Origin of the sequence: Collinsella aerofaciens (assembly GCF_039062315.1) — a bacterium.
Lineage (GTDB): Bacteria > Actinomycetota > Coriobacteriia > Coriobacteriales > Coriobacteriaceae > Collinsella > Collinsella aerofaciens_BG.
Genome location: NZ_JBCJBG010000010.1, coordinates 1 through 57,671, shown reverse-complemented (window position 1 = coordinate 57,671; position 57,671 = coordinate 1). Strand labels below are relative to the sequence as shown.

The window sequence follows — 57,671 nt, the reverse complement described above, 5'->3', positions numbered from 1 at the left end:
GCGGAGAGGCTCGTGAGCTGCTCCTGCAGTTTCTTGGCGATATCCTGGGCATTGAGGGTTTCGGACATTAGGCTTCACCTCCGTACGAATTAGCAGAGTTTGCGAGGGTCTCCTGCGCGATGCGCAGCTGCGTCTTGACGGAAATGTCACGACGCTCGCCGCGGGCCTCGAGCACCAGGCCGCCCACGATAGACGGGTCGACCTGCTCGATAAGGAATACCTTGCGGCCGAAGTCCTGCTCGCATTTCTTAGTGATGGTTTGACGCAGCTCGTCGTCGAGCGGGATCGCCGTGGTGACGGTCACGCCCACTACATCCTCGTCTTCCTCGGCAACATACTTAAAGGCAGCTGCCACCTTGGGAAGAAGGTCGAGCTGGTCGCGCTTGGACATGGTGTCGAGCACGGCGATGATCTCGGGGCTGGCAGAAGCCAAACGCTCGACCATCTCGAGGTCCTCGAACACATGGTTCTCGGCCTTGGCGGCTTCCAAAAGGGAACGCGCGTAGGTCTCGAGCACCTTGTCCTGATAGCGGCTAGTCGGCATTCAGGCTACCTGCTTCCTGGATGTAGCGCTCGATGAGCTTCTTCTGCTCGGCATCGTCCTCGAGTGCCTCGCCCACGATCTTGGTGGCGACGGCAACGGACAGGTCGGCGATGGAGCTCGCGGCACCGGCGTAGATGGACTTGCGCTCGTCCTCGACGGTCGTATGGGCCTTGGCGATGATCTCCTCGGCCTCCTTGTGAGCAGCCTCGATGATACGGGCACGCTCGGACTCGGCGTCCTTACGGGCCTCGAGAACGATGTCGGCAGCCTGACGACGGGCGTCGGTGACGATCGAGTCGGACTCAGCGCGCTTGGCGATAGCCTCCTGCTTGGTCTTCTCGGCCTCGTCGAGGCTCTCCTCGATCTTCTTGCCGCGCTCCTCCATGGTTTTCATGATGCCCGGCAGGGCGACCTTGGCCAGCACGATCCAGATAATCAGGAAGGCGATAAGCGCCGGGATGAACTCCGCCATCTTAGGGATGAGGATGTCCGCACCGGCGGCGCCGTCCTCGGCGAACGCGGAAACCGGCATGAGCAGCGCGGCCGCGGACGCGGAGAGTGCGATCGCGCTCTTCTGGGATGAAAGATTCATACTTGACGCTCCGTGCTATTTAACGATCAGCGCGACAACGAAGCCGATCAGAGCCAGAGCCTCGCCGAAAGCGGAGCCCATGATGAAGACGGTGAACACGCGGCCCTGGACCTCAGGCTGACGGGCCATAGCACCCGTAGCACCCAGAGCAGACAGGCCGATAGCAAGACCAGCGCCGATAACACCGAGACCGTAACCGATAACTCCCACGATTCCTCCTTTGTCGTGCGTGTCTTATTTCACGCAGGATAACCTTTTTATAACTGCCGGGCTCCATGGGTACGGGCACCGGCGGTTTAACGAATTGCCTTACCTTTAAGGCACGAACGGAAGACTACTCCTCCTCCGCGACCTCCTCTGCCTCGGAGACATACACGGCGGTAAGGACCGTGAAGACGTAAGCCTGGATGGCGCCGACCACAAGCTCGATCGCATAGATCAGGATGAGGATGGCAAGCCAGGCCAGCGAAGGCAGGGCGCCGACGGCGTGGGCCGCGGAAACCTGCTGAAGCAGCGGCTGCATGAACATGCTCGCCATGATGGCGAACGAGCCCATGACCACGTGTCCTGCGAACATGTTGCAGAACAGACGGACGGCAAGCGTGATGAGGCGCAGGAAGGTCGAGAAAAGCTCGACGACCCACACGAGCACGTTCATCGGGAAGCTCACGCCCTGCGGGGCGAGGCTCTTGATGTAGCCGATCACGCCGTGAGCCTTGCATCCGTAGTAGATGAAGTACACGAAGGCGAAAATGGCGAGTGCGGCGGTGGAGCCGATTGCGCCGGTGCCGGGCTTCATTCCCGGGATCAGGCCGATCATGTTATTGATCAGGATGAACAGGAAAAGCGAGCACAGGAACGGGAAGTGCTTCTTCCAGTTCTCACCCACGACACCCTTGCCGATATCGTTCTCGACGTACTCGATGATGTACTCGAAACCGTTGACGAAGAAGCCCTTGGGAACCAGGGTCTGCTTCTTCTTGAACACGGCCAGGACGATCAGGAGCACGATCGTGGAGACGATCAGCCAAAACGAGTACTGCGTGATGCCGCAGCTCAGATCGCCCACGACAGGGGTGGAGCTGAACTCGCTGACCAGATGATTAATCTCATCAGGCAGCTTTTCAAAAATTTCCACGACTTACCTTTCGACCTCATGAGGATCTCGCAGCGCCTTGGCGACGCGAACCGCGCAGGCGGCCATAAAGGCCACGAAGCCGATCGCCTCGCCCAGGAGGAACATGCGAAATGCCTCTCCGAACAACACAAACACAACCAAGGTAAAGACAAGCAACGCGATTGCCGAGACCGCGAGACTCACCATACCCTTGAGCATGTCCGCATTCTGCTTATCGTCAAGAACCGGCTTGAGCGTAAAGACAAAGGGAAGGAAGGCAATCGCGCCCGCGATGGCACCTGCAACGATAGCGAGCAGATCGGCTATCTGAAACACTGGCGTCCTCACTTTCCTTTTTTATCGCCTCACAGGACAGTTCCCGCCAAACATTGGTGACTATTGTACGAGCCAATCGCTAAAGTACAACCGAAAAAGCATCGGTTAATACGCACCTGTTCGTTTTCTTAAGACCTTCTTTATGCCGCAGGTACGGTAATACGTTTTTCTCGAACCCTGCAGGGCAAAACGTCCGTTAACAGGAGTGCGCGCGGTCGTCTTTTGCTCGCCCGCGCGCACCATTTCTTCGTATTTTCGACGTTAGCCGGTATGGCCCAGAGATTACAGCGTGCCGTAGATGCGGTCGCCGGCGTCGCCCAGGCCGGGAACGATGTAGGCAGCTTCGTTGAGATGGTCGTCGATGGCGCAGGCATAGATATGCACATCGGGGTCCTTCTCAGTCAGCGACTTGAGGCCCTCGGGGGCCGCGACGATGCACAGCATGCGGATGTCCTTGACGCCGCGCTCGCGCAGGTAGCTGATGGCCATCTCGGCCGAACCGCCCGTGGCGAGCATGGGGTCGACGACCAGGCAGATGCGCTGGTCGATATCCTTGGGCATCTTGCAGTAATACTCATGCGGCTCGTGGGTAACCTCGTCGCGCTCCATACCGATGTGGCCCACGCGAGCGGAGGGTACCAAGTCGAGGATGCCATCGACCATGCCAAGGCCCGCACGCAGAATGGGAACGATGGCGAGCTTTTTGCCGGCGAGCTGCTTAAACGTTGCGGTGGTGATGGGGGTCTCGACTTCGACGTCTTCCATGGGCAGGTCGCGCATGGCCTCGTAGCCGTCAAAAAGTGCGAGTTCGCGCACGAGCTGGCGGAACTGGTTGGTGCCGGTGTTTTTGTCGCGCAGAATCGACAGCTTATGCTGGACGAGCGGGTGATCGACAAGGGTCACACGGGACGTATCGTAGGTGACGGTCATGGGTTGATTGCCCCTTTCGTTGCGGCCGGAAGATGGCCTTGCTGACAAGGCGCATGGCGATGTTGTTGCCGCGCGCCGTGCATAAGTTTAACGGTTTGTTGTATCGAGCAGCTCGTCGCAACCCTACTGAGCGGTGTTGAGCGAACGCTTGACGGCATCACGCCAACCAGCGAGATTGCTCTCACGGCGCTCGGCGGACATATGGGGAAGGAAGGTCTTAACGATCTGAGCGTTTTGCTCCAGCTCCTCCAGGTCCTCCCAATAGCCGACGGCAAGGCCCGCCAAGTACGCGGCACCGATCGCCGTGGTCTCCACCGTCTCGCACTGCAACACGGGGATATCCAGCAGATCGGCCTGGAATTGCATGATGAACTCGTTGCGCGAGGCACCGCCATCGACAGACAGGCGCTCAATCGAAAGTCCCACGTCCTGCTCCATGGCGCGCAGCACGTCGTAGCTCTGATATGCCATGGATTCGCAGGCGGCACGTACGATGGTCGCACGGCTCGAGGCGCCGGTCAGACCGCACACGATACCGCGGGCATGCGGGTCCCACCAGGGAGCGCCCAGACCCGCAAAGGCGGGAACGAAGTAGCAGCCCTCATTGTCGTTGATCGAAGCGGCGAGTTGTGCCGACTCGCTCACACTCGAGATGATGCCGATGTTGTTGCGCAGCCAGTTCATGGTGGAACCGGCAGCAAAGATGGAGCCCTCGAGTGCATAGCTGATCTTGCCGTCCGCGGCGATACCGATCGTGGAGACCAGACCGTTCTTGGATTCGACGACCTCGTCGCCGGTGTTCATGAGCATAAAGCAACCCGTGCCATAGGTGTTTTTGGTCTGGCCGGGATGGAAGCAGCAGTGGCCGAACAGCGACGCCTGCTGATCGCCCGCCACGCCCATGATGGGCGGCATGTTGGTCATGATGTCGCTCGCGACGCGGCCGTAGTCGCCCGAGCTCCAACGAACCTCGGGCATCATGGAACGTGGAACGTCAAAGAGCGCCAGCAGGTCGTCGTCCCAATCGAGCGTATGGATATTAAAGAGCGCCGTGCGGCTGGCATTGGTGTAGTCGGTGGCAAAGACCTGACTGCCGGTGAGGTTGTAGATGAGCCAGGTATCGATGGTGCCGAACATGAGGTCGCCCGCCGCCGCGCTCTCACGCGCACCGTCGACGTTGTCGAGAATCCACTGCACCTTGGAAGCCGAGAAATACGGATCGAGCGTGAGTCCCGTGCGGGAGCGCACCAGCTCTTCTGCGCCCCGCTCGACCAGCTCGTCGATCAGAGGTGCGGTGCGACGGCATTGCCACACGATGGCGTTATAGATGGGCTGGCCGCTTATGCGGTCCCACACCACCGTGGTCTCGCGCTGGTTGGAGATACCGATGGCGGCGATGCGGTCAGAATGGATACCGCTCTTAAACTGGACCTCCATCATCACGCCGATCTGGCTGGCAAGCACCTCCATGGGGTCTTGCTCTATCCAACCGGGACGCGGGAAGCTGGTTTTGACGCTACGACGTGCCTGCGCGACGATGCAGCCGTACTCGTCGACGATGGTCGCAAGTACCGAGGTGGTGCCGCAGTCGAGCGCCATGATGTAGGAACCGCCAAAGTTAAACGAGGCATCTTCCATGCCCAGGCTGCCCAGATTCAACGACATCGCTTACACCTTTCTATTGCATCGGGTCGGACAGGACCCGTTCGATCTCTGATGCGGGAAGTGCGCCTTGGCGCAGGATCTGGAGCCCGCCGTGCTGGAACGACACGATGGTCGAGGCGTCGCGACACGGGGTCTCGCCGGCGTCGACGGCAACATCGACCCCCTCCAGGATGCGACCTTCGACGGCGGCAAAGCTTGCCGGCGAGGGCGCGCCGTGTGTGTTGGCGCTCGTGCAGGCAAGGGGACTGCCGCAGGCGCGGATGAGCGCTTGGACCACGGGAGAGGCCGAAGCGCGCAGGGCCACGGTGTCGTCGGCAGCACGCATAAAGGTCGGCACGCAGGGAGCCGCCTTGACCACGATAGTCAGGGCTCCCGGCCAGCATCGTCGCGCAAGTACGCGGGCATCTTCCGGGATATCCACGCCATAGCGGTCGAGTGCTTCGGCATTATCAACCAGCCAGGCGACCGTTTGGGTGAGTTTGCGCTGCTTGAGGGTAAAGATGCGGCGGTAGCCGGTACCGAGCGCAGGGACCGCGGCGCCATTGACGACAGCCTGCGGATCGCGCGGCCACGATGGGAATTCGCTTGTATCTTGGGGCACGGCGTCCGAGAAGGCGTTGACTGCCACGGCGACACCGTAGACGGTCTCGGTCGGGATCAAGGCCAGGCCGCCGCGGCCGAGCACCTCGGCCGTGCGCTCGACGGCGAGCCGATGCGGCTCGCGCGTTCCCTCGTATACCCGATAGACCGTCTGCATGTGTATGCCAGCCCCTTACGCTCTGGTGAAAGTTTGTTTACTGAGGGGCATTCTCGCACGAAACGTTCAACCTATTTGGCCAGAGTGCATGTTGGTTTGGTGAGCGGCTTTAGTAGTCGGTGAAAGTGAGGGGGTCATTGGACTGCGATGAACTTCTTTGGCCTGCCGGCGTGGCGTTTTTGGGCGGCGTAGCGCTCGATGCTGTCTATCGTTATCATCCGACGGCCGTCGACAAGTTCAACATCGAGCTTTCCGGCTTTGACCAGCGCGGTAATCCGCGGAGCGGAGACTTTGAGGTCCAGCGCTGCGTCTTTAAATGTTCGGCACGCCGCTTCCCGAGCGTCCTCGTGGTCGATTTCGACTGAAAGGGCCACGACCTCGGCCGAGCGTTCGTACCCTGCCGGAGTCAAACCGTTGTTGAGGTCGTCGGCCAAAAACGCCATCAGCGCCTCGGTGGCATGGGCAATCGCTTCTTCGCGCGTATCGCCATCGGCAAAAGCGCCGGGAATCTGCGGGAAGCTGGCGCAGTACCCGTCGTCTTCTTTTATGAGAACGCAGTCATAGGTAAATCGCTGCCTCATTTTGCCTCCAACTACCATCCAGCTTGGCGACGAATACTTGCCCACGTGCCCTTCTTTGGTCGATCACCACCAGAGCCGTTCACGGTGACAACACGGTCGCCAGAAACATACTTAGCATGACTACCGACTTGCGCGACCTTCACGAATCCATCGTGCTTGAGTAGGGCAATGATTTCCCGAAAGGTAGGAGGTTGCATGGGCCGACCTCTTTCAGCCGTCCTAATTATAAACTAGTTTATAATTTTTGCTAACCAGTTAATAAATATTACTGGCGCTGTTTGGGCTCGGTGACGATGGCTCGGACGATGCGGGGGCGATCGGTGAGGTCGCGGACGATGCGCACGTCCGAGAGACCCGCCTGGCGGCAGAGCTCGGCGGCGGCGTCGAGGGCACCCTCGTAGAGCTCGCAGGCAAACAGGCCGCCGGCGCGCAGCATGTAAGGCGCCGCATTGAGCAGGCGGCGGAAGATATCGAGGCCGTCGGCGCCGCCCTCAAGCGCCAGGTCGGGCTCGAAGTCCTTGACCTCGTGCGGCAGTGAGCGCATGACGTCGGTCGGAATGTAGGGCGGATTGGAGACAAGCACATCAAAGGTGCCCCACTCTTCGCGGGGAATGGAACTCACCAGGTTGGTGAGGCTAAAGGCGACCTCATCGGATGTGAGACCGAGCGCGTCGCGGTTTTTGGTGGCCAGATCGATAGCGCGCGGCTCGATATCGGTGGCGGTGCAGGTAACGTGGCCGCGGCGCTCCCAGGCAAGGGAGAGCGAGATGCAGCCCGTGCCGCAGCCGACCTCGAGAACGCGGGCGATGCGGGGCTCGGCTGGGGCAGGCGAAGCGGCATCCTGAGCTGAAGCCGTCTCCTGGTCGGCACCCTCGATGGCGATGCCGTATTCGTCGAGCTCGGACTCGGCGGCTTCCGCGACTTCGGCTTCTGCTGCCTGCGCGGCGGCTTCCTCGGCCTCGCGGTCGGCCAGCTCCTCGGCATAGGCACGGCTGCCGAGCACGTCGCTACCCAGCGCAGCCTCATCGGCGGCCGTCAGGTTGGCGGCACGGCGCTCGGCGGTCGCGCGTTCGTCTGCCAGCGCGGCCTCAGCCTTGCGTGCCTCCTCGACCTCATCGTTCCAAGGCAGCTCAACACGCTGACGGGCAGCAGCCTCGGGGCTCAGCACCTCGGCATCCAGATAATTGAGGACTTCCTCGACGAGCATCTCGGTCTCGGGACGCGGAATGAGCACGCCGGGGGCGCACGTGACGTCGATCATGCGAAACTGCGTGCTGCCGGTGATGTACTGCAGCGGTTCACCTTTAGCGCGACGAACAACGGCCGCGTGCATGGTCTCGAGCTGAGCCGCGTTAAGCGTCTCGTCCATGCGCATATATAAGTCGATGCGTGCCAAACCCGTGGCAGCGCAGAGCAGCCACTCGGCAGAAAGACGGGGGTGCTCCTCGCCGCGCTCGGCCAGGTACTCCTTGGTCCACTCGAGACAACGCTTGATGGTCCAAATCTCGTTTGCCATGGGGCCCTCCCCTCTTAAGCGCCGGACGGCGCGCGAATGTCGGAGCAGATTGTACGCGAGGGCGGCACGCGGCAAGGGACGATTGGAAGCGATTATCGAGAATCAGCCCAGAATTTTGCTTGAATCGCAATCGAAGTGTTCATTCGTCGACGTCTAAATCTGCATCCGTCAAGCTTTTGGCAAGGTTGCCCCAAAACTGACCAATATCTAACCAAGAACTTGCCAAATCACTTGACGCGCGACGCATCAAAAATCGCCCCGCGACTTCTCGGACGATTTTTTGAGCATTATTTTCGATAGCAGATGAATGCCGCTAATTTCTTTGAGCAGGTAGCCGGCTTAATGGCCATCAAAGCCGATTAAATAACATCTCAAAGCAATGTGCCCAACCTAGTCATTTAAGAACGTCCCCAATGACTAAAATGCCATCACAGCCGACTGAATATAATATCAAGGCAATGTCCCCAATGACTCCCTACGGATCATTTGACAACCAAGAAAACGCCGATGTTTTGGCAATGCCAGCGAGCGACGTCCAGAGCGAACAAGTTGGCATGAAAAAGGCAAGGCATAGACCTTCTGGTCATGCCTTGCCTTTTGAATGACAAATTGTCGCTCTGGGCGGCGCGCAGCGTCGAGCCGTTACGCGGTTTGGCAAAACCGCGTAACCCACTACACAGCCTGCGCCAGCTTCTCGGCTCGCTCGGCGGCGGCGAGTGCCTCGATCACGGTGCCGAGCTGATCGCCCAGAAGGACGCCGTTGTAGGTGGAGTTGAAGCCGATGCGGTGATCGGTCACGCGGTCCTGGGGCTGGTTGTAGGTACGGATCTTCTCGGAACGGTTGCCATGGCCGATCTGGCTCTGGCGCTCGGCACCGAGCTCGGCCTGCTGCTTCTCGAGCTCCATCTCGTACAGACGGGCACGCAGCATCTGCATGCAGACCTCGCGGTTCTGGATCTGGGAGCGCTGCTCCTGCGACTGCACCACGGTGTTGGTGGGCAGGTGGGTAATGCGCACGGCGGAGTAGGTGGTGTTAACGCACTGACCGCCAGGGCCGGAGGCGCAGTAGGTGTCGATGCGCAGGTCGGACTGGTTGATCTGGACGTCGATCTCCTCGGCCTCGGGAAGCACGGCGACGGTAGCCGTGGAGGTCTGAATGCGGCCCTGGGACTCGGTCTTGGGGACGCGCTGGACGCGGTGCACGCCGGACTCGTACTTCATGACGGAGTAGACGCGGTCGCCCTCGACCTTGAACTCAATGGACTTAAAGCCACCGGCCTCGCTGGGGCTGGAGTCGAGCACGGTAGTCTTCCAGCCGCGCGACTCGCAAAAGCGCTGATACATCTTGTACAGGTCGCCGGCGAAGATGGCCGCCTCGTCGCCACCGGCGGCGGAGCGGATCTCGACGATGGTGTTCTTGTCGTCGTTGGGGTCGCTCGGGATGAGCATGTACTTGATGTCTTCCTCGAGCTGGGGAAGCTTGGCCTCGTTTTCGGAGATGTCCATCTGGAGCATCTCCTTCTCATCGGCATCGGTGGTATCGTGCAGCATTTCCTTGGCAGCCTCGATGTCATCGAGCGCGCCGATGTACTCGCGCGAGGCGGCGATGAGGTCGGACTGGTGCGCGTATTCCTTGTTGAGACGCGTGAACTCCTTGATATCGGAGGCGACGGCCGGGTCGGAAAGCTTCTTCTCGAGCTCCTCGTAGGCCTTGATGATCTTTTCGAGCTTGTCGCGCATGACGGACTCCTTTATATGCGTGAAGGTGAAAATCGGCAGAATTGATGGGGCGCGGGGCGCCGCTGCGGGGGTAAGCCCGGCTAGAACATGTCGATCCTCAGATACATGCGCATCCCTTCGCGTATGGGGTACATAGTTGCGGTCTAACCCATACATGATAGCGTGCGCAGGCAAACCTGCATATAACCCGCACGGAATCCGACAAAGGGACAGTCCCTTTGTTGGATTCTAGAGCGTGTGGAGCAGAGCGATGAAAAAGCGGACACCCTGAAGGTAGACTCGGCGGGTAATGCGCTCGTTGGTGCCGTGGACGCCTCGGTCGCACTCGTCATCGTCGACCACAAAGGCCGAGAAACGAATGCACTCAGGGCAAATGCGCTGATAGTTGGCAGCGTCGGTCGCGCCGATCACGGTCGAGGGGACGATGCTGACAGGAGCCCCGCCCGTCGCACTCGGTCCGTTTTCCTCCGTCCCCTTTGGATCACGGAAATAGCGGGCGGCGATGGCGCGAACGGCCTCGAGCCCCGGTCCACCGACACGCGGAGACGGCGAAGGCTCGGAGCTGCCGGGGCCCAGCTCCACTTCGACACAACCGGCAAGGTCCGCCCCGGCAACCGCCTCACGGCAGCGCGCCACAACGTCGACCACGCTCGTACCCTCGAGCATGCGGAAGTTAATGTTGGCCCACATATCCTGCGGCATTACGTTGGCGCCGGTGCTGCCACCCTCGATCTGCGTGGGCGCGCAGGTGGTCGTCACCAGCGGATAGAGCTTTTTGCTGGCGAGGCAATCGCGGACAATGGCATCCCCGTTGGCGGCAATTTCATCGGCCGTGTAGAGCCCCAACTCGACGAGTTGAGCGGCAAGCAAGTCGGTCACGCGCGTCGGCCACTCGATATCGCAGATTGCGGTGATGGCACGGCTGAGCACCTCGAGCGATGTGCCGCCGTAGGGGTTGGACGAATGCCCGCCCTCACTCTTCGTCTTGAGTATGATATCGGCGTAACCCTTCTCCGCGAGGTCGGCATGCATAAGCCAGCCCTCGCCCGCGCCATACTCGGCAGCCGAAACAATACGGTAGTCACCCTCGTCGATCAGATATTCAAGTTCAACGCCACGCTCCTCGAGCACACGACCGATCGCCCCCGCGCCGTACTGCGTGGTTTCCTCGTCCTGGCCAAAGGCGAGCAGCAGGGTACGCTTGTGCTCCCAGCCGTGCGCGAGCGCATACTCAACCGCCTCGAGAATGCCTGCGACCTGGTCTTTCATATCGATGGCGCCGCGACCCCAAATGTAGGTGTCGTCCACATGTCCGCTAAAGGGGGCATGCGTCCAGTCAGCCTCGGTGCCGGGTACCACGGGAACCACGTCCATGTGGCCCATGAGCATAATGGGCTTGAGGGCAGGGTCGGAACCGCTAAGCGTCACCAATAGCGAATGGTCGATAAGCTCGACCTTACCCGCCGTAAATACGTGCGGCCAAGCCTGCTGCATATACGCGCGCAGGTCGTCGAACGGCTGCCAGTTCACCGCCTCGGCATCCATACTCGAGATGGTCGGAAACGACAGCACGCGGCCCAGGCGCTCGCACGCACCAGCTTCGTCCAAATCGGCAAAATCATCCTCATGCGCAAAGAAGCGCCAAACCTCGGCCATGACATCCTTTCGATTGTGATGACGAGGGCCGCCCCACGGGAGCGGCCCTGTCATGCAAACATTTGCGGTCGGTTACTTGTCCTCGAGATAACGCGAGAGGAACTCGCGGGTGCGCTGGTGTTTGGGGTTGCCAAAGAGCTCGGCCGGCGCGGCGTCCTCGAGCACCACGCCCTTATCCATAAAGACCACGCGGTCGGACACGGTTCGGGCAAAGGCCATCTCGTGCGTGACGACGACCATGGTCATGCCGTCGGCCGCGAGCTTGCGCATGACCTCGAGCACCTCGCCCACGATCTCGGGGTCGAGTGCCGAAGTCGGCTCGTCGAACAGCATGATCTGCGGATTCATGCACAGGGCGCGTGCGATGGCTACGCGCTGTTTTTGACCACCGGACAGGCGGCCCACGGCGGCGTGCGCGAACTTTTCGAGTCCCACGCTCGTCAGATGCTCCATCGCAATTTTTTCAGCCTCGGCCTTGCTCATCTTTTTGAGCATGACGGGCGCAAGCGTGCAGTTGTCGAGCACGTCCATGTTGTTGAACAGGTTAAAGCCCTGGAACACCATGCCGATGTCCTCGCGGAGTTTATTGATATTGCAGCGCTCGGCCGTAAGGTCCTGGCCGTGGAACCAGATGTGGCCCGCGTCCGGGGTCTCGAGCAGATTGAGGCAGCGCAGGAAGGTCGACTTGCCCGAGCCCGAGGCGCCGATAATGGTGACGACCTCGCCGGGGTTAACGGACAGGTCGATGCCCTTGAGTACCTCGAGCGAGCCGAAGCTCTTGCGCAGGCCCTCAACGCGGATGAGCGGCTCATTGGTCTGTGCGGCGGCCGCAACGCCGGTAGTGGCGGTATCTGCCATGATGATTCTCCTCGTCTTAAGCCTAGTTAGAGCTGGGCAGCGTGGCCGGAGCCTCGGCACCGAGCTTTTTGCCAAAGGCTTCGAGCAGGCGGCTCGCCACGAGCGTCAGGATCAGGTAGACCACGAGCGCCACGCAGTAGACCTCCATCTGGCGGTAGTACACGCCGGCGACCGTGGTAGTAGCGTACATAAGGTCGAACACGCCGATGACCGAGAGCACCGACGAATCCTTGATGTTGATGATGAGCTCGTTGGTGAGCGCCGGAATCGCATTTTTAATGCCCTGGGGGAACACGACTTTGCGCATGGCCTGCCACTGCGACAGGCCCAGCGATCGCGCCGCCTCGGCTTGGCCGGGATCGATGGACTCGATGCCGCCGCGCAGGACCTCCATCATGTAGGCGGTGGAGTTAAGCGAGATGGTGACGAGGCCGGCGGTAAAGGTGCTCCAGATCTGGTTGGCCTGGGCGGTCTCGAAGCCCATGCCGCGCAGAACGGTAAAGCCCGCGTAATAGATAAGCAGGCCCTGGACCATCATGGGCGTGCCGCGCACAATGGTGGAGTAGACGGTCGCGAAGCCGCGGCCGATACTCTTAAAGAAACGCACCAAGTCGTTGTCCACGCGGTCGAACGTCTGAATGCGCAAAAACACAAAGAGCAGTGCCAGGAAGAAGGCGATGACGGTGCCGAAGGTGGCAAGCGCGATGGTGATTTCGATGCCGCGGATGAAGAAGTCGCCGCTCTTGTAGGTCATGTAGACCAGGCTCGACAAAAAGTCGCTGGGGTTGGAATCCGAGACAATGCTCACCTGCACCAGGTCGATAAACGACATGATGCAGCGGTCCACGAAAAAGATCGCTGCGATGGCGACCACAACATAGCTACCCAGGCGCGCGCCGCGGCGGAAACGCTCGGAGGCGAACGGCGACTTTTCGCGATAGTCGTTCCAGTGCATGAGCTTGGTGACGAGTGCCGCCGCCGACACGACGACCCAGGCCCACAGGATCGCCCAAAGGCAGTCCTGGAAGATGCCAGTGGGCGCCAAAAAGCTCAGCGGCGTGGGGTTGCGCTGGCTAAACGCCAGGCCAAGCGCCGCGATGACGCTCGTGCCCAGGTATACGTAACGGTGATCGGCCTTGATAAAGGAGGCCAGGCGATTGACGGTTTTCATGCTGCCTCCCTATGCCGGCTGACGGTCGAGGCACGCGTCCCACATTTGGTCGCGCTCCTCTTGGCTAATGCCCTTGAGTGTCTTGTCGATGAGCTTAAGCAGTTTGTCCGAGCCCTTGCGGCAGCCGACGTTTGCCGCGACCTCCTGCTTAAAGCCCTCGCCTTCGGCAAAATGAATGGGAACGATGCCCGGGTTTTGAGCCATATAGCCCTTCTCGTTCTCGGTGTTGTAGGTCACGGCGTCGCAGGTGCCCTGCAGCAGGTTCGAGAACACCGTGGGGACGGAGTCGACCGGGTTTTTGTGCACAACGCCCGGGATCTCGTCGATGACGGTGTCGAGCATGGTGTCCTTTTGGCCGAGCACCGTGGCACCGCTAAAGTCGCTAAGCTTGGTGGCGTTTTGGTAGGGCGAGCCCTCTTTTACGAATAGGCCAAAGTAGCCAATGAAGTACGGGTCGGAGAAGCCGACCGACTCTTCGCGCTCGGGCGTGGCGCTCATGCCGGCGATGATGAGGTCGATTTGGCCGTTGTTGAGCGAATCGATAAGGCCCGAAAAGCTCTGCTTGACGGCAACGGGCTCGCCACCGAGGGCCTTGCAGACGATCTTGGCGATCTGCACGTCGTAGCCATCGGCATAGGCGCCCTGCACGTTGTCGATGGGGATGGTGTACTCGCTGGCTTCGGAGACCTGCCAGTTGTACGGGGCGTAGGCCGCCTCCATGCCGATACGGATCTTGTCCTTGCCGATCACGGAATCGGACAGGTCGTCGCGACCGCCGCCCGTCGTGGGCTGAACTACTTCCAGCGTGGAGGGACGCTGGCAACCGGCAAGTGCGCCGGCGACGACAGAAGCGCTCGCAGCGAGAGCATTACCCAAAAAGATGCGACGGCTGCATATCGGCTGGACATGCATGCCGCGCTGTTGTCGAGATTGCATCTGATGCCTTCCCTATTTCGTTTTGCTGACAATAAGACAGGATATACGCCAGCGACCAGCAGCGCAGTACAAGCTCGAAAAATTAATAGACACACGGTAGTCATTGGGAGCGTCGATGTTTTGGCAATGCCAGCGAGCGCCGCCCAGAGCAAACAAGTTGGCATGAAAAAGGCAAGGCATAGACCTTCTGGTCATGCCATGCCTTTTGAATGACAAATTGTCGCTCTGGGCGGCGCGCAGCGTCGACCGGCCCGCCGTTCGTCAGAACGGCGGAACCTCTAGAGCAAGGTGACGCTAAAGCTACGTTTGTCGGTAGCGCCGGGAGCCAAGGTGATGGTGTTGACCTTGTGCTCAAAGACGTCGTCCTCGGTGTCCATGGTGGTGTGACCGGTCCAGGGCTCGAGCGCCACAAACGGGGCGTCGTTGGCGGCAGACCACACGCCAATGTACTTAAAGCCCTCAAAGTCGATCTTGACGCCGTGGCCCGACTTGCGGCCGCGCAGCGTGAGCGTGGAGCCCGGGGTATCGGTGAACATGATGGCGTCGTTATCGAAGCTGCGGTGCGTGATGGGCAGCACGTCCGAGTTATCGGGAGCCTTGTAACTGCCCTCGAACGTCATAAGACCGTCGGGCGTGATGATGGGAGCCTCATTAGTCCAAGCCTCGGTAAACGCCAGCTCGTAATCCTCGAATGCCTCGTCCTCGGCACCGGGAGCCGGTACGTTAAACGCGGGGTGGCCGCCCACCGAGAACGGCAGGTCCACGTCGCCGGTATTGGTGACGGCAAAGGTCTGGGTAAGTGTGGCGTCACCAGTCAGGGCATAGGTCATGTTGAGCTTAAAGTGGAACGGGAACGCCTTGAGCGACTCGGGCGTGTCGGTGATCTCGTACGTTACCGAGGAGCCGTCCTCCGAAACCTCGACCAGCTTGTGTTCGACGATGCGCGCGAGTCCGTGGCGCGGCATCTCGCAGGTGCCGGCCGCAGACGTCGCCGTGTTGTTGCGCAGCGAGCCCACAATGGGGAACAGGATGGGCGCATGCTTGCCCCAAAAGGCGGGGTCGCCCTGCCACAGATACTCGTTGCCGTTGAGGGCAAGGCTCGTGAGCTGGGCACCCATGGAATCGATGGCCGCGGTGAGGCCGCCGCGCTTGATGGTAGTGACAGTAGACATGCTACTTCCTCCAAAAGTAAACAATAGTGTCGAGGGCTATTGTCCCACTCTTGGCGGCGGGACGGGACGGCAGGCGATTATTGAGTAGCCATAGCGGAATGAGCGGCGAGTGCCTACTGGGTATCCACGTAAAGGTCGAACCTGCCCTGCGGTGTGGTGTCGACCGTGTCGGGCGCCTGTGAGTTAAAGCTCACGGGGACCATGCGCTTTGAGGCACGGAAGCGCGTGCCGTCGGTGGCGACGGGCGGTTCATCGACGGTGAGCTCGTAGTCGCCGGGCTTGAGCTCGATGCCGTCACCAGCGGAATTGACGTATTGATACTCGTCAATCGTCTGCCCTTTGAGCGTGCGCCCCACGATATGGATGAGCATTTGGCTGTCGCCGCGCGCGGTGTCCCACGTCGCGCCGTCCTTGACCTCGACCGACACATGTACCGAGCGCGTGCGGCTGAGCGATTGCTCGACAGACATCTCGACCTTGGCGGCGTCTTTTCGCTGTTGTTCGACATGGCTCCAGACGTTTCCAATTACCGAGCATGCGATAACGCCGGCCATAAAGGCGATAAGGATGGGGCCAAGCGGCGAGCGACGTCCTGCATCTTCCTCGCGAGACAGATTGGGGCGACGTGTGGGTGCGGGCGCCTGAGCGCCCTGCGAGGGCACGTCGAGAATACTGAAGGATGCCGTGCTGTCGGGGTCGATAGTGTGACGCGGCTGCGGGGTCTTTGCCGGCGAGATCGACATGTCGGCTGGCTCGCCGAGCGTGGCCGTAGCGTCGGCCTTGGCCTCGTCTGCCTCGGCCTGGGCCCAGGCTTGTTCGAAGGTCAGAGGCTCGACGGGGTCGAGGGCGGCGTCCGAGTCGGCGGCGACGTCGTTGCCGGTCTCGTCCTCGTCGCTCGACACGTCACGCGGCGTGGGTTCGTCCCACTCCTCGTCCGGAGCCTCACCCTCGCTATACCACCATTCAAAGTTATCGATATCCATACGGGGCGCCCCTTAGGCCTCGCAAATAAACACTTGCTAGCCTTATACCCTCAGATGACGCGGAAGCTCACCCGCGCCAAACACGAAAACCGTCACAACATTCGACGCTTTTCTTCGATTTCGAGATTTTCATCGAATGTTGTGACGGTTTGGGCGACTGGCCGGCAGCGCAATGTGACAAAGGGACTGCCCCTTTGTCACATTCTGCTAGAGTTGCAGGGATTGAATCCCGCTTATTCATGCGACATTGGAGTGACAACCTTGACCGCCGCAACCACGCCTAAAAGAAAGTCAACCGCCGCCGCGCTCTCCCCCGCGCGCACCAAGCTCTGCCTGGCGCTGCTCGTGCTGTTGGGATTCTCGCTCGGCTGCTCCGAGTTCGTGGTCATCGGCATCGAAAGCGACTTGGCAACGGAACTCGGCGTATCACTTGCCACTGCGGGCCAGCTCATCAGCGTGTTCGCGCTCGTCTACGCCATCGCTACGCCGACGCTTGCGCTCAGCACGGGCCGTTTTCGCCGCTACCAGCTGCTCGTGTGCTATAGCATCGTCTTTGTGCTTGGCAATTTGTTTATGGCACTGGCGCCCAACTTCCAGGTGCTCTTTATCTCGCGCATTGTCCTGGGCTCTGTCTCGGGTGCGCTGCTCGCCGTGGGCGTGACGTACATCCCTGAGCTTCTGTCCCCACAGCAAACTTCGCTTGCCATCTCGGTAGTATATGGTGCGTTTTCCGTGGCGATGGTCTTTGTGACCTCGATCGGTAAGTTTGTGGCCGACACGCTCGACTGGCACGTTGCCATGTGCGGCGCGCTGACCTTTGCCGTTTTGATCTGCGGAGCGCTCGTGGCGTTTATGCCGCGCGCTGGGCAAACCGACGAGCCCGCCACCTTTCGCGAGCAGGCGAGTCTGCTGCGCGAGCCGAGTATCATCACCGGCATGCTTATCTTTTTGTTTGGCGTGGGCTCGGTCTATGTGTTCTACGGCTACGTGACGCCTTATCTTGAGCAGGTGCTGGGCATGGGCACGGTCGAAGCCAGTACCACGCTTATGGCCTACGGCGTGTTCTGCCTGATCTCGAACATCCTGGGCGGATGGATCGATGCGCGCTTTGGCATGAAGGCGCTGCTTGTGACGTTTGTGCTGCAGGCGGTGGCATTGTTTGGGCTGTTTGCCGTAGGCGCTGCCATGCCGCTCGCACTTGTCTTTGTCTTTAGCCTGGCGATGCTCATGTACCTGTTCTCGGTGTCGTGCATCACGCACTTTATGGACGTGGCTCGCAGCCGCCATCCCAAATCGATGGTGCTCGCGAGCTCGGTAGAACCCATGGCGTTTAATGTCGGCATTTCGTTTGGCACCGCAGTGGGCGGCGCCGTGGTAAGCAGCATTGGTATTGCGTACGTGGGCGCAGTGGGCGCCGCGTTCTCGCTTGTGGCCTGGGCGCTCACGCTGGTGACGATTAAGTTGGCTCGCTGGGAGCGCAAGCGGGCGAGGGTGCAGGCGTAGATGCGATACTCGAGCTCGATGATGGCGATCGAAAGGAAACCACATATGCAACGTGTACTGTTTATCTGTTATGGAAATATCTGCCGCTCGACGATGGCTGAGTCCGTGTTTACCGAGCTCGTGCGCCGCGCTGGGCGCGAGGCGGAGTTTGCCATTGATTCCGCCGCGACATCGACCGAGGAGATCGGCAATCCGCCGCATCGTGGCACCGTTGCCAAGCTGCGCGAGGTCGGGATTCCCGTCGTCGCCCATCGTGCACGCCAGGTGCGTCGCGCGGAGTATGGCGACTGGGATCACATTGTCTATATGGATGCCGAGAACGCGCGTGGCCTGCGTCGCATCTTTGGCAAGGACCCCGATGGCAAGATCTCGCGCCTGCTCGATTGGACCGATCGCCCCGGCGACGTGGCCGATCCCTGGTACACCGGCAACTTCGATGCCACCTACCGCGATGTGCTCGCCGGCTGCACGGCCATGCTCGAGCAGCTGTAGGCAAGCGAGGTCGCGGGCCACGCCTTTGTCGCATCGGGAACTGGCCCTAGACCGGCTTGACCTCCAGCTTTATCCCCTCGGCGCAGGAGTCGCCCAAAACATCCGAAAGGGCCCAGATCGCATATAGCGGCAAATAGAGAACCGCTCCGTTGCGCTCAACGTTGCCTCTCGAGAAAACAATCCCGAGCCTTACGCCATATTCAGCCGTATCAAGCACATGACCGAGCGCAGCGTGCGCGTGGTAATAGGAGCCCGATTTAACCTCGATCGGAACAGCCGTCCCATCCGGTCCATCGACCACAAAGTCCACTTCACCGCGCTTTTTTGTCTGATAGTAGTAAAGCTGGCGGTTTTGGGCAGCCAGCTGCTGGGCCACCACGTTTTCGTAAATGCCGCCCAGATTGGGCTCCTTGCTATCAAGATACGCCGCTTGGGCGACTCCAACGGGGTAGCGCGCCATCAACATGCCCGTATCCGATTGATATAGCTTGAACTGCGATGGCCGTGCCGTCTTGAGCAGGGGCGATTTTGGCTCGGTTACGATATCGGCTTTGAGAGCAACGCCGGCATCGACAAGCCATACAAAATCTCGCTGATACTTCTCGTAGTGAGCCTTGGGGTCAATGGAATTGAGCACGAAACGCTTGTTTTCGCCCTCGAGCATAATAGGGAGCTGATCGTAGATGCTCTGCACCTGAAGGGCTCGCCCGCTTGCATACTTGGGGATATCCCGCCGGTACTGTTCGTTGAGCTCTGACTGTAGCTGACGAACAGAGGCAAGGTCGCCCTGCGTGTCAAGGAAACGCTGCACGACCTCCGGCATTCCGCCGACAACGGTATAGGTCCTGAAGTTTGCCATCATCGCGTCATGAATGTAATCAGGAATGGGCCTCTCGCTGATGCACGCGTCACGTATCGTTTGGCGAGCCCCCTCGCTCACCCCGATTGCCCAGCAAAACTCCTCAAAATCGAGCGGGAACATCCTAAGCTCGTGGACATACCCCACGGGATAGGACCTGACGCCCTTGAACTGAGTCCCGAGCATTGACCCCGAAAACGCCCAACGGCACCTCCCGTCCTCAACAAGGAACTTTGCCATCGTCATGATGTCGGGGGCTTCTTGGACCTCATCGATAAACACGAGCGTTTTGCCTGGTGCAATCGACTTTCCCGAAAGAAGCGTCACCCTGCTGATGAAATCATCGGCATCCCGCGCCTCGAGAAGAGCATCTTTTGCCTGGCGGTTTTCCATGAGGTTAAGCTCGATGTAGGTTGCATGGTTGGCTTTGCCAAATGCGCGAATCGAATAGCTTTTGCCGATCTGGCGAGAACCCGTAATGAATAAGGCCTTTTGCTCGGCAGACTTCAGCCAATGCTCCAGTTCTGCCGCTATTTTCCTGCGCAGCATAGGCTCTCCCCTCAGTGTCATCAAATGAAATGCAAAGTTTTATACGCTTGATTATCGATGAAACGCAGAATTTTTAGAACCTAAAATCGGATGAAATGCAGAGATTTGAGATTACAAGCATAATAGAAGGGGCACCACCGGCGAATGTGACAAAAGAACTGTCCCTTTGTCACATTGCGCTCAGCTACTCGTCAACGATCTCGGCAAGCCAGACGTTCAGCGTATCGACCTCGGGGCAGCAGAACTTTGCCGTACCGGGCTCGTTGCCAGGCACGGTTCCGCCGTAGCGCAGGATATCGATATAGGGAAAGCCCACATGGCAGGCCATGGCGCACATCTTGCCGCGATCGCGGTCGAAGTCAAAAACGTCGCCCGGCTTGTGACCGTGGTGGCAGCGGCATGTGCCCAGCTGGTCAACGCAGCTAATGCGAATACGTGGGCGCTTGCCACGCGGTGCGCCGAGCGGCTTGTTCTCGCCCGTGGCCTCGGTGCCGCTCTCGTCGGCGTTACTCATGGTCGATCACATCCAGGCAGGCCTCGATGGGCAGGCCGGCGGACTTATCCTCCTGGTCGGCATTGCGCTCGATGAGCTCCGCTACCACACGCATGGCATCGCTCGTCGCGCGTTGCAGGCTCCAACCGGCCATAACGCGGCCGACAAGCACCGCCGAGAACGTGTCGCCCGTGCCCGGGAAGTAGACCGGTATCAGGTCGAAGGGAATCGTAAAGTACTCCCCCGCCACATGGTTGTAACCGATGACGACATTCGCACCGTCGACCACAGCACTCGTAATGACCACCGACTTGGCGCCCAGGACACGCACGGCATCCACAAGAGCGCGGCCCTCATCAGGCGTGATTTGCTCGGCAATGGGCGTATCGGTGAGCAGGCATGCCTCGGTGTAGTTTGGCACCGCATAGTCAGCGCACTCGAGCAGGCTGCGCATGAGACCGATCGTGGACTCGGGCACGCCGGCGTAGAGCTTGCCGTTGTCGCCCATGATGGGGTCGACGAACACCTTGGTGCCCTTTTGCGCACGGCGATGGCAAAAGTCCGAGATGATGCGCGTCTCTTCCTCGGTCACGATAAAGCCGGTCGAGATGGCGTCGAACTCAAACCCGAGCTCCTCCCAGATAGCGAGGCTCTGGCGCACGTACTCGGTGGTGTCATGGATGTAGAACTTGGGATAGTTGAGCGTATCGGACACAAGTGCCGTCGGCAGGTTGTGGATACGGTAACCCATGTGCGACAGCACCGGCAGCATGGCGGAAAGCGCGACCTTGCCGTAGCCGCACATATCGTTGATCAGCAGCAGCTGAGTGTTCTTCATGAGAGTCCCCCTTGGGTCGGGCGCGGCACGATGGCGCCATAGTGCAACTAAGTGTAGCGCAGGGGACGTTGTGAACGGGCGCTGGCGCCGCGGAGGACGAATTGTTGCGGAAAGGTTTCGGAAATGAGAGAGCAGCCTGTCCCCTGCACCAATCCCTTGACAAGAAGTGTCCCCATCTACCGGCACAAGAGGAACGTCCCAAGTGCCAAAACGACTAGTCGGGCAACGCCGATGTTTTGGCAAAGTCAGCGAAAGCCCGCCAGAGCGAGCAAGGTGCCTTGAAACGAGGCGGCATTGACCTTCTGGTCATGCCGCCGAAGTTGAAAGGTAGATTGCCGCTCTGGCGGGCTTGCAGCGTCGAGCCGTTACGCGGTTTGGTAAAACCGCGTAACCACTAGTTTGGTACCTTGACATTTATTTCTCACGCTCCTAGATTAGTTAGGCACAAAACAATTCATCTACCTAACTAAAGAAAGGAGCGAAGATTAGATATGTGTGTTGAACCACACGCCCATCCGCATGAACCCGGCGACGACCCCTCGCAGCCGGCAGACGAGCCCGAGACTCAGTCCAAGGAGGACCGTCTCGCCAAGAGAATCCTCCATGGGCTGGGGTTTTGCGGCCATTACATGCATTTTCACGGCGGCGGCATATCTGGCAAGGCGCCCATCGTCTGCCTGCTCGCCAAGCAGCCGACCGGCGAGCTGTCCCAACAAGAGCTCGGCATGCACTTCGACCTCAAGCCGGGGTCCCTTTCCGAGATTCTGTCCAAGCTCGAACTGGGCGGTCTTATCGAGCGCAGTCGCAATCCCAAAGACCGTCGGCAGCTCACCATCCGCCTGACCGATGCGGGATGGGAAAAGGCCCGCGTTGAGCAGGCAGCCCACATTCGCTTTAGAGAGCAGGCCTTTAGTGCCCTCACCCACGACGAGCGCGAGGACCTCGCCGAAATGCTCGAGAAAATCCGTGTAACCTGGGAGGAACTGGATGATTAAAACCCTCATGGGCAGCATCCGCGACTATATGAAAGTCACTGTTGCCACGCCATTGCTCGTGCTTGGCGAGGTGCTCTGCGAGATGCTGATTCCATTTATCACCGCCAACCTGATCGATGCCATCAAAGACGGCGCCACCGTAGCCGAGATGCTTCCCACCGCGGGCTTTTTGGTGCTCATCGCGCTGACGTCGCTTGCTTTTGGCGCCGCTGCCGGCGTCACCTGCAGCCATGCGAGTTGCGGCTTCGCTAAGAACCTGCGTCACGACCTGTTCTACAAGATCCAGACGTTCAGTTTTGCCAACATCGATGAGTTCTCAAGCTCCTCGCTCGTCACGCGCCTGACCACCGATATCAACAACGTGCAGCAGGCCTTTATGATGATCATCCGTATCGCCGTGCGCGCGCCGCTGGTATTGATCTTCGCCTTTACCATGGCATTTATCATGGGCGGCAGCGTCGCCATGGTCTACCTGGTCATCATTCCGCTGCTGGGCTTTGGGTTGTTCTTTATCATCTTTAAGGTGCGCCCCATCTTCTCGCGCGTGTTCCACAAGTACGACGCCCTTAACGAGTCCGTTGAGGAAAACGTCACCGGCATGCGCGTAGTTAAGAGCTATGTGCGCGAAGACTTTGAGAAGGAGAAGTTCGCGACCTCTGCGCGCGACGTCCAGATGGACTTCACCCGCGCCGAGAAGCTGCTTGCCCTTAACAACCCCATGATGAACATCTGCGTCAACGGCGCGTTTGTCGTCATCATCTACCTGGGCTCCAAGCTCATCATCACGAGCCAGGGCACGCTGTTCGACGTGGGCCAGCTCTCCTCGATCTTTACCTATGGCTTCCAAATCCTCATGAGTCTGATGCAGCTGTCGATGATCTTTGTCATGGTGACCATGGCCGACGAATCGGCACACCGCATTACCGAGGTGCTGGCCGCCGAGCCCACGATCGCCGATCCCGCCGAGCCCGTGCTCGAGGTTGCCGACGGTTCCATCGACTTTGACCACGTGAGCTTTAAGTATTCCGCGCATGCGAAGCGCCAGGCGCTCGACAATATCGACCTGCACATTAAGAGCGGCGAGACCATCGGCATCATCGGCGGCACCGGCTCGGCCAAGTCCACGCTCGTAAACCTCATCGCCCGTCTGTACGACACCACCGAAGGTACCGTGCGCGTGGGCGGCGTGGATGTGCGCGACTACGACTTGGACGCTCTGCGTCACCAAGTGGCCATGGTGCTGCAGAAAAACGTGCTGTTTAGCGGCACCATTGCCGAGAACCTGCGTTGGGGCGACCCGAACGCCACCGACGAAGAGGTCCGCGAGGCGGCACATCTGGCCTGCGCCGACGAGTTTGTCGATGGCTTCCCCAAGGGCTATGACACCTGGATCGAGCAGGGCGGCTCCAATGTCTCGGGCGGTCAGAAGCAGCGCCTGTGCATTGCGCGTGCCCTGCTGCGTCGCCCCAAGATCTTGATCCTGGACGACTCCACCAGCGCCGTCGACACCAAGACCGACGCCAAGATCCGCGCGGGGCTGGCAAGCTATCTGCCCAACACGACCAAGCTCATCATCGCCCAGCGCATTAGCTCCGTGCAGGACGCCGATCGCATCATCGTCATGGAGGGCGGCCGCATCGCGCAGATCGGCAACCACGATGAGCTGCTCAAGACGAGCGAGATCTACCGTGAGACCTTTACCTCGCAGAACAAGATGTCTGCCGAGGGCGAAGAGGCCGTCGAAGCCGACACCGAGGCATCCGCAACACAAGCTCAGACCCAGGAAGGAGGCGAGGCACATGAGTAAGGCAACGACCGCCGAGCGCGCGCTCAACCGCAAGGGTGGCACCATGTCGCGCCTCATCAAGACGCTCTTTGGCTTCTACCCCGTGCTTTTGCCCCTCGTCGTCGTCGGCGTGGTGCTCTGCGCCATCATCAACTCCATCGGCGCGACCTTCCTTCAGAGCGCCCTGCAGATTATTAGCGAATCGTGGCAGTCGGGCGATTGGGAAGCTGCACAGCCCAAGATCGCACAGCTCGTGACCACCCTCGCCTGCATCTACGGCGTCGGCATCCTGTCCTCGCTGTTCTGGAACCGCGCCATGGCCATCGTCACGCAGGGCTCGCTCGAGAAGCTGCGCGAGAAGATGTTCAACCGCATGCAGGACCTGCCGATTCGCTACTTCGACACGCACCAGCGCGGCGACATCATGAGCCACTACACCAACGACATCGACACGCTGCGCCAGATGATCAGCCAGTCGCTGCCCAACCTGCTCATGACGACCATCGTCATCGTCACGGTGTTCTTTATCATGCTGTACTACAGCGTTTGGATGTGCCTGGTCATTGTGGCAGGCGTCGCCTTTATGACCTTTATGACCAAGCTGCTCGGCTCCAGCTCCGCGCGCTTCTTTATTGCGCAGCAGACCGAGCTCGGCGTTGTCGAGGGCCATATCGAGGAAGTCATGAACGGCCAGAAGGTCGTCAAGGCATTCTGCCACGAGTCTGCCGCCGAGGCCGATTTTGACGAGCGCAACGAAAAGCTCTTCGAGGTCTCGCAGAAGGCCAACATGTACGCCAACATCCTCATGCCCATCCTTATGAACCTGGGCAACCTGCTCTACGTGCTGGTCGCACTGGCAGGCGGCATTTTCCTGGCGCTGGGCGTGCCCAACCTGAGCATCTCGGGCATGGCACTGTCCATCGCCGTCGTGGTGCCGTTCCTCAACATGACCAAGCAGTTCTGCGGACAGATCGGCCAGATCTCGCAGCAGATCAACGCCGTGGTCATGGGCCTCGCCGGCGCCGACCGTATCTTTGAGCTCATCGACGAGAAGCCCGAGGCCGACGAGGGCTATGTGACGCTCGTCAACGCTCAGGTGAACCCCGACACCTGGCAGCTCGAGGAGGCCGACCACCACACCGGCATGTGGGCGTGGAAACATCCGCACCGCGCAACCGGCGAGATCGAGTACGTGCCGCTGCGCGGCGACCTGGTCATGGACAACGTCGACTTTGGCTACACGCCCGACCACGAGGTGTTGCACGGCGTGTCCGTGTTTGCCAAGCCGGGCCAGAAGGTCGCGTTTGTCGGCGCCACCGGTGCCGGCAAGACGACCATCACCAACCTCATCAACCGCTTCTATGACATTGCCGACGGCAAGATCCGCTACGACGGCATCAACGTCAACAAGATCCGCAAGGCAGACCTGCGCCGCTCGCTGGGCGTGGTGCTGCAGGACGTGAACCTGTTCACCGGCACCGTGATGGATAACATCCGCTACGGCAACCTGGACGCCACCGACGAGGAGTGCATCGCGGCGGCCAAGCTCGCGGGCGCGGATGACTTTATCACCCGCCTGCCCGACGGCTACGACACCATGCTCACCGGCAACGGCGCGCAGCTGTCGCAGGGCCAGCGTCAGCTGATTTCGATCGCACGCGCCGCCGTCGCCGATCCGCCGGCAATGATTCTGGACGAGGCCACGTCGAGCATTGACACCCGCACCGAGGCTATCGTGCAGGCCGGCATGGACAAGCTCATGGAGGGCCGCACGACATTTGTCATCGCGCACCGCCTGTCCACCGTGCGCAACTCCGACGCGATCATCTGCCTGGACCACGGCCGCATCATCGAGCGCGGCAACCACGACGAGCTGATCGCCAAGCGCGGGTATTACTACCAGCTCTATACCGGAGCGTTTGAGCTGGAGTAGTTCGGCCCGCCGAGATGGCCGATTTGCTGCTCATTCGTCGGGCATGACCCTAAGGTCAATGCCCTCCTCTTTCGGGGCAAATCGACTCATCTCAACGACCCAAACACAATGCGCCGCAACGAATAAAGCCTCCGCAGCCACACGAGCTGCGGAGGCTTTTCTATGCCCTTTGTTACAAGCTTACCGTTCCTCGCGTTGCAGCCCGGCTGCCTCAGCTGTCTTTACGCGGTTCTTGTCGATGTACATGTTTTTGTCGGCCTGGGAAAAGAGCTCGCGCATCGTAGGCGGTTCGTCAAAATCACTGGAAAGCGCGTAGCCCACCGCATAGCTGATAGGCATGTCGGGGTGAGCCTCGGAATACTCGTTCACGTTCGCACGAACCCGAGCGAGACAGGACTCCACGGCAGCTCGATCGGCATCCCGCAGCACCGCGATAAACTCATCGCCACCGTCGCGGCCCACAAAGCAGGTCTCGGACGCCACGCACCCCAGCTGCTGGGCAAAAGAACGGATGTATTCGTCGCCCTTCTCGTGGCCGAAGTTGTTATTGACCGTATGCAGATTGTTAAGGTCGAAGACGCACACCGCAACGGGCGCCTCCGCGGAGACAGGCCGCTCCTGCCCCAAGATCTCCTCGCACTTGTTCTTGTTGGGCAGTCCCGTGGCTTCGTCGAGATAGACTTTGCTCTGCAGCTCGCGGTTGAGCGCGGCAGTGCGCACCGCGCGAACAAGTTCGACCGCAAAGGTCGCCACCAAGCCCACGATGTCGATGATCACCAAGCCCTCGAGATAGTTGAGCGCCGACGCCTTCTCCTGAGAGTAGTCCTCTGCGAGTCGCGTAGCATCGTCGCAAATGCCAAAGAACTCCTCGCTCATGGAGATGATGTCGGTGCTCTCGTAGCCGACTTCGCGCACGCGGCTAATCTCGGCGCAAAGCTCATCATAATAATTTGCAAGCTCGGTCATCTTTGCCTGATACTCATCGTCGTCGAGACGGACGAGGTTGAGGTCGTCACTTCCGTAACGCAAACCGTTGATGTATGAATCCACGGCTTTGAGCAGGTCATCTTGAGGCTGGCCCGCGTCCTCGAGCTTAACGATTCGCTGCGTGGTACCGCGCACCAGACCGGCGTAGTTGACCACGCGCGCCGTGCCCTGGATATCGGAGACGAGCAGCATAACATTAATGAAGAAGAAGATGAGAACTGCCGTGAGCACCATCATGAGCAGGCGCATCGCCCGACTGGCTTTCTTGGCGACAGAAGCATTCACAAGTTCACTCCTCAAATGACAAAAGTGCAGGTAGCACACAGTGTGCTGAAATTCACGTGAGGTCAACTCTACCAGATGATTTTTCTAGGACGGGGATTAAAGAATCATCGACACGATAGCTATTTGAGAAGTTGTGCCATAGCGTTGACGAATTTTTGGACTTGGAGGGTGGGCTCGAGCGGGTAGTGCAGAAAGACCGGCACCTCGCGGCCGCACAGGAACGGCACGCCCACAAAGGCTGGGTGCACCCCCGACCACGCTCCGCAGGTGAGCACCGCGTCGCCCTTTTCCTCCGCCTCGTTAAAGAGCGCAAAGTCAAAGCTGTCCACGTCGATCACGTCAACGCCGCCGTCGGCCAGAAGGTCGATGCGCAGACTGTCCATTGCGTCGTTGCCGTGACGGAGCACGCGCAGGCGCATGCCCTCTAAGTCGGCAACCGTGATGCGCGTCTTGCGCGCCAGCGGGCTCGTACGCGGCAGGTCGATATAAAACGGCACGTTAACGATGCGGAGCTTTTGGCAGGCATCACCCCAGCGTGGGGTCGAAAAACTCGACTGCACTACATCCACCTCGCGACCAAGGCTGCGCATGACGGATTCGCGCTCGTCATAGAGGTCGCTTACCGGCACGATCTCAAATCGCAGCGACGGTTCCAGATCGTGAATGTCCGACCACATCGACAGCGTTTGGCGCCCCGGGCACATCATCGACACGCCCAGACGCACGGCACCGCCATCGCCCGCCGCGCGTCTGGCACGGCGCAGCGCGTCCTCGGACTGCCGCATGATCGAGCGCGCGTCGTCCACCAGCAGGGCGCCGGCCGGCGTCACTTTAACGCCCGAGTGCGAGCGTTCGAACAGCATGATGCCAAACTCGGCCTCAAATCCCGACACCTGTTTGACGAGCGCCGGAGTCGACACGCGCAATTTTGCCGCCGCCCGTGAGAAGCTTCCCAGCTCCGCGGCGGCCGATATGGCCTCGAGTCGTCGATCGTACACGTCAATCTCCTGTTTCCAGACGCATGGCAATGAACTACCGAAGGGGGTCGTTTTGGCAGGTCACGCGCTCAATTGAGAAAAAACTGCATCGCACGGTGTAAACCTACAGTTAACGCCATTCTAACAAATATGCAATTCACCTGCGCAAATGCAAAGCATACGATAACCAGCGAAAACCACGTGGGTCGATTAATGGGAGCGACCCACCGGGAGGCACAAGAAGGGAAGTTCCTATGAGCAATTGGCTTAAGCTCGAGGGCGATGTCTGCGCCGTGACTGGCGCGCTCGGCGGTATGGGCGTCGAGATTTGCCGCGAGTTCGCCCGCAACGGCGCCAACGTCGTCCTGCTCGACCTGGACGAAGAGAAGGTCAAGGCCGCTGCCGCCGACCTCGCCGCTGAGTTTGGCATCCACGCCGAGGGTTACAAGATGAACGCCACCGACGAGGCCGAGGTTCAGGCTGCCGTCGACGCCACCATCGCCGACTTCGGCCGCGTCGACGTTCTCGTCAACACCGCCGGCATCCTGCGCTTCGCCGCCATGGAGGACCTGCCGCTGAGCGACTGGGAGCAGGTGCTCAACGTCAACCTCACCGGCTACTTCATCACCTCGCAGCGTTTTGGTCGCGAGATGATCAAGGCCGGCCAGGGCCGCCTGGTGCACATCTCGACCGTCGCCAGCCACTCCCCCGAGACGTTCTCGGGCGTGTACAGCTCCACCAAGGCGGGCGTCAACATGATGTCCAAGATGCTCGCCGCCGAGTGGGGCCCTTACGGCGTCCGCTCCAACTGCGTCGAGCCCTGCTTCGTTAAGACCCCGATGTCGGCCAACTTCTACGCCGACCCCGAGGTCGAAAAGAGCCGCAGCCGCCTGATCGCCACGCGCCGCATCGGCGAGGTTAGCGATATCGCCAACGCCGTCATGTTCCTGGCGTCCAAGCGCTCGGACTTTACCACCGGCGACGCCATCAAGGTCGACGGCGGCTTCTCCAACATGATGGGCGACCTCACCGCCAAGCCCGGCGGCCGTCGCGCCTATGCCGACAACTACCTCAAGAACAAGGGTGTCGAGCTTTGGTCCGATGAGTCCGGCGTCGCCAAGCCGACTGACCAGTAAACCAACCTAACAGGGAGGCCCGCGGATACGCCCGCTCCTCCCCCATATCGATTAGAAAGAGTCCAATGGCTTCCACCAACTCCAACAAGGGTCGCGCCGTCGTGCTTTCCGCCGCGTGCGTCACCATGTTCTTCATCAGCTCCATCGCGCTGTATTCCGTCGTGAGCAAGAACCTGCTCGCCGTCTACCCCGAGTGGTCCAGCGCTCTTACCTGGGCCTTCCCGGTCTTTCAGACCATCATGGCCGTGACGGGCATCTTCGCCGGCCGCATCTCCGATAAGATCGGCCCGCGCAACGTCGTGATCGCCGCCGCCGTGTGCTACGGCGTGGGCTGGTTCATGTCCGGCACCGTCACCGAGCCGTGGCAGTTCTACCTGTGGTTCTCGCTCGTCGCCGCCATCGGCAACGGCCTGGGCTACAACCCCGCGCTCACCACCGGCCAAAAGTGGTTCATCGACAAGAAGGGTCTCGCCTCCGGCATCACCCTGGCCGCTTCGACCGCCGGCCCCGCCGTGCTGTCCCCGGTGCTCGCCTCGCTGCTCATCCCGAGCCTGGGTATCTTTGGCGCCCTTAAGGCACTCGGCGTCATCTTCTTTGTGATGATCGCCGCCTCTGCCCTGTTCCTGAAGGCCCCCGAGGCCGGCTGGCTACCCGAAGGCTTCGAGGCCCCCAAGGGCGGCGCGCACGCCGGCACCTTCGGCGACCTCACCCCGGGCGAGATGGTCAAGACCCCGCGCTTCTGGGTCCTCATCATCACCTTCGCCTTTGCCGCCACCGCGGGCACCCTGCTCGTCGGCAAGGTTGCCTCCATCGCCGCCGTCCAGCTCTTCACCGACCCCACGAGCGCCGCAGCCGTCGCCCTCGGCGGCGTGGTCGTCTCCGTCAACACCTGCGCCAACCTGGTCGGTCGCCTGTCCTTTGGTCAGATCATCGACAAGCTCGGTGCCTACAAGTCGCTGCTCATCAGCCTTGTCGTCACCATCGTCGCCCTCGTCATCATGTCGATGAGCTTTACGCAGAGCATGTTCTTTGTGGCGCTCGCCCTGCTCGGCTTTAGCTTTGGCGCTCTGCTCGTCATCTACCCGCCGCTCACCGGTGGCGCCTTCGGTACCAGCAACATCGGCGTCAACTACGGCATCATGTTTTTGGGCTACGCCGCTTCCACCTGGATCAGCCAGCCCATCACCGCCGTGCTGTATCACGCCGAGGCCGGCAGCGCCGCCTACCAGCAGTCCTTCTACGGCGCTATTGTGATCGCCGCCATCGCCGTCGTGCTCACCGTCTACATGATGGTCTCCGACAGCAAGAAGAAGTCCGCCTAGTTTTACCGATGCGACAAAGGAACAGCCCCTTTGTCGCATTCCACCGGTCACCAGTATTAAGGAGTCGAAATGTCTGAGCTCAACCCCGTCCGCATTGCCGTTATCGGCGCCGGCGCCATGGGCCGCAACCACATCCGCTTTGTCACCGAGGAGGCCGAGGCCGAGCTCGTCGCCATCGCCGACGCCTTTGAAGGCGCCCGTGCCACGGCCGAGGCCGCCGGCGTGCCGTTTTACACCGATCCCGCCCAGATGATGGACGAGGTCAAGCCCGAGGCCGTCATTATCGCCACCCCCAACGACCTGCACCTGGGCGTTGCCCGCGAGGCTGTGAAGCGCAACATCGTGCCGTTGGTCGAAAAGCCGATCTCCAACGATCTCGAGGATGCCCAGGCCTTCGCCGCCGAGGCCGAGACCGCCGGCGTGCCCGTGCTCGTGGGCCAGCACCGTCGCCACAACCCCTTCGTCAACAAGGCCAAGGAGATCATCGAGTCCGGCGAGCTGGGCAAGCTCACCGTGTCGAGCTTCCACTACATGATCTATAAGAATGACGAGTACTTCGATGTCGAGTGGCGCCGCAAGAAGGGTGCCGGCCCGATCCTGGTCAACCTGGTTCACGACGTCGACCTGCTCCGCTATCTGCTGGGCGAGCCCGTTGCCGTCCAGGGTATGCAGTCCAGCGCCGCCCGCGGTTTTGAGACCGAGGACTCCGCCGTGGTCAACGTCCGTTTTGCCGATGGCGCGCTCGCGAGCATGACCATCTCCGACGCCACCGCCAGCCCCTGGAACTGGGAGGCCACCGCTCGCGAGGATCCGCAGTACCGCCCCTTCGACGCCGACGCCTACTTTATCGGCGGAACCCTGGGTGCCCTTTCGCTGCCCCGCCTGCACCAGTTCTCCTACGACGGCGCCTCCAACTGGCACAAGCCGCTGCAGATGGAGATTCCGGCCGTCGACCCGGCACTGCCGCACAAGATGCAGCTCAAGCACTTTGTGAAGGTTGTCCGCCGCGAGGTCGAGCCCGTCGTGACCCCCGCCGATAACGTCAAGACGCTCACGCTTCTCAACGCCATCAAGGAAGCCGCCGAGACCGGCCAGCTCGTCGAGCTGTAACGCCTTAGGGCGGACCGCGGCAGAAACCCCATGCCGAGCCCCTCGGCCCGCCACAAATATGCCCCTCTTTTTTGCCCCGCGAGCGGCCTCCCGCCCGCGGGGCATTTTGCTACCTTGACGACGATTTTTCTGGGGCGGGGGCTATTTTGCGCCTCAGCTTGGTTCGTCCGCCACGAAATGGGCCTATCTACTACGTTTAACCGATCGCCCTCAACCATGCCAAATTTCGCGAAGAAAAAACCGCAGGTAGACGGCTTGTCGATTTTCGGAAAAACCAGGTATGGTCGACCCATACGGTTCAAACGTAGTAGATAGACCGTTTTCGTGGCGCGGCCCCAAAAACAGTCTTTTGGGACGGGTGGTATCCTTGGTAGCCCTGTGTTGCAAACGCACCTTAAACGCAAGGAGTCCCATGGATCTTATCGCCCAGCTCGCCCGCGAGCTCAACCTTAAGGCCGCCAACATCGAGGCGGCCGTCAAGCTCATCGACGAGGGCAACACCATCCCCTTTATCTCGCGCTACCGCAAGGAAGCCACAGGCGGAATGGACGACGTCGCCCTGCGCGCACTCGACGAGCGCCTGTCCTACCTGCGCAATCTTGAACAGCGCAAAGAGGACGTCATTCTGCTCATCGACGCCCAGGGCAAACTCACGCCAGAGCTTGAGCAGCAAATTCGCGAGGCCACGCAGCTCCAGCGTGTCGAGGACCTCTACAAGCCCTACCGCAAAAAGCGCATGACTCGCGCGCAGAAGGCCCGCGAGGCAGGCCTGGAGCCGCTTGCCAACATGATCATCATGCAGGCCTCGGCCAAGGGCAGCGCGCTCGATGCCGCCGCGGCCTACGTCAACGAGGACGCCGGCTTCAACACGCCCGAAAAGGCGCTCGCCGGGGCGGCGGACATCGTGGCCGAGACGGTGGCCGAGGACCCCGAGAACGTCGCCGACCTGCGCGCCTTTACGCAGAACACCGCCGATATCGTCGTCGAAGCCACAGGCCCCGCCGAGAAGACCCCCTACGAGCCCTACTACAACTTTGACGAGCCGCTGCGCCGTATACCCAACCACCGCGTGCTGGCTATCGACCGCGGCGAGCGCGAGGGCAAGCTCCGCGTGCGCGTGAACGTCGACGGCGCCGCCGCCACGGCACGCCTCGGCAGCCGTTGGCCCCGACGCCAGGGCGTATTCGCGCCCGTCTTCGATGCCGCCATCGCCGACGGCTACAAGCGCCTCATGGCCCCCTCGCTGGAGCGCGAAGCCCGCGCCAAACTCACCGTCCGTGCGCAGACCGAGGCTATCAACGTCTTTGCCAAGAATCTCGAGGGCCTGCTCTCGGCACGCCCCGTCCGTGGCGCCCGCGTGCTCGCGCTCGATCCGGGCTACCGCACCGGCTGCAAGGTCGCCGTTATGGACGAGACCGGCAAGCTGCTCGACCACGGCGTGGTCTACCCCACCAAGCCGCGCCACGACGTCGCCGGCACCAAGCGCGAGCTCGCCCGCCTCGTCAAGAAGGACAGCGTCAACACCATCGTCATCGGCAACGGCACCGCCAGCCGCGAGACCGAGGAAGTCGTCTCGGAGTTCATTGCCGAGCAGGCGCCCAGCCTTCGCTACACCATCGTTAACGAAGCCGGCGCGTCGGTGTACTCGGCTTCCGAACTCGCCAGCCAGGAGTATCCCGACCTGGACGTCACCGTGCGTGGCGCCATGAGCCTGGGCCGCCGCCTGCAAGACCCGCTGGCAGAGCTCGTCAAGATCCCGCCCCAGTCCATCGGCGTTGGCCAGTACCAGCACGACCTTGACCAGGCCGAGCTTTCGCGCACGTTGGGCCATGTGGTGGAGGACGTCGTCAACCGCGTGGGCGTCGACGTCAACACCGCGAGCGCAAGCCTGCTGGGATACGTATCGGGCATCACACCGAGCGTAGCCAAGAATATCGTGGCCTACCGCGAGGAAAACGGAGCCTTTACCGATCGTCGCCAGCTCAAGAAGGTCCCCAAGCTGGGACCCAAGGCATATCTCAACGCCGCGGGCTTTTTGCGCATCAGTGGCGGCAAGAACCCGCTTGACGCGACAAGCGTCCACCCCGAGAGCTACGAGGTGGCGACGGCCGTCCTGGAGCGCGCCGGCGTTGCGGCAAGCGAGCTCAGCCGCGGCGGCGTGCCCGACATCGAGCGCCGTCTGGGCAGTATCTCGGCGCTGGCAAGCGACCTGGACTGCGGCACCCTGACGCTCATCGACATTGTCAACGAGCTCAAGAAGCCCGGTCGCGACCCGCGCGACGACGCGCCCGAGGTGGTCTTTAGCCGCTCAGCACTTTCCATCGATGACCTGGAGCCCGGCATGGAGCTCAAGGGCACAGTGCGCAACGTCGTCGACTTTGGCGCGTTCGTCGACGTGGGCGTGCACCAGGACGGCCTCGTGCACATCTCCAAACTGGCCAACCGCTTTGTCAAGCACCCCAGCGACGTGGTGCACGTCGGTGACACGGTCAAGGTGTGGGTCGAGAAGGTCGATCGCGACCGCAAAAAGATCTCCCTCACCATGGTGCAGGGAAAGTAAACCGCCAAAGCAGGGGTACCCCCTGTAGCGACGTGCAAAATCGCGAGTATTCTGCAATTTCCGCCGTTCCGAACGCCCCACAGAGACAATAACGTCAAAAACAGCCCCCGTTTTAGCGACATTAGAGCCAGAACGGGGGCTGTTCCGTGCTTCACCCAACTGGTAAAAGCCTTTACCTTGCTGAATACTCTCAATTTTGCACGGCGCAGGCAGGGGTACCTTTGCCCACGGCAGGATATGGAAGCCTATCGCCAACCTACTGGCAAGCTCGTGTCGGCAGCCCCGGCCTTTCCTTTGCCTAGCGCGACCCTCGCGAAGCGCGTGAGCGATAGGGAAAGGAAAGGCCGGGGCGAGCAGCCCGCGGCGTAGCCAGTGTTCGCGTTACGGCAGGATATGGAAGCCCAAAGCGGCGATATCCTTGGCAAAGCCGCGCACGGTGTCGAGCGAGACCTCGTACGGGTCGCGACCGATATTCTTGCGCTTGGCCAGGATGCTGTTGGGTACCGTGATAATCTGGCAACCGCAGGCCTCGGCCTGATAAATGTTGATGAGCTCGCGCGTGGACGCCCACAGGACCTCACAGTTGGGCTTGGCGGCGGCCTTCTTGACCGACTCCGTCATAAACGGAATGGGATCGACGCCGGTATCGGCGATACGGCCGGCAAAGAGCGAGATAATGGACGGCGTCTCGGTGTCAACGGCCTCGACCATCTCGTCGACCTGCTCGGGCGTAAAGATAGTGGTAACGTTGACCTTGATGTCGTCGGCCGAAAGCTTGCGCACCAGCTCGGCGGTGGACTCGCCCTTGGTGGTCACGCACGGAATCTTGACGTAGACGTTCTCGGCCCAGGTAGCGATCTCGCGCGCCTCGACCTCCATGGTCTCGACATCGTCGGCAAAGACCTCAAACGAGACGGATACATCGGTGATGTGGGCCAGGACCTCCTTGGCAAACGCACGGTAATCCGTCACGCCGCCCTTCTTCATAAGGGACGGGTTGGTCGTGAAACCCTGAACGTTGCCGTTCTCGTACATGTCGAGCATGCCCTCGAGGTTTGCACCGTCAGCGAACACCTTGATTGCCATCTGCCTGATTCCTTTCGTTAGCATACGGCCGATAAACTGCTAAACACTTTACCTACGTTTATCAAGGCGTGAGCTGCGGTTTTTTATCTTCTCGGCGAACGGTATAAACACCTCAGTATTTGGATTGATAAATCGGTTGAGCATGCAAAAGCAAAGAGTCGCAATTTGAGCAAACGTCAGAACGCGGGATTCATTAGATGAGGCCGAAATGCTGCATCGCTGTGACGGTGCCGTCGTGTGCGACATCATCAGTCACGTAGTCGGCGAGCGCCTTGACCTCGGGCATGGCGTTGCCCATGGCCACGGCCGTCTCGACAGCGGCGAGCATACCCAGATCGTTGCCGGAATCGCCAAAGCCAAAGGTGCGCGCGTTGCCGGTGCGACCCAGGTATTCCAGCGCTCGCGCCACGCCCACGCCCTTGTCGATGCCCTTGGGACTCAGCTCGCGATTCTGACCACCGGTGTTGCACAGCTCAAACTCGCGATCGATAAAGCCGTCATCGTTGGCCACGCGAGCCAAACTGGGCGCATTGAGGCCTACCTTGCCCACGCGCAGACGGCCGTCGACGCGCATTTCCTCGGCGCTGTGCACCACAGAAGTGCCGATCAGAGACGACCGCTCAATACCCGCGGGTTCCAGGGCAAAAGTAGCCACGTTGGTCTCGAAAAAGGCCTCAATCCCTGCCGCGGCCATACGGCGCGCAAGCTCCTCGATAACGTCCTCGTCAAAGCAGTCCTCATGCACCACGCGGCCCTCAACCTCGAGCGTCGCTCCCGCCATGGCAACGACACCCGCCGGGTTCAGCGCGCGCAGGCCATCGGCAATCAGCCACAAGGGACGACCCGTGCAGATAAATGCCTTGTGCCCTGCGTCGCGCAGGCGATGAAACGCCTCGACGACCGCCTGCGAGGGGCGAACCGCCGAAAAGTCCTTGTCGGTCATGTTGTCGGGATCGAACGACGTCAGCGTGCCGTCCACGTCAAAAAAGAGCACGGCGGAATCGGGGCACGCATCAATCATATGGGTTCCTTTCGGGGGCGAGAGTAAACGAAGCATCCATCATATAATGGAGCGACGCAACCAGAGAGGTCACCCATGGAATTTTACGCAAGCTGCCCCGAGGGCTTTGAGTCCGCACTCGCCGATGAGCTTAAACGCCTCGGGCTTTCGCATGTTCGCCGGCTGAAGGGCCGCGCTACATTTGAGGGCGAGCTCGAAGAAGGCTACCGCGCCTGTCTGTGGTCACGCCTGGCGAGCCGTGTGTTCGTGGTACTCGGGCGCTTTGAGGCGCAGGATGCCGATGAACTGTACGACAGCGTTTACGACATCGCCTGGGAAACCATCATCCGACCCGGTGCCACCATCGCCATCACCGCCCGCGGCGTGACCGAGCAGCTGCGCAACACGCGCTTCTCGGCCCTGCGCGCCAAGGACGCATTGTGCGACCGCTTGGCCGAAACCACGGGCCGTCGCGCCGATGTCGACGCCGCCGATCCCGATGTTCACCTGCTGCTTTCGCTGCGTCAGCGCCGCGCGAGCATCAGCCTGGACCTTTCGGGCGACCCGCTGTTCAAACGCCTGCCGCCCGCAGCGACCCGCGCCGGCGAGGGCACGCACGTGCTGCGCCCCGACTACGCCGCCCTGGTGCTGGCGCAGGTCGGCTGGACCGCACTGTGCGAGCGCGAGTTGACGGCCGACGATTACGAGAACGAAGCCCTTCCCACGCTGATCGATGCCTCGTGCGCCGGCGGCGGCCTGTTGCTGGAAGCCGTGAACATTCTGACCGACCGCGCCCCAGGTGCCGCACGCGAGCGCTGGGGCTTTGAGGGCTGGCAGCTGCACGACGCCGCCCTGTGGGAGCAGCTGCTTGCCGGGGCGCGCGAGCGCGAAGCGGCAGCGCGCGAGCGCCAGGCGCGCATCGTGGCCGTAGACATCGACCCCGCCGCCCGCAAGACTGCCGAGCGCATGGTCAAGTGCGCCGGCTACAAGCGTTTTGTCGACTTTTGTGCCGCCAAGCCCGCCACCGTGCTGGACCATGCGGGCGCCGTCGCCGGTGCCGCCGTGGTCGCAGACACCACCGAGACCCCGCTTTCGCTCATGCACGACGCCATGACGCTGGTCGGCGAGCTGCGCCGCGCGCCCGAGCTCGCTTCGGCACCGGTCGCCGCACTCACCCGCGATGGCCTTATGGCCCGCGCGCTCCATGCCGAGCCCGCGCGCTCCATCGCCGTCATGCCCAATAACGAGGAGGCGGCTATTGAGGTTTGGCCTTCGCTCGACCACGCCGCCGCAGCGTTTGAGGCTGCGACCAGCGCGGATGCCGAGGAGCAGACCGCAGACGCTCAAGGCGAAGCCGCCGACACCCTCATGCCCGAACCTACCGCCACACTCAACTTGGGCGACGGCAAACCGCTGCCCGTGCTCATCCCCGAGTCCGAGCAGTTCGCCAACCGCCTGCGCAAGAATGCCCGTCTGCGCCGCAAGTGGGCCAAGCGCGAGGGCGTGAGCTGCTACCGCGTCTACGATGCCGACCTACCCGACTACTCCGCCGCCATCGACCTGTACGAGGGCTGCCCGCAGACGCCGGGCCGCTGGCTCGTCATTGCCGAATACGCCGCGCCCAAGACCATCGACCCCGCGCTGGCCCAGGCCCGTATGCTCGACATTCTGGCCATCGCGCCGCGTATCCTTGATGTTCCGGCCGAGCATGTGCACGCCAAGGCCCGCATGCGTTCGCGCGGCGGCTCGCAGTACGGCAAACAGGGCGCCGGCAAGGGCGCATCGGGCGAGCGCGCCAATATCGCACGCCGCCGTCTGCCGCTCATCGAAGAGGGCGGACTCACCTTCGCCGTCAACTTTGACGACTACCTGGACGTCGGTATCTTCCTGGATCACCGCGTCACGCGCAACCTGGTGCGCGAGCACGCCAAGCAGGCGCGCCGCTTCCTCAACCTGTTTGCCTACACCGGCACCGCCACCTGCTACGCGGCCGATGGCGGCGTCGAGGAAACCGTGACGGTCGACCTCTCCAACACCTATCTGGACTGGGCCGAGCGCAATATGCGCCAGAACGGCTTTGTTGGTCCGCAGCATCATTTTGTGCGCGACGACGTGCTCGCCTGGATTCGTGACCAGCGCCAGACGCGCAACCGCTGGGACCTGATCTTTGTCGACCCGCCCACGTTCTCGAACTCGTCAAAGATGGGCCGCCGTACCTGGGATGTCCAGCGCGACCATGTTGAGCTGTTGGTCGGCGTATCGCGCCTGCTCGCACAGGGCGGCCACGCCATCTTTAGCTGCAACCTGCGCGGCTTCCGCCCCGAGACGCGCAAGCTCGCGCGCGCGGGCGTCGTGCTGGAGGACATTACGACGCAGACCATTCCCGAGGACTTCGCGCGCAACCAGAAGGTGCACCACTGCTATATCGTGCGCCGCCTGCCCATCGAGGACGCCATGGCCGAGGTCGGCTTTAGCGCCGAGGAGATTGCCGAGCGAACCGAGGAGCTGCGCAACCCCGAGGCCCGCAAGCCTCGCGCGGCAGCGCCCGCGCACGCGCAGGCAGGCGACCAGGGGCCGCACGGCAACGGCAAGTCCAACTTTGCTGGCAAACCCTCCCCTGCCGGCAAGTCCAAAAAGAAGAAGTTCTACGCCAGCAAGCCCAAGGGCAAATAGACAACGTTGCGGTGGAATACGGACTGTTTTGCCTGGAATTAGGCAAATTTAGACCGTATTTCACCGCAACTCATATTGGGATGGCGGATGCCGACCTATCCCTGGATGACCAATCGGTAACCAATACCCACGTGCGTCTGGATATAGCGCGGATGCGCGGGGTCGGACTCAATCTTCTTACGCAGCGTACCCATAAAGACGCGCAGGCTCGCCAGGTCGCTCTTAGTTGCCGTGCCCCAAATCTCGTGCAGGATAAACTGGTGCGTCAGTACCTTGTCGGCGTTATGCGCCAGCAGGCACAGGAGCTTATACTCGATCGGCGTCAGATGCAGTTCCTCACCATCCATCATGGCGATGCCGGCATCAAAATCGATATGCAGCTCACCGGTATCGAACGAGCCCTCGGAGACAACGCCGCCCGTCTGCGCATACGAAAGGCGCCTGAGCGTCGTGCGAATGCGCGCGAGCAGTTCCTCGACCGAAAATGGCTTGGTCAGATAGTCGTCGGCACCGGCATCGAGCGCGCGGATTTTGTCCGCATCCTCGCTGCGCGCCGAGACCACGATAATCGGCATGCCCGACCATGCGCGCACCGACTCCACCACCTTGACGCCGTCCATATCGGGCAGGCCCAGATCGAGCAGCACAATGCTCGGCGCCTGCGACGAGGCGGCGGCGATGGCGGCATGGGCGGTCTCCACAGCCATATGGCGCAAGCCGTGCGCCTCGAGCGCGGCAACAATAAGATTGCGAACGGCGGGGTCGTCCTCAACGACCAAGATGAGCGGTTTTACGGCAGAGTTCGGCACAGCGCTACTCCTTATCAAACGAAACGTCGGCGGCGGGAAGTTCAATCGTAAAGACCGAACCGTGCGGGTCCGCCGCGGCAACCTCTATGCTACCGCCATGCGCCAACGCAATGGAACGGCAGAGCGAAAGACCCAGGCCAACGCTGCGGTGGCTGTCTGCCAGACCATGGTTGGCGGTATAGAACGACTCAAAGATCCGCTCGCGATCCTCGGGTGCGATGCCCGGACCATCATCGGCCACCGAGCACGCCACGCGTCCATCGTCGACGCTAATCGAAATCATGATATGCGAGCCCGCGGGCGTATAGGTGATGGCGTTGTTCACCAGATTGACCACCAGCTGCACCATCAGGCGTGCATCGACGTTGACGAGCGCCGGCTCATCGCACGCCACCACCTTAAGGTCGTGCTCGCGCACGGCAGGGTTCACGTGGCGCAGCGCCTCCTCGACGATATCGTCCATGAGCTCGAGCGTGGTCGACAGGTGCATACCGCCACCCTCGAGCTTGGTGATGGCGAGCAGATTCTCGACGGTGGCGTTGAGCCACAGCGCATCCGAGCGAATGGATAGAAGCAGGCCGCGGCGCGTCTGGGCATCGAGCACCGCGGTGCCGGTCGAGCCCTGATCGAGCAGCACGTCGGCATTACCCGAAATACTGGTAAGCGGCGTGCGCAGATCATGCGAGATGGAGCGCAGCAGGTTGGCGCGCAGCTGTTCGTTTTTGGCGAGCACCGCCGCCTCCTCGCGGGCCTCCATGGCGCGGGCGCGGTCGAGCGCCAGCTCGCCTTCGCTCACGATGGCATCGGCAAGTGTCCGCTCCTCATGCGTCAGCACGTCGGGCTCGGCAACGATAGCCAGCACGCCCACCACCGAGGCGGGGTTGCCCGAGCGCACGAAGCCGTCGCCCGTGCGAACCGTCAGGTAGATGCCATAAAACGCCGAGCCGCCATAGGTGGCATCGAGCGGCGTACCCACATAGGCGGACGCCGAGAGCCGCGGCGGCATCTGCGGCGCCAGCTCGTGCACCGGCGCGGCATCGCCCACGGCCGTGTATGTCGCACGCGGCAGCAGGTCATCGCCCTCGGCGTCGGCGCCGTACCACACGACCGGACGGCCCGAAAGACGCGCCAGCTGCGTGGCCATAGCGTGAACAATCTGCTGCTGATCGGCGCAGCGCTGCAACATGCGGTTGGTCTCGAGCACCATATGCGTGCGGCGGTCGCTGGCGGCAGCCTGTGCCAAGGCGCGGCGCAGGGCCAACGCAATCGAGCTCGACACAAGCGAGACCACGAACATGATGAAGAACATGCCGGGATAGACGCGATCGATAAGCGACAGCGAGTAGCGCGGGTCGATAAACAAGAAGTTGTAGAGCGCCACGGCGGCAGCCGAGCTCAGCAAGCAATACAGGCGACTCCAAGTAAAGAATGCGCACAGCTGAACGGCGAACACATAGACGATCATGATGCTCGGCGCGAGACCCGGATGGTCGAGCAGCGCGCCCACAATCGTCGCCGCGACCAGCAGCCCCACCGATACGCAGGCGTCATACAGAGGGCCGCGGCGCGTCAGCGTTGTGCGCCGCCACCAAAAGTTGTCGGCAATATCGCCGTCCGCACGGACGTCCATCAGCGCCCCGCCCCTCTCTCAAAAACAAAAACCACCACAAAGGGACAGGCACCTTTGTGGTGGTTTCCCTTGTGGTGGTTCCAAGTGTAAAGCCTTCTACGACCGGCAGCCGCTAGACAAACAGCACGTGCGCGAGCAGTGCGCACACGCACACCGCTCCAAATACCAGTGCCACGATCGAAATCACACGATCGGTCATGTCCATGTTGGCACGATTCGTAAAGAACCGATCTTCGGCGGCGTCGACGCGCGCCTCACGCACCATCTCGGCAACCGCCTCGCGGCCATCAAGCATCTTTGCATCCATGTTTGCCCCCTCGATCTCAATCTTGTCCATCGAAAACCAACTCCATGCAGCCTGTCGGCGCCTACGGGCGCTCGTTGGGGGCCAGGCGCTGCATCTTGTTCACAGCCTTGAACTTGGTGAACAGCGGCACATACTCAAAGCTCACGTTGGAGTTCTCCAGGCCATACCAGCGCGCCGGCGTACCGGCGGCGCGGCGGATGATGTACTTGAGCGTGATGGCCGTGCGCTCGCTCGGCTCCACGTCACTCTCGGGCGCCAGGAGCTTGCGGATCATGACGAACTTGAACGTGCCGATGTTGCCCGGATCCTTGTAGACCGAGTAGTCATGCATCTGCGGCGGCAGCTCGCCGGTAGCAGCCAGGTCCTGAACAACCTGGCGCAGGTAGGCGTTCACGCGCTGGTTAACCTTGTAGCCCAGGTACAGATGCACGCGGAAAACATAGTCGGTGCCAAACGTCTCGACCGAATAGGCAAAGGTATGCGGTTCGTCCATGGTCTCGACGTTCACGAACCACCAGGCGCGGGCGCGCTTGGGATGCTTGTCCAGAATCGAATAGACGATATCGCGGTCAATGTAGTCGGTATTGGTGTCCTTGGTCAGGTACACGATGTTGTCGCTCATGAGCTCGTAACGGTCGTCGTCGCGCAGGCGCTTGAGCTGCGGCAGGTAGCTGCGCAGCGGCAGCAGCGTAAACTGGCGCTGCTCGACCGCCGTGCCGTTGTACCAGCACACCATAATGCCCATGATGAGTGCAGCCATGAGGATGGTGAAGTAGCCGCCGTGGAAGAACTTGGTGAGCGAGCTCACGAAGAAGAAGCCTTCGAGCAAAAGGAAGAAGGCCGCGAAGATCCACGGAGCAACCTTGAGCTTGCGCTCCTCGTGCAGGTAGAAGAAGAGCAGCAGCGTGGTGCACATCATAGTCAGCGTAATGGCAAGGCCGTAGGCGGCTTCCATATGCGCCGAGTTCTGGAACAGCAGCACCACGATGACGCAGCCGACAAGCATGACGTTGTTGACCATGGGGATGTAGAGCTGGCCCTTGGTCTCGGCAGGGTAGAAGACCTGCATGTGCGGCATAAGGTCCAGGCGGCTGGCCTCGGACACCAGCGAGAATGCGCCGGTGATGAGCGCCTGCGAGGCGATGATGGCCGCGATGGTGGAAAGGCCGACGGCAAACGGGCGCAGGCCCGGGGCGAGCATCTGGTAGAACGGGTTGAGGTCGGCAATGCCCATGAGCTCGGGGTTGGCAGCGTTGTTCATAAGCCAAGCACCCTGGCCCATATAGGAAAGCAGCAGGCAGCACTTAACGAACGGCCAGGTGGCGTAGATGTTGCCGCGGCCGACGTGGCCCATGTCGGAGTAGAGCGCCTCGGCACCGGTGGTGGCGAGGAAGCAGCTGCCCAGAATCATGATGCCCGCGTGGTTGTTGGGGCTTAGCAAAAAGGCGATGCCGCGCACCGGGTTGAGGCACAGCAGCACGGCGGGGTGCTGGAAGACAAAGAACAGACCCGTGCCGCCCAAGAACAGGAACCACAGCGTCATGATGGGACCAAAGGCGTGACCGATCTTGGCCGTACCGATGCGCTGTACCAAGAAGAGCGCGATGATGATGGCGAGCGTAATGGCGACGACGCGGCCCTGGTCATCGCCCAGCACGGCATGGACCGCCGGGATGGTGCGCAGGCCCTCGATGGCCGTGGTAACGGTAACGGCCGGCGTCAGGATGCCGTCGGCGAGCAGCGCGGCGCCACCCAGCATGGCGGGGATGATAAGCCACTTGCCGCAGCGCTTGACCAGGCTGTACAGGGCAAAGATGCCGCCCTCACCATGGTTATCGGCGCGCAGCGAGATGAGCACATACTTGATGGTGGTCAGCAGCGTGACCGTCCACACGACAAGGGAGAGCGCGCCAAGCACGAACTCCTCCGTCACACTTCCGATGCCGCCGTTGCCGGCAACGAGCGCCTTGGTTACATACATAGGGCTGGTGCCGATATCGCCGTACACCACGCCCAGCGTGACGAGCATCGCCGAGATGCTCACAGGAATCGCAGCGTGCGAGGCTGCCTCCTTGGCCTTTTGTTCCATAAGCCGGTTTCCTCCCAACTTTAACGTTCGAAAGGATTATAGGTAATCGGCCATGTTTTAATGCACTGTTTTCCCAGCTAGATAAAGATTTATACAGTCTTTAGGCTACCGCGGCGATATGTGATGTGACAAAGGGACCGTCCCTTTGTCACATTCGTCATTTTCCAAGCCAGTTTTTGAACCACCACTCCATGGAGCGGCTCATCTCGGCCATAAAGGGACTGGTGTGCTTGCGGGTATAGATGTCCACGACGCGCTCCCCCACCTCGCGGGCGTGCGGACGGAACATCGCGTCCATCTCGGCCACCTGCGCATCCATGGTCGCGGCATCCGCACGGCAGTAGCGCTCCTCGTGCACCAGGTTCACCACGGGGTGCGCGATTGCCGGACGCTCCTTACGGGGCGTGCCGATGATGAGCATCGACAGCGGCATGGTATAGGGCGGCAGATCGAGCAGCTCGGCAACTTCCTCGGCATTCTCGACGATATCACCGATGTAGCAGCTCCCCAGCCCCAGGGCCTCGGCGGCAACCACGGCGTTTTGCGCGGCGATCACGGCGTCCTGGGCCGCGATGGCAAAGTCGCCCAAACCCGGTGCACGACGGGGCGCCTTGCCCGTGCGCTCGACAAACTCGGGCTCAAAGCAGCCCACGTGCTCAAACAGATCGATCCACTTGGCATAATCGACCACAAATATTAGTGCCCAGGGCGCCTTGGCGATCATGGGCTGATGGTCGCACAGATCGGCCAGACGGTCCAGCGTAGCCTGCGCGCGAATGCTTACGATGGAATACATCATCATGGCGCCCGCCGACGGTGCGCGACTCGCCGCATGCAAAATCGCCGCACGCTGCTCGTCGGTCACCGCCACGGGACGGTCGTTGTCATCACGCGCGAAGGCACGCGTGGAGGAACGGTGCTCCAACGTGTCCAGCACCGCATTGCCCGTAGTCTCGACCGGATAACCGTTCGTATCCACGCCCGCAGCTCTGCCGCAGTACTCGGCGCCCGTCATACAAACCTGCTCGTTCATCGCCCTACCCTCGCCAATTCTTTAAGAAGCCTTTACGTTTCCGTGTAATTCCCGTCCATTATCGCGCAGGTCGCCACTACATTGCGCCACACCGCCACACGTGCGCGTTAATATGGCTGGTTGTTGTGCGCAGCCCGCAAATGCAGCGCATATCTTGGTAACAATCGGGTAAACCCCCGCTTTCGTAGGTTTTAGTTTGTGAGGAGTCTCAGCATGTTCGCTGCCGCCATCTCGCTCGTCGGTCTTGCGGCGACCGTCTACCTTGTCTTGCGCGAGGCCAAGGCCATTCGCGCACAGTCAGGCACCGTCACCAAGGGCGCCTTCGCCTGGAGCGTCGCCTTCGGCCTGTTCCAGGTCTTTTTGACTATTTGGGGCGCCGTGGGCCTCGTCGCTCAAAACGAGCCGCTCGCCTTTGTGATGCTCATCCTGACCAACGCCATCCTCACCGGCTGCGCTTGGGCCAGCATCGCACGCGACCGCATCGCCCCGCGCGTCTTTGCGTTCGCCGCGCCCGACGCCCCCGCCCCCACCGGCAAGCTCGCCCGCCTGCGCGGCGCCTTTGTGGGCAAACCGCTCGTCGCCGCCGTCCTGTGCCTGCTGCTCGCCGGCGTCTTTGCGCTGCTGGGCATGGAGGTATCGTCCAACCACGACTTTACCTGGGTCTACCCCCTGTGCATCCTGCTCGAGTGGGCCATCATCACCACGCTCATGGTCGGCTTGTTCTTCCTATTCCAGCGCCACGGCGCAGCCCCCGCGGTCCTGGCCTTTGCCCTCTTTATCCTGGGCATTGCCGAGTTCTTCGTTATCACGTTTAAGTCCATGCCCATCCAGCCGGGCGACCTTTCGGCCATCTCCACCGCCGCCGCGGTCGCCGGCACCGGCTACACCTTCTCCATCTCGCTGTTCTGCGTGCTGTCCATGGGCTTTACCGCCATCGCCATGCTGCTGTGCGAGTACGCTGGCCTGGTGGCACCGCACCGTCAGAAGGGCGCCGCCAACGCCAAGCGCATGCTGCTCACCAACCTGCTCGTGGCCGTGCTGTGCCTGGGCGGTGTGACCGCGCATGTTACGCTCATCGACTACTACAACACTCTCGGCATCACCGTCTACACCTGGCGTCCGCTCGAGAGCTACTGGCGCGAGGGCTACCTGCCCGCTTTCATTAGCGCAGCGCAGTCCATCAAGCCGCCCAAACCCGTCGACTACTCCGTCGATGATGCCAAGGCCACGCTCAAAAAGTACGCCAAGGCCTACGACAAGTCCGACGCGGCCAAGAGTGACGAGCGCACCGCCGCAAAGGAGCAGTTCGACAGCGAGAAGCCCACGGTCATCGCCATCATGAACGAGACCTTCTCGGATCTGTCGATCTACCAGAACATGCGCGCCGGCTACGAGGGTCCGCAGTACTTTAAAAACCTGTCCAACTGCCTCAGCCGCGGCAAGCTCTACGTGAGCGCCTACGGCGGCGGCACCGCCAATACCGAGTTTGAGTTTATGACCGGCAACTCCATGGCCAACCTGGGCTCGGGCGTGTACCCCTACACCATCTACAACATGGAAACGACCGGGAATCTGGCAGAGCAGTTCAAGTCGCTCGGCTATTCCACCACCGCCATGCACCCCAACCACGCGACCAACTGGAACCGCGAGAACGTGTACAAGGACTTTGGCTTTGACCAGTTCCTGTCCATCAACGACTTCCAGGGAGCCGACACCCTGCGCGGTATGGTGACCGACCAGGCGACCTACGACAAGATTCTTGAGCTGCTCGACCAGAACGCCGATCCGCAGTTTATCTTCGACGTGACCATGCAGAACCACTCGGGCTACGACACGGGCCTGCTGCCGGCCGACAAGCAGATGCATCTCAACATCGACACGACCGACCTGGACACCAAGACCGTCGAGGACGGCACGCTGTCCGATGTCGACGAGTATGTCTCGTGCATCGAGCAGTCCGACCAGGCGCTGCGCTACTTCCTCAACGCCCTGAGCAAGCTCGACCGTAAGGTGGTCGTGGTGTTCTGGGGCGACCACCAGCCGTTCTTCCCGTCCAAGTTCAACGACAAGTGGTTTACCGACGAGGACGACGCCACCCACCAGGAGCGCTTGTGGCAGACTGACTACATCATTTGGGCCAACTACGACGTTGCCGGTTGCAACCAGACGAGCGAGGTCGACGACCTGTCCACCAACTACCTGTCCACCCAGCTGATGCAGCTGATCGGCGCACCGCTGACCGACTACCAGAAAGCGCACATGACGCTGCGCGAGTCGCTGCCCGCCATCAACTCGGTCGGCTACGAGGACGCCAGCCTGCGCTGGGCGCTCTCCTCCAACGTCACCGGTGACGACGCCGCCGCAGCAGCCGCCACCAAGGCGCGCGAGGATTACGCCAAGATGCAGTACTACGAGATGTTCCGCGACGGCAAGAACGTGTACACCGAGCACTTCCAGACCGAGGCCAACGAGACCGACCCCAACCTGGCACCGGGTACGACCAAGATCAAGTAGCGACCAGCTGCGAGTTCATAACTGAAACGTCTGTCCGGGCGGAGACATATAAGGTTCCCTGCTCGGACAGTCCTGCGCAAGACGGGGGCCACATTAAGTGGCCCCCTTTGCGTGCGGAACTCGCGATGAACCTTACATACCTCCGCCCGGACAGACGCCTTGTTGTTGGGACACGGCTTGTCATAGGGGTATCCGCTGAACATATATAAGTTGAAGGCCACGTTATGTGGCCTTCTTTGTTTGCGGAAAGTGTGTCCCGGAATTCTTGTCTGGAATGGGATGCAGTTTCCGCTTGGGACCCGATTGGGAAAGTGTGTCCCACTATTCAGCTGGATTCCGGGATGTATTTTCCGGTTGAGGCTCGTTGGGAAAGTGCGTCCCACTTTGGGGGCTGATTCTGGGACGTGGTTTCCGGTTGGCTCTCATTGGGAAAGTTCATCCCATTTCTCGGCCTAATTATGGGACGCAGTTTCCGCTTGCGGAGTCTCCACTCAACAGAAAACCCGGGTGGCCTGTTTTTTTGGGTTGTCGATATGTTCGACTGGCTACTAGTGGGTCTTGCGGCGCTTGATCAGCATGATGAGGGCTATCACTACGAGCGTTGCTCCCGCTGCTGCTGCGGTGGCGACTAGGGCGAATGTTTGGTCGCCGGTGTTTGCGAGGTTCTTCGCTGTGGTCGTAGTCTTGACCTTGGTGTCGGTCTTAGCTCCGTTGTCGGACTTGGGCTTGTCCGGGTTCGTCGGGGTCTCAGGAGTCTCGGGGTCCTTTGAGCCTTCGGAATCGGTTGGGCCGGCGGTGTTTACCAGCGTATGGTCCAGGAACTTCTTGGCGCCCGCACTTGCCTGTGAGAACAGGCGGCGCGTGCGGATCGGGGTGGCATTCACCGTTGTGAGCGCCGTCTCCTCGGCCTCGATATTCACGAGCGTCGTGCCGGTGTCGAGGCCCACCTCGTTGTATCCCACGTGGCAGTAATACTGCGCACCGTCATCGTCTGCGGTCAGGTCAATCTCGAGCTTTGAGGCCGTTCCAGCCGCGAGGTTGCCATCGGCACCCACGAGCTTAAACTCAGTCTCGCCACGGCCCTTGCGGTACCAGGTATACGACGGTGCCAGCTCCGTTTCACTTCCGTCGGCATTGCGCTGCGTCACATGGCCAATCGCCGAGAGCGTCAGCTTGTCTCCCTCCGCGCACTCGACCGAAGAGACATACTCGAGGGCCGACCTCTCCGCTGTATCCGCCGCAGGTCCGCTCACGGTCATCGTCATGCCGTCGGGCATGGTCTTGACCGCGATGATTGCCGAGCGAATACCCGTCTCAATCGTAGATCCGTTCTTAACGGCGGCAATGGCAAATCGATACTCCGTATTGGGCTGCAACCCGTCCCAGGTAAGCGAGGTCTTCGTATTGTCGGCGATCTTCCAGCTGTTGACGACCGCGTCTGCCGCATTGCTCTGCAGCATGCCCACGCCGTAGCTAAAGCCACTCTTGTTTGCGAGTACATCGTCCCAGCTAAACGTAACGCTGGTCGAATCGACGGCGTTTGCCGTAAAGCCCGTCACGGCCGGCGCGTCGGGCATCTCGACGTCCTTAACGTCATAGCCCACGATCCAGAACTGGTCGGTGTCCTTGGTGCCGAGCTTGTCGCCCGAGTCTGCCTCGAACTTGTCGACATCCACCGCGTTGACGCCCAGACGCCACACAAAACCGTACTTGTTCTGCGCAGCCTCGGGCAGGTTGTCGACGGTACCACCGTATTCGGTCGATTCACTCGAGGAGTTACCCGTAGTAAAGCCGGCGTTGGCACCAAAGCACAGGCCGCCAAATAACTCGTGCTTTGCAAGCTTCGCGCCCATGACAACGCTGCCGTTCAGCGTCAAGCCGAGCTCGAGCTCCTGCTCCTTGCCCTCCTCGACTTCGATGGTCTGCTCAATGCTCGCCCCCGACTGCGCGGCGGCGCCGTTAAACCCATCGTGCGTGTAGGCGCGCGTTACGCCAGGCTTGCCCAGGCCAAAGGAATCCCCAACGGGAGTCTCGCCGTTGAGCGTCGTTTGATAGGTTCCGGGTTCTCCCGACCGGTTGGTCAAAAAGTAGCTGAGCGGCGTCATATTGTGCTGTTTGGCAATGCGGTCATAGGCCTCGACATTAACGACCGAGGTCTGCGCGCCGAGCGACACGGGCGCCGCCATCACGCCCTTGCCACCAGTTTCCTCATTTTCGATCTCATACTCGTAATAGACCATCGGAATCGTGTAGAGCACGGCCTTGTCACCCTCGCCGGCATGCGACTCATAGCTTACGCTTGCGCTGACCGTGCGCTCGCTCCGGTAGTCATAGCATCCCTCGGCGGCAAAATCGACTGAAGCATTCATCGCGACCAGGGGCGGACCGGTCTGCACCTCGACGGCAACGCCCAACTCGGCGCCAATGGTATAGCCCTGGGATGTCCCCGTGCCCTTTTCCTCTCCGTATGACGTGCCGCCCAACACCAGATAGCCGTATGCCTGCTCCAGATCCTCAACATAGGGCGCATCCTGCAGCACGGCAAGCACGCGCGGGTTGGTATAGACCTTGTAGCGGTCCTTGTACGTGATCTTGACGCTGTCGTTGTCGACATCGGGCAGCGCGAGCGAGATAAATGTGCCGTAGGTAGTGCCGCGACGGTTGCTCTCGCTAATCACCTGCTCCTCGCCGCGGCGCACCTTTCCGTTCTCGTCGAGCGAAAAATGCGAGGCGGTCATCCAATAGTAGTCATCGTTCTTGCGCAGGTCCTCGTCGCGGTGCTTGCCCACCACGGCGATAAAGCTCTCGTTATAGCGGTCCGAACCCGAGACGCTGCCCGCCTTGACGTCGCTGATCCACACCTGCTCTATACCCTTGTGGTCATGCTTGTTGCTGCTGTTGTATTGCTGACCGCTCATGCTCATGGTTCCGACCATGGACCCCAAGCCCTGAGCCCCGCTCTGTGCCGTGTTGCAGGCAAAGTCGCGGAACACATCGCCGCCCACGAGCACCTCGTCGACCGCCAGCTGCTCGGACAGGCCGTCAAGATTGGCAGTGGCAAGGGCAATAGGCGCCAAGGTGCACGGATAGCGCTTATCCTGAGCGCTATCCTTCCATGCGCTGTTGGGCACATGCATCAGCCCATAGGAGGCGAGGAGCCCGTCTCTGTATTCCTTGCAATCGGAAAGCTTGAACTCGCCAGACTCCGAGTCAAAATACGCGTAGCGGTACAGCGCGCCGTACAGCCCCTTGCTGCCGTCAGAAGCGCCGTAATCAAAAGCGCTGCGTTGCCAGTCATAGCCCGCAAGAATAAGGCCCGTGACGGTTTCACCCGTCTTCTTTCCTTCTTCATCGTAGGCGGCAAACGTGCCGAACGTCGCATTCGCAGCGACCATGGTCTTGCCGTTCGCGGAGAGGGAGATTGCGCCCGCGTCGCCCAGAGCATCGACATGGACGAGCGCACCCTTGGATGCATCCCACGAAAACAGCTCGCAATGCGTCGACTTATCAATATTCTTCTTGCCGTAGGGTGCCGAGACCACGATGGCGAGGTCATCGCAAAAATCGCGATCGAGGTCGCCGGCCGCTAGCGAAACGACAGGAGCTGACTGAAGCTGCGTCCAGGAGTCGTTCCCGCCCTTGTTGTGCGTGGTGTAGTCCGCGGCGTTACCGGCATCGATCTTGACGACGCTTTGCTTCCAGTTGCCGCCCTCCAAGTCATACATGTCGACTACAGCCTTGCGCACGCCGTTCTCGTCGACATAGCAGCCCGCGTAGACAAAAAGCTCGTCGACGCCGTCGCCATCGACATCGCCCGCCTCGACATCAAAGACGGCGTCGTGCTCTTGCAGGTAACCGGCATCCAGGTACTTAAAACGGCCTTCGTACATCATATTAGTGTTGACCGTCACCGGCAAGTGTGTGTCGAGAGTGCGCGTACGCCCGTTGCTAAACGAGTAGAGGACCAGCTCAACCTTTCCGGCGTATGACTTGCCGTCAATCGTCGTGGAGGAACTGTCGCCGTAGGCACGGAGCTCGGCAACGCGGCTCTTTTTGCCCGTGCTGGCGTCGCTGCAGAACTCAACACTCGTGGCGTGAATGCCCGAGAAACCGTTGTTGTCGTTGGCGAGTACTGTTGAGGACTCATTGTTGCTTAGGTACGACCAGGTGCCGCCACCGTAGTCGCTATGCTTGTAGAGATCGCTGTTCGTATCGAAGTTGTTGACGTTTTGCCAGAACTTTGCGGCGCCCCACACACTTCCATAGCCATCGGTGAGTTTGCTGCTGCCGCCAATGTCACCGCGCTCGACGTTCTCGAGCTTGTCGCGCAGAGTGTAGCGATTGCCATGGCTACCGTTAGCTGCCATATAGACCTCGCTGCGCGTGGCAAACGTCGTGGGGGTATCAGTGGAATAGGGGCCAACGGTATCGGCCGGAATGTCCTCGCTCGTGCCCAGACCCAGGGCTTGATAATCCTGCTCGGTCATATCGGTGATTGCGGGCGCGTCTGCCGCCTGGGCAACCTGGGGCGTGGCCGTGAAGCAGGCGACGCTCGTGGCGATCAACGCAGCAAGCGCCGCCGTCCCAACAAGCGGGATTTTCGACAGCCTACGGATACGGGGGTGTGGAACGTACATGAGGGACCTCGCTTTATTCGAGCGGAGTGGACTCATTTTTGCAAATGATACATCCGATGCCCGATATCACGTGTCTCATTTTCGCCAACGGCGTGTCTCATTTTTGAGAATCCGAGATGCCGCGGAAATCTTATCCCAGCTCAAAGGCCATTTCTGGGATGTATTTTCCGTCGAGTGCCTCATCGGGAAACTGCATCCCATTTCAAGCGTCGATTCTGGGACGCACTTTCCCCTTAGACCCTCAACCGGAAACCGCATCCCACTTTGAGCGCAAATTCCGGGATGCATTTTCCGCTTGAGCCTCATTGGGAAACGGCGTCCCACTTTGAGGGCTGATCGTGGGATGCATTTTCCGGTTTTGCTCTCATTGGGAAAATGCATCCCGTTTCTTGACCGAATAATGGGACGCAATTTCCCGTTGGAGCGCCTTTGGGAAAGTGTGTCCCACTTCGACCGCCCAGAGTGGGATGCACTTTCCGCAAAGCACCTCAACGGGAAACTACGTCCCATTCCAAAGGCAAATTCCGGGACGCATTTTTCGAAAGCCTGCCCATCCGGAAAGCCCGTCCCACTTTGGACGCATCCGGGCACGGAACCATCGACCTATCAGGCCTCCCATCAATAAAGAGGCGTCCTCCCGGACGGCGGGGCACGAAGTTCATCGCGAGTTCCGCACGCAAAGAAGGCCACTTAATGTGGCCTTCGTCTTGCGCAGGACTGTAGAGCAGGGAACTTCGTGCCCCGACGCCCGGGAGGACGTTTCATTTAGAAAGATGGACCGACCGCCGTCAGCGATGGGAGCTACTCCCCCAGCACGGCCTTTTTGGCGGCTGCAGCCATGTAATCCAGATCATCCTTGGTGGGGTGATCCTTTGCGGCAACCCAGTTGTCGAGCAGCAACTTAGCGCGGGCGTTGTCGGGATCTTGCTCGAGCATGGCCTCGTAGCGCTGCTTGACCGCGGGGCCCATCTTGCCCTGGCACATCGCCCAGCCCACCAGCTCGGCATCATCGGCCAAATTGGAGGTCACACGATCGATAATCTGCCTAAAGTACTCCTCGCTGGCCCCAAAGCCGCAGGTGCCAAACAGGAAGACGCGCTTGCCGTGCAAGGCTGAGAGCAACGTCGCGACCGAAGGCGTGCACGCGCCCTTGTCGCACCAAAAACCGACAAGCACCGTGTCGGCCGCGCAGGCGCCCTGCGCCTCGAGCGCAACCTGATCTGCATCCGCATCGTCGCTCAACGCCGCGGCATGGACAAACTCAACACCCGCAGCCTGCAGCGTGCGCTTGATCGCACCCGAAACCATCCTGGTATTACCGCTCTTGCTGTTAACCACCAAAGAGCACGTCATAGTCACGTTGCCTCGTATCCCCCAAAACTAAAGCCACTAATGCAATTTATTAGATGAATATCTTAGTACTAACGTGACAGATGTAAACCACCGTCTGTCGATTGATTAATTTGCCCCGCGGGCTTGCTTACTGGGCGAATTGGCTGCGGTAGAGCTCGGCGTAAAAGCCGCCTGCCGCGAGCAGTTCATCGTGCGTGCCGCGCTCGATAATCTGGCCGTCGCGCATTACCAGAATGCAGTCGGCGTTGCGGATCGTCGACAGGCGGTGCGCCACCACAAAGCTTGTGCGGCCGGCCATAAGCTCGTCGAATGCCGCCTGCACCTGCAGCTCGGTGCGCGTATCGATACTCGAAGTCGCCTCGTCCAGCAGCAAGATAGCCGGGTCGGTGAGCATGACGCGCGCAATGCACAGCAGCTGCTTTTGGCCCTGGCTAAACGTGCCGCCGTCCTCGCCAATCACCGTGTCGTAGCCTTTCGGCAGCTGCACGATAAACTTGTGCGCGTGCGCGCGCTTGGCGGCTTCGATAACCTGCTCGCGCGTGGCTCCTGGGCAACCGTAGGCGATGTTTTCCGCCACCGTGCCCTCGAACAGCCAAGTGTCCTGCAGCACCATGCCAAAGGCACGACGCAGGCTCGAGCGCGTGTAATCGCGCGAAGCCTTGCCATCGACCGCGATGCGGCCGGCATCGATATCGTAAAAACGCAGCAGCAGATTGATGAGCGTTGTCTTTCCGCAGCCCGTGGGGCCGACCAGAGCAAAACGCATGCCGGGCTTGGCATCGATGCAGATATCCTGCAACAGCTTTCGGTCGGGCACATAGCTAAAGTCCACGTGTTCAAAGGTCACCTCGCCCTGCGGTGCGGCAAGCTCTACAGCGTCCGACGCGTCGGGCTCCTGCTCGCGCGCATCGAGCAGCGCAAACATGCGGCGCGCCGAGGCGTACGCGGTCTGGATCTGCGTAATGACGTTGGTAACCTCGTTGAACGGCTTGGTGTACTGGTTAGCATAGGACAGGAAAATCTGCACGCCGCCCACCGTAAGCGCCGCGGGCACGCCCGTGATCACGCCCACGCAGCCGATCACGGCAACCACGGCGTAGATGATGTTGTTGATAAAACGTGTACCGGGGTTGGAAAGCGAGCCCATAAACTGCGCGCGCTCACCCGCCGTATAGAGCTCGGCGTTAAGGGCATCGAAGCGCGCTTGGGCGTTCGGGCCATAAGCAAACGCATCCACCAGCTTTTGCTCACCCACATACTCCTCGATATGACCGCCGAGTTGGCCCTGGATGCGCTGTTGAGCAGTGAAGCTCTTATTGGAGAGCTTGGCAATAGCACCGGCTGCAAAAATGGAAAGCGGCGTGACGAGTACCACCACGAGCGTCATGGTCAGGTTAATGGAGAGCATAAACGCGAGCGTGCCAACGATGGTGATAACGCCGGTGAATAGCTGGGTAAAGCCCTGCAGCAGGCCATCGCCCACCTGATCGACGTCGTTGACCACGCGGCTCATAAGGTCGCCGTGGGCATGGCTGTCGATAAAGCTGAGCGGCATGCGGCTGAGCTTGTTGCTCGCCTCCACGCGCATGTCGCGCACCGTCTCGTAGGACAGGCGGTTGACGCAATAGCCCTGCAGCCACTGGAAGGCCGCAGCATCTACGACGACAATCGCGAGCTTGGTAACGAGCGGCAGCAGCGCATCGAAGTCCACCTGCCCGGCGGTGACGATAAGGTCGATGCCCTCGCCGATGAGGATGGGCGTATAGAGTTGCAAGATCACCGAGATTGCGGCGCTCACAAACGACGCCGTAAACGAAATGCGATGCGGACGGACGTAGCCCAGCAGGCGGCGAGTTACCGCGCCCACGGGGTAGCGCTCGGGGTCGCCGGGCTGACGCGGACCGTCGCCCAGGTCGTTGAGGCTATCGTTGCCGGACACGTTGGCCGTCATCGTGGCGACCGAACCGGAGGAAGTGTACGGATTCATTTAGCAGCCCTCCTTTGCGCGGACGGATGCGGGGGCGCACGCGGCACCTGGGGCGGGCGCGGGACTTGGAGCAGACGCGGACGCCGTACTCCCCTGCTGGCCCTCGAGCTCCTCGCGGCGAAGCTGTGACTGGCAGATCTCGCGGTAGAGCTGGCAGGTCGCGTACAGCTCATCGTGCGTGCCCAGGCCCGCAACCGAGCCGTGGTCGAGTACGCAGATCATGTCGGCGTCGCGCACGGTCGAGACGCGCTGGCTCACAATGACCGTCGTGAGCGGCAGCCCACCCTCGGCGGCACCGCGCACGCTGCACTCGCGAATGGCATGACGAAGCGCCGCATCGGTCTTAAAGTCGAGCGCCGAGGCAGAGTCATCCATGATTAGGACCTGCGGAGAGCCCACCAGAGCACGTGCGATGGTCAGGCGCTGGCGCTGGCCACCGCTAAAGTTCTTGCCACCCGCCTCGACCGGCGCATCCAGACCTTGAGGTTTTTTGCGCACGAACTCGCTCGCCTGCGCCATATCGAGCGCCGCCCAAAGCTCATCGTCGGTTGCCGCATCGTCGCGCCAGATTAGGTTGCTGCGAATCGTGCCGCTCACGAGCGACGCGCGCTGCGGAACGGTCGCGACCACACGGCGCAGCTGGTCGAGCGGCCAGGTGCGCACGTCGGCACCCATCACGCTCACGCTGCCGGTGCTCGCATCGTACAGGCGCGGGATAAGCGAGACGAGCGTGGACTTGCCGCTACCCGTGCCGCCGATAATGCCGAGCGTTTTGCCCAGCGGGAGCTCCAAGGTCACATCGCTCACGGCATTTGCCGCGCCCGCGCCAAACGAAAAGCTCGCATGGTCAAAGCTCAGCGCAGGGACTGGAGCGACATTGCCCGGCTCGGGCAGTGCGACCGGCTGGTTGCCCTCGTCGGTGATGCTCGGCTCGCAGTTGAGCACCTCATTGATGCGCGACGCGCTGGCGCTCGCCTTGGTAAAGACAACGACCAGGTTGGCGACGTACACGATGGAGGTCAGGGTCTGCGTCATGTAGTTCACAAACGCCATGACCTGGCCCTGCGTAAGCTCACCCACGTTGACCTGGATGCCGCCCACCCACAGGATGGCGCACACGCCCAGATTCATCACCAAAAACGTGACGGGGTTAAGGACCGACGAGAGCTTACCCACCGCGATGGCGACATGCGCCTGGTCGTCGGCCGCACGAGCAAAACGCTCGCGCTCGTGGTCTTCGCGCACAAACGCGCGGACCACGCGGGCACCCGAAAGCCCCTCGCGGCAAATGAGCGCAATGCGGTCGAGCTTTGCCTGCAGCTGCCTGTAATACGGAATGCAGCGCACCATGACAAACCAAAACACCAAGCCAATGGCGGGCGTGCAAATCAAAAAGATCATGCCGAGCTTAAGGTCGATGGCAAGGGCCGCGCACATAGAGCCCACCGCCAAGAAGGGCCAGCGGATGAGCATGCGCACGCCCAGCGCCACGGCAAGCTGCACCTGGTTGACGTCGTTGGTGATGCGGGTGATAAGCGAGGGCGTGCCAAAGCGGTCGAGCTCGGCATAGCTCAGCTTATTGATGTGCTCGTAGAGCGCGCCGCGAATGTCGGTGCCCATGCCCTGCGAGGTGAGCGCCGCCATCTTTTGGCAGACGAGCGTAAACGAGATGCCGATCACAGCCATGGCGCCAAGCACCATACCGTAGTGGATAACGGCGTTCACGTCGTGCGAGCCAATGCCCTTATCGATCATCTGGGCAATCACCAGCGGCGTCAGCAGGTCAAAGATCACTTCGATCAACTTACACGCAGGGCCAACCACCATATACCGGCGAAACTTACCACCAAAACGCCTGAGCAGCTCAATCATGTATAGGCGCTCCTTATCATCATCTCTCTTCAATCTGATTCATGATAGTACGGCGAGCCCTGGAGATATGAAATCAACTCGTCACAGAACAAGCCCCCGAAACAATCAGGAAACTAGGCACAGAGACAAAGCACCCGAACATGTTTTGGCAAAGCCAACGAGCAGCACTAGACAAGGGATTAATTGTTCAGATTAACGCGCCTCTACGGGCGCATTTTGGACGATGTGGTCCCGGTGCCGGCGGGCTGTTTGGTAGTCGAGCGATTCCGCAGGCAAAGCCGAGGACCAGCGAGACACCAAAC

At 60.9% G+C, this 57,671-nt stretch carries 46 protein-coding genes (1 of these 46 running past the window's edge); 11 read left to right on the top strand and 35 right to left on the bottom strand.

The annotated features are described in order from the left end of the window. The 19 genes from atpA to ABCP74_RS06430 form a co-directional block, all read right to left on the bottom strand. On the bottom strand, nt 1–68 hold the 5' portion of the coding sequence (atpA, locus tag ABCP74_RS06515; protein WP_035138794.1) for a F0F1 ATP synthase subunit alpha. It extends 1,531 nt beyond the left edge of the window; 68 of the gene's 1,599 nt are visible here — the first part of the coding sequence; the start codon lies at nt 66–68; its stop codon lies off the left edge, out of view. Continuing rightward, entirely contained in the window at nt 68–544 is a 477-nt protein-coding gene (locus ABCP74_RS06510; protein ID WP_035138792.1) for a F0F1 ATP synthase subunit delta, read from the bottom strand. Before ABCP74_RS06510 ends, atpA begins: the two co-directional genes overlap by 1 nt. Beyond that, nucleotides 534–1,136 carry a F0F1 ATP synthase subunit B gene (gene atpF / locus ABCP74_RS06505; RefSeq protein WP_006235712.1) on the bottom strand — a complete coding sequence of 201 codons (603 nt, stop codon included), beginning with the start codon at nt 1,134–1,136 and terminating at the stop codon, nt 534–536. Before atpF ends, ABCP74_RS06510 begins: the two co-directional genes overlap by 11 nt. A gap of 15 nt (nt 1,137–1,151) precedes the next feature. Beyond that, nucleotides 1,152–1,346, bottom strand: coding sequence for an ATP synthase subunit c family protein (locus ABCP74_RS06500; RefSeq protein WP_022094262.1), 195 nt, complete (start codon nt 1,344–1,346; stop codon nt 1,152–1,154). A gap of 124 nt (nt 1,347–1,470) precedes the next feature. Further along, the gene (atpB, locus tag ABCP74_RS06495; RefSeq protein ID WP_022094263.1) at nt 1,471–2,274 is read right to left on the bottom strand and encodes a F0F1 ATP synthase subunit A; all 804 of its coding nucleotides are present in this window, start codon (nt 2,272–2,274) and stop codon (nt 1,471–1,473) included. A gap of 3 nt (nt 2,275–2,277) precedes the next feature. Beyond that, complete coding sequence (locus tag ABCP74_RS06490; RefSeq protein ID WP_035138788.1) at nt 2,278–2,589, bottom strand: hypothetical protein; 312 nt, start codon at nt 2,587–2,589, stop codon at nt 2,278–2,280. 282 nt (nt 2,590–2,871) lie between these two features. Further along, the gene (gene upp, locus ABCP74_RS06485; protein WP_148331844.1) at nt 2,872–3,519 is read right to left on the bottom strand and encodes a uracil phosphoribosyltransferase; all 648 of its coding nucleotides are present in this window, start codon (nt 3,517–3,519) and stop codon (nt 2,872–2,874) included. 123 nt (nt 3,520–3,642) lie between these two features. After that, nucleotides 3,643–5,184 (bottom strand): glycerol kinase GlpK, encoded by a 1,542-nt coding sequence (glpK, locus tag ABCP74_RS06480; protein ID WP_148331843.1) that lies wholly within the window; start codon nt 5,182–5,184, stop codon nt 3,643–3,645. A 13-nt stretch (nt 5,185–5,197) separates the two neighbouring features. Next, on the bottom strand, nt 5,198–5,941 hold the full coding sequence (locus ABCP74_RS06475; RefSeq protein WP_117770548.1) for an L-threonylcarbamoyladenylate synthase: 744 nt from the start codon (nt 5,939–5,941) through the stop codon (nt 5,198–5,200). Between the two features lie 134 nt (nt 5,942–6,075). Further along, the gene (locus ABCP74_RS06470; protein ID WP_147333371.1) at nt 6,076–6,567 is read right to left on the bottom strand and encodes a type II toxin-antitoxin system HicB family antitoxin; all 492 of its coding nucleotides are present in this window, start codon (nt 6,565–6,567) and stop codon (nt 6,076–6,078) included. Continuing rightward, nucleotides 6,534–6,719: a type II toxin-antitoxin system HicA family toxin gene (locus ABCP74_RS09440; RefSeq protein WP_089573106.1), complete on the bottom strand. Its 186-nt coding sequence runs from the start codon at nt 6,717–6,719 to the stop codon at nt 6,534–6,536. The genes ABCP74_RS06470 and ABCP74_RS09440 overlap by 34 nt, the downstream gene beginning before the upstream one ends. 68 nt (nt 6,720–6,787) lie before the next feature. Further along, nucleotides 6,788–8,038 (bottom strand): N5-glutamine methyltransferase family protein, encoded by a 1,251-nt coding sequence (locus tag ABCP74_RS06465; RefSeq protein WP_117770546.1) that lies wholly within the window; start codon nt 8,036–8,038, stop codon nt 6,788–6,790. A 672-nt stretch (nt 8,039–8,710) separates the two neighbouring features. Beyond that, the gene (gene prfA / locus ABCP74_RS06460) at nt 8,711–9,778 is read right to left on the bottom strand and encodes a peptide chain release factor 1 (protein WP_035138783.1); all 1,068 of its coding nucleotides are present in this window, start codon (nt 9,776–9,778) and stop codon (nt 8,711–8,713) included. Nucleotides 9,779–10,006: 228 nt separating this feature from the next. Beyond that, a complete protein-coding gene (locus ABCP74_RS06455; RefSeq protein ID WP_117770545.1) occupies nt 10,007–11,434 on the bottom strand; it encodes a M20/M25/M40 family metallo-hydrolase in 1,428 nt (475 codons plus the stop codon). Between the two features lie 72 nt (nt 11,435–11,506). Beyond that, entirely contained in the window at nt 11,507–12,292 is a 786-nt protein-coding gene (locus tag ABCP74_RS06450) for an amino acid ABC transporter ATP-binding protein (RefSeq protein WP_117770544.1), read from the bottom strand. A gap of 22 nt (nt 12,293–12,314) precedes the next feature. Continuing rightward, nucleotides 12,315–13,463 carry an amino acid ABC transporter permease gene (locus ABCP74_RS06445; protein ID WP_117770543.1) on the bottom strand — a complete coding sequence of 383 codons (1,149 nt, stop codon included), beginning with the start codon at nt 13,461–13,463 and terminating at the stop codon, nt 12,315–12,317. Between the two features lie 9 nt (nt 13,464–13,472). Next, complete coding sequence (locus ABCP74_RS06440) at nt 13,473–14,399, bottom strand: transporter substrate-binding domain-containing protein (protein ID WP_217108333.1); 927 nt, start codon at nt 14,397–14,399, stop codon at nt 13,473–13,475. A gap of 278 nt (nt 14,400–14,677) precedes the next feature. Continuing rightward, complete coding sequence (locus ABCP74_RS06435; protein WP_217108334.1) at nt 14,678–15,571, bottom strand: aldose 1-epimerase family protein; 894 nt, start codon at nt 15,569–15,571, stop codon at nt 14,678–14,680. A gap of 113 nt (nt 15,572–15,684) precedes the next feature. Continuing rightward, nucleotides 15,685–16,554, bottom strand: a complete 870-nt coding sequence (locus tag ABCP74_RS06430; protein WP_343001268.1) for a hypothetical protein — start codon at nt 16,552–16,554, stop codon at nt 15,685–15,687. Nucleotides 16,555–16,806: 252 nt separating this feature from the next. On the opposite strand from ABCP74_RS06430, the gene ABCP74_RS06425 reads away from it, so the two are divergent. Then, nucleotides 16,807–18,057 (top strand): MFS transporter, encoded by a 1,251-nt coding sequence (locus ABCP74_RS06425; RefSeq protein WP_425458552.1) that lies wholly within the window; start codon nt 16,807–16,809, stop codon nt 18,055–18,057. A 45-nt stretch (nt 18,058–18,102) separates the two neighbouring features. Next, complete coding sequence (locus ABCP74_RS06420; RefSeq protein WP_343001270.1) at nt 18,103–18,549, top strand: low molecular weight protein-tyrosine-phosphatase; 447 nt, start codon at nt 18,103–18,105, stop codon at nt 18,547–18,549. 46 nt (nt 18,550–18,595) lie between these two features. Here ABCP74_RS06420 and ABCP74_RS06415 read toward each other — a convergent pair whose 3' ends face one another. From ABCP74_RS06415 to ABCP74_RS06405, 3 genes are all read right to left on the bottom strand, one after another. Next, nucleotides 18,596–19,957 carry an ATP-binding protein gene (locus ABCP74_RS06415; protein WP_343001271.1) on the bottom strand — a complete coding sequence of 454 codons (1,362 nt, stop codon included), beginning with the start codon at nt 19,955–19,957 and terminating at the stop codon, nt 18,596–18,598. Nucleotides 19,958–20,141: 184 nt separating this feature from the next. Beyond that, entirely contained in the window at nt 20,142–20,471 is a 330-nt protein-coding gene (locus ABCP74_RS06410; protein WP_343001272.1) for a TIGR04076 family protein, read from the bottom strand. Further along, a complete protein-coding gene (locus ABCP74_RS06405) occupies nt 20,464–21,288 on the bottom strand; it encodes a PfkB family carbohydrate kinase (protein ID WP_343001273.1) in 825 nt (274 codons plus the stop codon). The genes ABCP74_RS06410 and ABCP74_RS06405 overlap by 8 nt, the downstream gene beginning before the upstream one ends. A gap of 491 nt (nt 21,289–21,779) precedes the next feature. On the opposite strand from ABCP74_RS06405, the gene ABCP74_RS06400 reads away from it, so the two are divergent. From ABCP74_RS06400 to ABCP74_RS06390, 3 genes are read left to right on the top strand one after another with little or no spacing between them, the layout of a single operon-like run. Beyond that, a complete protein-coding gene (locus ABCP74_RS06400; RefSeq protein ID WP_343011760.1) occupies nt 21,780–22,283 on the top strand; it encodes a MarR family winged helix-turn-helix transcriptional regulator in 504 nt (167 codons plus the stop codon). Further along, a complete protein-coding gene (locus tag ABCP74_RS06395) occupies nt 22,276–24,090 on the top strand; it encodes an ABC transporter ATP-binding protein (protein WP_343001275.1) in 1,815 nt (604 codons plus the stop codon). Before ABCP74_RS06400 ends, ABCP74_RS06395 begins: the two co-directional genes overlap by 8 nt. Then, on the top strand, nt 24,083–26,002 hold the full coding sequence (locus ABCP74_RS06390) for an ABC transporter ATP-binding protein (protein ID WP_343001276.1): 1,920 nt from the start codon (nt 24,083–24,085) through the stop codon (nt 26,000–26,002). The genes ABCP74_RS06395 and ABCP74_RS06390 overlap by 8 nt, the downstream gene beginning before the upstream one ends. A 180-nt stretch (nt 26,003–26,182) precedes the next feature. Here the strand turns inward: ABCP74_RS06390 and ABCP74_RS06385 are convergent, their stop codons facing one another. Together ABCP74_RS06385 and ABCP74_RS06380 are read right to left on the bottom strand one after the other, a co-directional pair. Continuing rightward, nucleotides 26,183–27,274: a GGDEF domain-containing protein gene (locus ABCP74_RS06385; protein WP_343001277.1), complete on the bottom strand. Its 1,092-nt coding sequence runs from the start codon at nt 27,272–27,274 to the stop codon at nt 26,183–26,185. Between the two features lie 119 nt (nt 27,275–27,393). Further along, on the bottom strand, nt 27,394–28,272 hold the full coding sequence (locus ABCP74_RS06380) for a LysR family transcriptional regulator (protein WP_343001278.1): 879 nt from the start codon (nt 28,270–28,272) through the stop codon (nt 27,394–27,396). Nucleotides 28,273–28,505: 233 nt separating this feature from the next. Between ABCP74_RS06380 and ABCP74_RS06375 the strand changes: the two genes are divergently transcribed. From ABCP74_RS06375 to ABCP74_RS06360, 4 genes are all read left to right on the top strand, one after another. Further along, nucleotides 28,506–29,387 (top strand): SDR family NAD(P)-dependent oxidoreductase, encoded by an 882-nt coding sequence (locus ABCP74_RS06375; RefSeq protein ID WP_118934451.1) that lies wholly within the window; start codon nt 28,506–28,508, stop codon nt 29,385–29,387. Between the two features lie 65 nt (nt 29,388–29,452). Further along, the gene (locus ABCP74_RS06370) at nt 29,453–30,709 is read left to right on the top strand and encodes an MFS transporter (RefSeq protein ID WP_343001279.1); all 1,257 of its coding nucleotides are present in this window, start codon (nt 29,453–29,455) and stop codon (nt 30,707–30,709) included. Nucleotides 30,710–30,778: 69 nt separating this feature from the next. Beyond that, the gene (locus ABCP74_RS06365) at nt 30,779–31,819 is read left to right on the top strand and encodes a Gfo/Idh/MocA family oxidoreductase (protein WP_343001280.1); all 1,041 of its coding nucleotides are present in this window, start codon (nt 30,779–30,781) and stop codon (nt 31,817–31,819) included. A 412-nt stretch (nt 31,820–32,231) separates the two neighbouring features. Then, entirely contained in the window at nt 32,232–34,379 is a 2,148-nt protein-coding gene (locus ABCP74_RS06360; RefSeq protein ID WP_343001281.1) for a Tex family protein, read from the top strand. 381 nt (nt 34,380–34,760) lie between these two features. On the opposite strand, the gene ABCP74_RS06355 is transcribed toward ABCP74_RS06360, so the two are convergent. Next, nucleotides 34,761–35,465, bottom strand: a complete 705-nt coding sequence (locus tag ABCP74_RS06355; protein WP_343001282.1) for a transaldolase — start codon at nt 35,463–35,465, stop codon at nt 34,761–34,763. 193 nt (nt 35,466–35,658) lie between these two features. Beyond that, nucleotides 35,659–36,486 carry an HAD-IIB family hydrolase gene (locus tag ABCP74_RS06350; protein WP_343001283.1) on the bottom strand — a complete coding sequence of 276 codons (828 nt, stop codon included), beginning with the start codon at nt 36,484–36,486 and terminating at the stop codon, nt 35,659–35,661. Nucleotides 36,487–36,561: 75 nt separating this feature from the next. On the opposite strand from ABCP74_RS06350, the gene rlmKL reads away from it, so the two are divergent. Beyond that, complete coding sequence (gene rlmKL, locus ABCP74_RS06345; RefSeq protein WP_343001284.1) at nt 36,562–39,138, top strand: bifunctional 23S rRNA (guanine(2069)-N(7))-methyltransferase RlmK/23S rRNA (guanine(2445)-N(2))-methyltransferase RlmL; 2,577 nt, start codon at nt 36,562–36,564, stop codon at nt 39,136–39,138. 95 nt (nt 39,139–39,233) lie between these two features. Here rlmKL and ABCP74_RS06340 read toward each other — a convergent pair whose 3' ends face one another. The 5 genes from ABCP74_RS06340 to ABCP74_RS06320 all read right to left on the bottom strand — a co-directional run bounded on the left by ABCP74_RS06340 (nt 39,234) and on the right by ABCP74_RS06320 (nt 45,006). After that, nucleotides 39,234–39,947 (bottom strand): response regulator, encoded by a 714-nt coding sequence (locus tag ABCP74_RS06340; protein ID WP_343001285.1) that lies wholly within the window; start codon nt 39,945–39,947, stop codon nt 39,234–39,236. Nucleotides 39,948–39,951: 4 nt separating this feature from the next. Further along, nucleotides 39,952–41,577 (bottom strand): ATP-binding protein, encoded by a 1,626-nt coding sequence (locus tag ABCP74_RS06335; protein WP_343001286.1) that lies wholly within the window; start codon nt 41,575–41,577, stop codon nt 39,952–39,954. Nucleotides 41,578–41,689: 112 nt separating this feature from the next. Beyond that, nucleotides 41,690–41,914, bottom strand: a complete 225-nt coding sequence (locus ABCP74_RS06330; protein WP_343001287.1) for a hypothetical protein — start codon at nt 41,912–41,914, stop codon at nt 41,690–41,692. 31 nt (nt 41,915–41,945) lie between these two features. Beyond that, the gene (locus tag ABCP74_RS06325; RefSeq protein ID WP_343001288.1) at nt 41,946–43,973 is read right to left on the bottom strand and encodes a KUP/HAK/KT family potassium transporter; all 2,028 of its coding nucleotides are present in this window, start codon (nt 43,971–43,973) and stop codon (nt 41,946–41,948) included. Nucleotides 43,974–44,130: 157 nt separating this feature from the next. Beyond that, nucleotides 44,131–45,006, bottom strand: coding sequence for a nitroreductase family protein (locus ABCP74_RS06320; protein WP_343001289.1), 876 nt, complete (start codon nt 45,004–45,006; stop codon nt 44,131–44,133). 213 nt (nt 45,007–45,219) lie between these two features. Between ABCP74_RS06320 and ABCP74_RS06315 the strand changes: the two genes are divergently transcribed. After that, nucleotides 45,220–47,520 (top strand): LTA synthase family protein, encoded by a 2,301-nt coding sequence (locus tag ABCP74_RS06315; RefSeq protein ID WP_343001290.1) that lies wholly within the window; start codon nt 45,220–45,222, stop codon nt 47,518–47,520. Nucleotides 47,521–48,068: 548 nt separating this feature from the next. On the opposite strand, the gene ABCP74_RS06310 is transcribed toward ABCP74_RS06315, so the two are convergent. From ABCP74_RS06310 to ABCP74_RS06295, 4 genes are all read right to left on the bottom strand, one after another. Further along, nucleotides 48,069–52,157, bottom strand: coding sequence for a fibronectin type III domain-containing protein (locus ABCP74_RS06310; protein ID WP_343001291.1), 4,089 nt, complete (start codon nt 52,155–52,157; stop codon nt 48,069–48,071). 801 nt (nt 52,158–52,958) lie between these two features. Further along, a complete protein-coding gene (gene bilS / locus ABCP74_RS06305; protein WP_343001292.1) occupies nt 52,959–53,510 on the bottom strand; it encodes a flavodoxin family protein BilS in 552 nt (183 codons plus the stop codon). Between the two features lie 127 nt (nt 53,511–53,637). Then, nucleotides 53,638–55,497: an ABC transporter ATP-binding protein gene (locus ABCP74_RS06300; RefSeq protein WP_343001293.1), complete on the bottom strand. Its 1,860-nt coding sequence runs from the start codon at nt 55,495–55,497 to the stop codon at nt 53,638–53,640. Further along, nucleotides 55,498–57,369: an ABC transporter ATP-binding protein gene (locus ABCP74_RS06295; RefSeq protein ID WP_343001294.1), complete on the bottom strand. Its 1,872-nt coding sequence runs from the start codon at nt 57,367–57,369 to the stop codon at nt 55,498–55,500. Nucleotides 57,370–57,671 lie beyond the last annotated feature (302 nt).

Excerpts from the sequence above, each read along its gene's own strand:
- glpK (WP_148331843.1), bottom strand. The coding sequence starts at position 5,184 with ATGTCGTTGAATCTGGGCAGCCTGGGCATGGAAGATGCCTCGTTTAAC.
- ABCP74_RS06475 (WP_117770548.1), bottom strand. The coding sequence starts at position 5,941 with ATGCAGACGGTCTATCGGGTATACGAGGGAACGCGCGAGCCGCATCGG.
- ABCP74_RS06315 (WP_343001290.1), top strand. The coding sequence starts at position 45,220 with ATGTTCGCTGCCGCCATCTCGCTCGTCGGTCTTGCGGCGACCGTCTAC.
- ABCP74_RS06405 (WP_343001273.1), bottom strand. The coding sequence starts at position 21,288 with ATGAAGAACACTCAGCTGCTGCTGATCAACGATATGTGCGGCTACGGC.
- ABCP74_RS06510 (WP_035138792.1), bottom strand. The coding sequence starts at position 544 with ATGCCGACTAGCCGCTATCAGGACAAGGTGCTCGAGACCTACGCGCGT.
- bilS (WP_343001292.1), bottom strand. The coding sequence starts at position 53,510 with ATGACGTGCTCTTTGGTGGTTAACAGCAAGAGCGGTAATACCAGGATG.
- ABCP74_RS06355 (WP_343001282.1), bottom strand. The coding sequence starts at position 35,465 with ATGGCAATCAAGGTGTTCGCTGACGGTGCAAACCTCGAGGGCATGCTC.
- ABCP74_RS06415 (WP_343001271.1), bottom strand. The coding sequence starts at position 19,957 with ATGCTGCGCAGGAAAATAGCGGCAGAACTGGAGCATTGGCTGAAGTCT.
- ABCP74_RS06360 (WP_343001281.1), top strand. The coding sequence starts at position 32,232 with ATGGATCTTATCGCCCAGCTCGCCCGCGAGCTCAACCTTAAGGCCGCC.
- ABCP74_RS06435 (WP_217108334.1), bottom strand. The coding sequence starts at position 15,571 with ATGTCTACTGTCACTACCATCAAGCGCGGCGGCCTCACCGCGGCCATC.
- ABCP74_RS06320 (WP_343001289.1), bottom strand. The coding sequence starts at position 45,006 with ATGAACGAGCAGGTTTGTATGACGGGCGCCGAGTACTGCGGCAGAGCT.
- ABCP74_RS06410 (WP_343001272.1), bottom strand. The coding sequence starts at position 20,471 with ATGAGTAACGCCGACGAGAGCGGCACCGAGGCCACGGGCGAGAACAAG.
- ABCP74_RS06430 (WP_343001268.1), bottom strand. The coding sequence starts at position 16,554 with ATGGATATCGATAACTTTGAATGGTGGTATAGCGAGGGTGAGGCTCCG.
- ABCP74_RS06395 (WP_343001275.1), top strand. The coding sequence starts at position 22,276 with ATGATTAAAACCCTCATGGGCAGCATCCGCGACTATATGAAAGTCACT.
- ABCP74_RS06370 (WP_343001279.1), top strand. The coding sequence starts at position 29,453 with ATGGCTTCCACCAACTCCAACAAGGGTCGCGCCGTCGTGCTTTCCGCC.
- ABCP74_RS06445 (WP_117770543.1), bottom strand. The coding sequence starts at position 13,463 with ATGAAAACCGTCAATCGCCTGGCCTCCTTTATCAAGGCCGATCACCGT.
- ABCP74_RS06325 (WP_343001288.1), bottom strand. The coding sequence starts at position 43,973 with ATGGAACAAAAGGCCAAGGAGGCAGCCTCGCACGCTGCGATTCCTGTG.
- prfA (WP_035138783.1), bottom strand. The coding sequence starts at position 9,778 with ATGCGCGACAAGCTCGAAAAGATCATCAAGGCCTACGAGGAGCTCGAG.
- ABCP74_RS06330 (WP_343001287.1), bottom strand. The coding sequence starts at position 41,914 with ATGGACAAGATTGAGATCGAGGGGGCAAACATGGATGCAAAGATGCTT.
- ABCP74_RS06365 (WP_343001280.1), top strand. The coding sequence starts at position 30,779 with ATGTCTGAGCTCAACCCCGTCCGCATTGCCGTTATCGGCGCCGGCGCC.
- ABCP74_RS09440 (WP_089573106.1), bottom strand. The coding sequence starts at position 6,719 with ATGCAACCTCCTACCTTTCGGGAAATCATTGCCCTACTCAAGCACGAT.
- ABCP74_RS06450 (WP_117770544.1), bottom strand. The coding sequence starts at position 12,292 with ATGGCAGATACCGCCACTACCGGCGTTGCGGCCGCCGCACAGACCAAT.
- ABCP74_RS06440 (WP_217108333.1), bottom strand. The coding sequence starts at position 14,399 with ATGCAATCTCGACAACAGCGCGGCATGCATGTCCAGCCGATATGCAGC.
- atpF (WP_006235712.1), bottom strand. The coding sequence starts at position 1,136 with ATGAATCTTTCATCCCAGAAGAGCGCGATCGCACTCTCCGCGTCCGCG.
- ABCP74_RS06390 (WP_343001276.1), top strand. The coding sequence starts at position 24,083 with ATGAGTAAGGCAACGACCGCCGAGCGCGCGCTCAACCGCAAGGGTGGC.
- ABCP74_RS06455 (WP_117770545.1), bottom strand. The coding sequence starts at position 11,434 with ATGGCCGAGGTTTGGCGCTTCTTTGCGCATGAGGATGATTTTGCCGAT.
- ABCP74_RS06420 (WP_343001270.1), top strand. The coding sequence starts at position 18,103 with ATGCAACGTGTACTGTTTATCTGTTATGGAAATATCTGCCGCTCGACG.
- ABCP74_RS06295 (WP_343001294.1), bottom strand. The coding sequence starts at position 57,369 with ATGATTGAGCTGCTCAGGCGTTTTGGTGGTAAGTTTCGCCGGTATATG.
- upp (WP_148331844.1), bottom strand. The coding sequence starts at position 3,519 with ATGACCGTCACCTACGATACGTCCCGTGTGACCCTTGTCGATCACCCG.
- ABCP74_RS06335 (WP_343001286.1), bottom strand. The coding sequence starts at position 41,577 with ATGGACGTCCGTGCGGACGGCGATATTGCCGACAACTTTTGGTGGCGG.
- ABCP74_RS06375 (WP_118934451.1), top strand. The coding sequence starts at position 28,506 with ATGAGCAATTGGCTTAAGCTCGAGGGCGATGTCTGCGCCGTGACTGGC.
- ABCP74_RS06350 (WP_343001283.1), bottom strand. The coding sequence starts at position 36,486 with ATGATTGATGCGTGCCCCGATTCCGCCGTGCTCTTTTTTGACGTGGAC.
- ABCP74_RS06400 (WP_343011760.1), top strand. The coding sequence starts at position 21,780 with ATGTGTGTTGAACCACACGCCCATCCGCATGAACCCGGCGACGACCCC.
- ABCP74_RS06300 (WP_343001293.1), bottom strand. The coding sequence starts at position 55,497 with ATGAATCCGTACACTTCCTCCGGTTCGGTCGCCACGATGACGGCCAAC.
- ABCP74_RS06465 (WP_117770546.1), bottom strand. The coding sequence starts at position 8,038 with ATGGCAAACGAGATTTGGACCATCAAGCGTTGTCTCGAGTGGACCAAG.
- rlmKL (WP_343001284.1), top strand. The coding sequence starts at position 36,562 with ATGGAATTTTACGCAAGCTGCCCCGAGGGCTTTGAGTCCGCACTCGCC.
- ABCP74_RS06310 (WP_343001291.1), bottom strand. The coding sequence starts at position 52,157 with ATGTACGTTCCACACCCCCGTATCCGTAGGCTGTCGAAAATCCCGCTT.